This window comes from Pseudomonas sp. G7(2022) (assembly GCF_052660475.1).
In genome coordinates this window covers 4,920,755-4,977,221 of the sequence record NZ_CP109659.1, presented here as the reverse complement: position 1 = coordinate 4,977,221, position 56,467 = coordinate 4,920,755, and the positions used below count along the sequence as shown (strand labels likewise).

Genomic DNA, 56,467 nt, shown 5'->3' with positions numbered 1-56,467 from the left:
CATCTGCCCCAAAGCCGTGGCGCTGCAAGACATCCAGAATGATCCGGATCGTCTGCGCCAGCCCATGCGTCGGGTCGGCAGTGAATGGCTGCCGATCGAGTGGGACGAAGCGTTCGAGCTTGTAGCCGAAAAGCTCTCGGCCATTCAGGAGCGTCATGGTCAGAACGCGGTTGCCGTGTATCAGGGCAACCCCAGCGTGCACAACTACGGGCTGATGACCCACAGCAATTACTTTCTGGGGCTGCTGAAAACCCGCAATCGTTACTCGGCCACTTCTGTCGACCAATTACCCCATCACCTGACCAGCTACCTGATGTACGGCCACGGTTTGCTGCTGCCGATCCCGGATATAGATCACACGGATTTCATGCTGATCCTGGGTGGCAACCCGCTGGCGTCCAACGGCAGCATCATGACCGTGCCGGATGTCGAGAAACGTCTGAAGGCTATTCAGGCCCGGGGCGGCAAAGTAGTGGTGGTCGACCCCCGGCGCAGCGAGACGGCGGCGATGGCCGATCAGCATTTGTTCGTGCGCCCCGGCGGCGATGCGGCGTTGTTGTTTGGTGTACTCAACACGCTGTTCGATGAGAGGCTGGCTCGAGGCAGTCATTTGCCGGTGGACGGTCTGGATGAGGTTCGCGCGGCGGTGGCGGGTTTCACCGCCGAGGCCATGAGCCCGTTGTGCGCCGTTCCCGCCGAACAGATCCGCCAACTGGCCCGGGACTTCGCCGCTGCGCCGAGCGCCGTCTGCTACGGTCGAATGGGTGTTTCCACTCAGGCTTTCGGCACGCTGTGCCATTGGGTCGTGCAGTTGATCAACCTGGTGACCGGCAACCTCGATCGGGTTGGCGGTGCACTGTGCACGGAGCCTGCGGTGGATCTGGTGGCATCGACTTCAGGCGGGCACTTCAACAAATGGCAGAGCCGTGTTTCGGGGCGTCCTGAATACGGCGGCGAGTTACCGGTCTCGGCACTGGCCGAAGAAATGCTCACCGAAGGTGAAGGACAGATCCGCGCGTTAATCACCGTCGCCGGCAACCCGGTGCTGTCCACGCCCAACGGCCGGCAACTGGAGCAGGCGCTGGACGGGTTGGAGTTCATGGTCAGTGTCGACCTGTATATCAACGAAACCACGCGCTATGCCGACCTGATCCTGCCGTCGACCTCGGCGCTGGAGAACGATCACTACGACACCACCTTCAACCTGTTTGCGGTGCGCAACGTCACCCGTTTCAACCGGGCGATTCTCGCCAAACCTGAAGGCGCACTGCACGACTGGGAAATCTTCGTCGGCCTGGCCAGGGCCTTTGCGGCGAAGACCGGCAAGGAGCTGAAACCGACGATGCCGCCGGCGAAGATGATCGACATGGGGTTGCGCATGGGCGCCTATGGCGATGCGTCCGAACACAAATTGTCGCTGGCGACGCTGTTCGATCATCCCCACGGCGTTGATCTGGGAGCGCTGAAACCCAACCTGACACCGCGATTGAAGACCGCCAATCAACGCGTTCAGGCCGCGCCGCCGGAAATTCTCGCCGACCTGGCGCGTTTCTCTGCTTTGCAGGCGCCGGCCGCCGGTGAACTGTTGATGATTGGTCGCCGTCATGTGCGCAGCAACAACTCGTGGATGCACAACTATCATCGACTGGTGAAGGGCAAGCCGCGTCATCAGTTGTTGATGAATCCGGAGGATCTCGCCAGTCGCGGGCTCAGTGATGGTCAACTGGTGCGGGTCAGTTCAAGGGTCGGCCAGATCGAGGTCGAGGTGCTCGGCAGTGCGGACATGATGCCGGGCGTGGTCAGCCTGCCCCACGGCTGGGGCCATGCCCGGCCGGGGGTGCAGATGGCGATTGCCAGTGGCCAGCCGGGCTCGAGCGCGAATGACCTGACCGATGAATGCCAGCTCGACGAGCTGTCAGGCAATGCGGCGCTCAACGGCGTGCCGGTGACGGTGGCGGCGGCTTGAGCAAGTCTGTCGGGGAGACCGAGCAGGGCGCTCGGGATTCCGTTACAATGCGCCACCGTGCCGACCCATGAGTCGGAAAGTTCAGCCGAGGTGCTCCATGGATATCATCGAAACGATTAAAGAGCAGATTGCCAACAACACCATTCTGCTTTACATGAAAGGCTCGCCGAATGCCCCGCAGTGTGGCTTCTCTGCGAAAGCTGCGCAGGCTGTAATGGGCTGTGGCGAGAAGTTCGCCTACGTCGACATCCTGCAGAACCCGGAAATCCGTGCCAACCTGCCAAAGTACGCCAACTGGCCGACTTTCCCGCAACTGTGGGTAGCCGGTGAACTGGTCGGTGGCAGCGACATCATGGCTGAAATGTTCGCCAACGGTGAACTGCAGACCCTGGTCAAGGAAGCATCCGCCAAGGCTGCTGCGGCCAAGTCCGAAGCCTGATTGGTTTCAGCCTGGATTTCGGCGAGTCTGAAGTCCGGGCAATAAAAAGCCCCGCCTCTTGAAAGAGGGCGGGGCTTTTTTGTATCTCGTGTTTAGCGCTGGCTAATCACTCGTCGTCGCCCATCTGCGATTGCAGATAGTTCTCAAGACCGACTTTATCGATCAGGCCGAGTTGGGTTTCCAGCCAGTCGATGTGTTCTTCTTCGGACTCAAGAATGTCTTCAAGCAGTTCGCGGCTGCCGAAGTCGCCAACGGATTCGCAATGAGCGATGGCTGCCTTCAGGTCGGCGTGACCGGTGCGCTCGATACGCAGGTCGCACTCCAGCATTTCCTTGGTGTGCTCGCCGATGTGCAGCTTGCCCAGGTCCTGGACGTTCGGCAGGCCTTCGAGGAACAGGATGCGCTTGATCAGCTTGTCCGCGTGCTTCATCTCGTCGATGGATTCGTGGTACTCGTGCTTGCCCAGCTTGTTCAGGCCCCAATCTTCGTACATGCGCGCATGCAGGAAGTACTGATTGATCGCGACCAGCTCATTGGCAAGGATCTTGTTGAGATGCTGGATGACTGTTACGTCGCCTTTCATGGTGGGAGTCCTGCCCTAAGTAGCGGTATATAGGGCAGAGTTTGAGCTGGGTATTTATAAGTGTCAAACCTAAGTTATTGAATAATAAATGAAAATTAATCTGAATAAGAATGTTTGTGTTCCGCGTCTAGACGCTAAGCAATTGATTTTCAGGCATAAAAAAACCGGACATAAGTCCGGTTCTTCGAATTCGTGATAATTACGCGGCGGTAAATTCTGCCGGGTAGGGGATCGCAGCCTGGGCGGTTTGCAGCTTGGTCAGGGTTTCACGGACCACTTCCTTCGCCAGGCACGCACATTTGCCGCATTGGCTGGCGACGCCGGTGGCCTGACGGACTTCTTTATAGCTGCAGCAACCTTCATAGATCGCTTCGCGGATCTGTCCGTCGGTGACGCCAGTGCAGAGGCAAACATACATAAGTGAGAACCGTCGCTGGTTGTGACTCAATTGCGATGGATCTTAATGTTAACGAGAATGATTGTCAAAGTGCTTTCCCAGTGGTTTTCATCGCCAACGCCTGTGACTGACGAACGGTGGTGCATGGCTGAATGCCAGCCGGGATTTCGCGAAAAACCTTTGAGGACAGTCGAAAAACGCAGTGTATGATGGTCGGCCCTTGCGAAGGGGGTTCGTGTCACAGGGCTGTCGCCTGAGGGTGGCAGGCTGGCGCGGACCCTGAACTTCAAGTTTCTACACCAGGAGATATCAATGAGCGTACTCGTAGGCAAACAAGCCCCTGACTTCACCGTCCCGGCCGTACTCGGCAATGGCGAGATCGTTGACAGCTTCACCCTGTCCTCGGCCATCAAAGGCAAATACGGCCTGGTGTTCTTCTACCCGCTGGACTTCACCTTCGTCTGCCCGTCCGAGCTGATCGCTCTGGACAACCGCATGGCTGATTTCAAGGCGCGCAACGTTGAAGTGGTCGCCGTTTCGATCGACTCGCACTTCACCCACAACGCCTGGCGTAACACCCCGGTCAACAATGGCGGCATCGGTCAGGTGAAATACACCATGGCAGCCGACATGAAGCACGACATCGCCAAGGCCTACGACGTTGAGTCCGAAGGTGGCGTGGCGTTCCGTGGCGCGTTCCTGATCGACGACAAAGGCGTTGTCCGTTCGCAGATCATCAATGACCTGCCGCTGGGCCGTAACATGGAAGAGCTGATCCGTCTGGTCGACGCTCTGCAATTCCACGAAGAGCACGGCGAAGTCTGCCCTGCCAACTGGAAAAAAGGCGACAAAGGCATGAACGCTTCGCCAGAAGGCGTTGCGGCTTACCTGACCGAGAACGCTGCTGCCCTGTAAGGCGCACGCTTCAGGTACAGAAAGCGAGGTACAAAAAAACCGGCCCATGTGGCCGGTTTTTTCATGCTCGGAAGCAGTCCGACGAAGATCAGTCGTCGAAGTCTTCCCAGCCGCCCATCTGTTTCCAGCGGTTGACGATGCCGCAGAACAGCTCGGCGGTCTTTTCGGTGTCGTAACGCGCCGAATGCGCTTCACGGCCATCGAAATCGATATCGGCTGCCTGACAGGCTTTCGCCAGGACGGTCTGACCGTACGCCAGGCCGGCGAGGGTCGCGGTGTCGAAGCTGGAGAACGGGTGGAACGGATTGCGCTTCATGTCCAGCCGCGCAACGGCGGCGTTGAGGAAGCCCAGGTCGAAGCTGCTGTTGTGGCCGACCAGGATCGCCCGCTTGCAACCGTTGGCCTTCAAGGCCTTGCGCACGCCACGGAAGATGTCGGTCAGGGCCGTTTCTTCGCTGACGGCCATGCGCAACGGGTGATCGAGCTTGATCCCGGTGAACTCCAGTGCCGCCGCTTCGACGTTGGCGCCTTCGAACGGCTCGACGCGGAAGAAGTAGGTGTGATCCGGGTAGACGAAACCCTTTTCATCCATGGCGATGGTGGTCGCGGCAATCTCCAGCAACGCATCGGTGGCCGAGTTGAAACCACCGGTTTCTACGTCGACGACAACCGGCAGGTAGCCGCGAAAGCGTGCTGCCATCGGATGGCGGGAGCCGCCGCCACCTTGACCGTCCAGTTCGTCGTCGAAATGGTCTTCACTCACGCGTGTTCCTCCAGCAGGCGCCAGCGCAGTTTTTCACCGGCGCGCAGCGGGATAACGGTCAGCTCGCCGAAAGGCAGGCTGGTCGGGGCGGTCCATTCTTCACGAACCAGGGTGATACGGTCGGTGTTGGCCGGCAGGCCGTAGAAACGCGGGCCGTTGAGGCTGGCGAATGCTTCGAGCTTGTCCAGCGCATTGCGCTGTTCAAAGGCTTCGGCATACAGCTCGATGGCGGCGTACGCGGTGTAGCAGCCGGCGCAGCCGCAGGCGGCTTCCTTGGCGTGCTGGGCGTGCGGCGCCGAGTCGGTGCCGAGGAAGAACTTCGCGCTGCCGCTGGTGGCGGCGTCGAGCAGGGCTTCCTGGTGGGTGTTGCGCTTGAGGATCGGCAGGCAATAGAAGTGCGGCCGAATCCCGCCCACCAGCATGTGGTTGCGGTTGTACAGCAGATGATGCGCGGTGATGGTCGCGCCGACGTTGGCCGAAGCCTCGTTGACGAACTGCACGGCATCACCGGTGGTGATGTGTTCGAACACGACCTTGAGCGTCGGGAAACGCTCGACCACACGACGCATGTGCTCGTCGATGAAGATTTTCTCGCGGTCGAACACATCGACGTCGCCACGGGTGACTTCACCGTGGATCAACAGCGGCATGCCGACTTCGGCCATGGCTTCCAGCGCCGGGAAGATCTTGTCGATGCTGGTGACCCCGGAATCGGAGTTGGTGGTGGCGCCGGCCGGGTACAACTTGGCCGCGTGGACAAAACCGCTGGCCTTGGCTTCACGAATTTCTTCGGGCTGGGTACGGTCGGTGAGGTACAGCACCATCAACGGCTCGAAACGACTGCCGGCCGGGCGGGCAGCGAGAATCCGCTGGCGATAGCCGTCGGCTTCAGCGGCGTTGCGCACCGGAGGTACCAGGTTGGGCATGATGATGGCGCGACCAAAGGTGCGCGCAACATCTGCAACGGTATTGGTCAACACGGCACCATCACGAAGATGAATGTGCCAGTCGTCGGGACGCAGCAGGGTCAGGCGGTCGGACATGAGGGGATTCCAGGCGGGTCAAACTGAGGCGAATGCTACCGGAAAAGACTCTTGCAGGCACTCGCTATCAAGTTTTGCGACGAGCGTCCGATATCCCATAGGTATGCCGTAAACACGTATGTATCGGTCTTTTTTGTTGTAGAAGCCAATGGAGCCTCCCGTGCGCCAGCGTTATTTAGTCTTGCTCAGTGTGTTTGCCAGTCTTCCCGCGATGGCACTGACCTACCAGACCCGTCTGGAGAACATTGAGTGGACGGTCGAAGGCGACAAGTTCGAATGCCGCCTGACGCAGCCGATCACCGACTTCGGCTCGGGCCAGTTCGTGCGCAAGGCCGGCGAGCAGGCGATTTTTCGCCTGAACGCCTACAACGCGATGCTGGGCGGCGGTTCGGCAACCTTGCTGGCGGCGGCAGCGCCTTGGCAGCCGGGACGCAATGACATCAATCTGGGCAGCGTCAGGATTGGCACCGGCAACGTGCTGTTCAACAGTTCGCAGTCGCAGGCCGGCGGGTTGATCAGTGGTTTGCTGGAAGGTCGCAGCCCGGTGGTGCGACGTGCCTCCGGGGATGGACGGGTCTCCGAAGTGCGTCTGCTGCCGGTCAAGTTCAGCAAGGCGTTCAACGACTATCAGACCTGTGTGGCGAAACTGCTCCCGCAGAATTTCGATCAGGTCAAAAACTCGCAGGTCGGCTTTCCGGGCGAGGGCACCGATCTGGACGCTGCCGCGAAAGCCAGACTGCAAGTGATGCTCGAGTTCATGAAGGCCGATCCTACGGTCAATCACATTGAGCTCGATGGCTACTCCGACAACAGCGGCAATCGTCTGACCAATCGTGAGTTGTCGCGCCGTCGCGCGCTGGCGGTGGTCGATTTCTTCAAGGCCAACGGCATCGCCGAATCGCAGATCACTGTGCGTTTCCACGGTGAGCAATACCCACTGGTCCCCAACACCAATGCCGCCAACCGGGCGAAGAACCGTCGGGTCAGCGTGAAGTTGGCCCGGGTGGCCCCGGTCACTGCTCCAGCGCCTCAAGCCAGTACGCCGGCCAACGCAGCGGCGACTTCCTGACCTGCCGGTCATCGTCGCGCTCTCGACAGATTCTGTCGCTTTGTCGTCTTAAGCTGTCGCGCCTCTGTAAATTATCGCGTTTGAGCGGTAGACTCCTCGGCTTTCCGTAGAACCCCGTGGAGTGATGGCATGGCGGACGTAAACAAGGTCGTTCTGGCGTATTCCGGCGGCCTGGACACTTCGGTGATCCTCAAGTGGCTGCAGGATACTTATAACTGTGAAGTCGTGACCTTCACCGCTGACCTGGGTCAGGGCGAAGAGGTCGAGCCGGCTCGCGCCAAGGCTCAGGCCATGGGCGTCAAAGAAATCTACATCGACGACCTGCGCGAAGAATTCGTGCGTGACTTCGTGTTCCCGATGTTCCGTGCCAACACCGTTTACGAAGGCGAGTACCTGTTGGGTACTTCCATCGCGCGTCCGCTGATCGCCAAACGTCTGATCGAAATCGCCAACGAAACCGGTGCCGATGCCATTTCCCACGGCGCGACCGGCAAGGGCAACGACCAGGTCCGTTTCGAGCTGGGTGCCTACGCGCTCAAGCCTGGTGTGAAAGTGATCGCCCCTTGGCGCGAGTGGGACCTGCTGTCCCGCGAGAAACTGATGGACTACGCCGAGAAGCACGCGATCCCGATCGAGCGCCACGGCAAGAAGAAATCCCCGTACTCGATGGACGCCAACCTGCTGCACATCTCCTATGAAGGCGGCGTGCTGGAAGACACCTGGACCGAGCACGAAGAAGACATGTGGCGCTGGACCGTCTCCCCGGAGAAGGCTCCCGACACCCCGCAGTACCTGGAACTGACTTACCGCAACGGCGACATCGTCGCGCTGGACGGCGTCGAAATGACTCCGGCCACCGTACTGGCGACCCTGAACAAGATCGGCGGCCAACACGGTATCGGCCGTCTGGATATCGTCGAGAACCGTTACGTCGGCATGAAATCCCGTGGCTGCTACGAAACCCCGGGCGGCACCATCATGCTGCGCGCTCACCGCGCCATTGAATCGATCACCCTGGACCGCGAAGTCGCTCACTTGAAAGACGAGTTGATGCCGAAGTACGCCAGCCTGATCTACACCGGTTACTGGTGGAGCCCTGAGCGTCTGATGCTGCAACAGATGATCGACGCCTCCCAGGTCAACGTGAACGGCGTCGTGCGCCTGAAACTGTACAAGGGCAACGTGATCGTGACCGGCCGCAAGTCCGACGATTCGCTGTTCGACGCCAACATCGCGACTTTCGAAGAAGACGGCGGCGCCTACAACCAGGCCGATGCCGCAGGCTTCATCAAGCTCAACGCGCTGCGCATGCGTATTGCTGCCAACAAAGGCCGCAAGCTGTTCTGAGCCCCTCGGAACTGACGTCAAATGGCGGCCTTGTCGTTGTGACAAGGCCGCCATGCCGCAATACCCTTCTGTTGACCTGATCGTTGCCGGTCAGCGTTCCTGTTTTCATCTTTATGACTTCGAATATTGCGTTGAAGTAATATTCATCCCCCTGTCTCACTTTAAATCTTTCCCGATACCGTGATATTCGGCGAGCGAATGTCGTAAATAATACAGTATGTCGTTCCTGTTGTTTTATTGCCTTGTCTGAGCGATTTGATGATGTTTTCTTTCGGGAAAGTGTCTGGCATATCATCGACCAGAACGAGGAGTATTCTGGGTGAGTGCTTTATCGGTTGCAGAATTTTTTTCTTCATCGAGTCTATTTGAGATTCGGCGTTCGTTCCTCGAATAAAACCGATGCACAGTGTACTCATGGGTTTCGGCAGTTTTATTACATGTATTTCCGGCTCTTCCCGATCTGATGGTTCTTCGGATGAATGAGGCTCCGTATCTTCAAAAGCCTTGAGGAAGTTGTTGTCATTGTCGAAGTCCGATGGGGCATACAGGGAACGATAGTTGAAGTTCAAAGTGATGAAGAACAGGAACAGTAAATAGAACGGGAAGCTGATCAAAAACCAGATATAGATTTCACGTTCGGCATTGTCGAGAAATGGCAAGGATACCGCCGCAGACGTTTCTGAGATGAAAGCGAATATGGCAATGACGGTGATGGGGTTGGTGATTTTTTGATTGATCTTTAACATGTTCTTTACTCATGGGTAGGGGCTTTCTCGTCATGTTGGTTATTGGCGCTGCTTGTAGAGTCCGGCCGAAGTGATTTCAGTGTTCGGTATCTGGTATCTATATTAAAAATAGTCGGATGGATATCGGTATGTTGTTTCGGTTTTTTTGTTTGTTTGATCTGCCCTTTGCAGATCTCATTGCTTCCGGTTTTTGAATTGCAGGTCCGGAAAGTTTAAATGCTTATTTAATCTAGTCTGTTGTTGGGCGTTTATGAGTCTTTTCTGTAGGATAAATCTTTATTGCCTGTAGGAGGCGTCTCTCGCTGCAGGTGCAAAGGAACTTTGCTATGCCAAGCATGAAACGACTACGTTATTGTGCCGGTTCTAAAAAATCGAACAGCGAAACTGGACTTGCCCATGAATAAAGTGTTGATCGTGGATGATCATCCCGTCATTCGTCTTGCTGTGCGTATGCTGATGGAACGTCATGGCTACGAAGTCGTTGCAGAAACGGATAATGGAGTGGATGCATTACAACTGGCCCGCGACCAGATGCCCGATATTGTCATTCTGGATATCGGCATACCAAAACTTGATGGACTGGAAGTCATTGCGCGTCTGACGACGAGCGCGATGCCTTTGAAAGTGTTGGTGCTGACCTCTCAGGCCCCGGGCCATTTTTCCATGCGCTGCATGCAGTCGGGGGCTGCGGGATATGTTTGCAAGCAACAGGATCTGACCGAACTGCTCAGCGCAATAAAGGCTGTGCTGTCCGGATACAGCTACTTTCCCAATCAGGCCTTGCATACTGTGCGGACCAGTCTGGGCAATGCCAGTGAGGCCGACATGGTTGATCGCCTGTCCGGACGCGAGATGATGGTGCTGCAACAATTGGCAAGGGGCAGGACCAACAAGGAAATCGCTGATGGCATGTTTCTCAGCAACAAGACTGTCAGCACCTACAAGACCCGCTTGCTGTTGAAACTCAATGCGCGCTCTCTGGTGGATCTGATCGAGCTGGCCCAGCGTAATGGGCTGGTCTGACGGCTTCAACCGTCGAGGGATCATGGGCGGATCGGTATCGACTTGCAGCAAAAAATAAAAAGCCTCCGTTGCGGGAGGCTTTCAAATGTCACAGATCAAAATCGTAATCGGCCAATTGCTTCTGCAGTCGGCGCTCCTCGAGCAGGTTATCGATGGTGCGGCGCTTGCTGAGGTTGGTCTTGGCGACTTCGACCACAGGCTCGGCGTCGTCGGCATCTGCAGCGACGAAGTCGTCATCTACGTCCAGTTGTTCTTTGCTGTCAGTCATAAGGTTAACTCCAGGCTAAGACTGCCTTTGGCGCTCCTTATATCGATATTCCTGCTACGGGTAAAAAAGATTTTTTCAATCGACGAATCGATAAATCCAATAGCCGATCAATCGTCAGAGGTTTTGTGTTTGTACTCGCACAGATCTTCGATCCGGCAGCTGCCACAGCGCGGCTTGCGCGCCAGACATACATAGCGCCCGTGCAGAATCAGCCAGTGGTGGGAGTCCAGCAGATACTCTTTTGGTACAAACTTCATCAACTTCTTTTCCACCTCGACCACATTTTTGCCCGGGGCAATGCCCGTGCGGTTGCTTACCCGGAAAATGTGCGTATCGACAGCCATGGTCAGCTGACGAAAAGCCGTGTTGAGCACGACGTTGGCGGTCTTGCGGCCTACGCCGGGCAGGGCCTCCAGTTCTTCGCGTGTCTGCGGGACCTGGCTATCGTGCAGTTCCATCAGCAGGCGGCAGGTCTCGATCACGTTTTTGGCCTTGCTGTTATACAGACCGATCGTCTTGATGTACTCGGACAAGCCTTCCACGCCCAACGCGTGAATGGCCGCTGGCGTATTGGCTACCGGGAACAGTTTCGCGGTCGCCTTGTTCACCCCGACATCCGTCGACTGCGCGGACAGGATCACCGCAATCAACAGCTCGAAAGGTGAAGAATAGGCCAGTTCAGTCTTGGGCTCGGGATTGTCCTCGTGAAACCTGCGGAAGATCTCCAGGCGTTTGGCGGCATTCATGGGTGATGCGTTTCCTCGGATGGGGCGGGGCGGGTCCAGGCCTGACGGGCAGCGAGCAACAATCCCAGCAGTATGAAGGCGCCAGGCGCCAGCGTCGCGAAATGCAGGCCGTCGGCAAACGGGATCAAGCCTTGCCAGTGTTCAAACAGATGATGGCCGATGCTGACCTGACCGATCAGTTCGCGCAACACGGCCAGCACTGTCATCAGCGCGGCAAACAGCCCGCACAGTTTCAGTTTTCCATTGATCGGCAGGCGAAAAAATCCATTGTGTTCCAGTACAACGCATTGCAGGCCGATCAGTCCCGTGTACAGGCTGATCTGCTGATGCCACTGCACCGACGCGCTTTGCAGCAGAATATCGGCGCAGCCGGCCAGGGTCGCGGCCAGCACCAGACTGACCGGCAACAGGCTCTCGTTGCTCAGGCGTACGCGCAGCGCTGCCATGCACAAGCCATACGCGCTCACCACAACGGTGAACAGCAACAGAGTCGCCAGCGCACCGGCCACGGCGTCGGTGGCGCCGATCAACAGCACCAGCATCATTGAATTCGACAGTGTCGCTGACGTGTTCATGGCGCGCTCCCCAGCAGGGTCGTGCGGTGATCATCGAAATAGCGCAGGGCATCGTGGATGGCGTTGATGGCCGCGCGGGAGGTCATGGTTGCGCCCGCGATCTGGTCGAATTGCCCCTGATCCTTTTTCAAGGCCCATCCGGCATCTGTCGGTTGGCTGCCGGATTTGCCGATAAACGCCTGCAACCAGCTATTTGGCCAGTCACCGATATGCCCGCCCAGTGCCGGCGTTTCAGATTGCTCAAGGGTTTTCACACCGAGCAATCGGCCATTGGCATCGATGGCAATCAGCAACTCGATGCTCCCCGCATAACCTTCAGTCTGGCTGAGGAGCAGCACCGCCACGGGTTGACCGGCTTTGGTCGCACGATAACCGCCCAGCAGCAGGCTGTGACTCAGGTCGGTGCCAGTCAGCGCCAAAGGTTGTTCCAGAGGTTGGTTGTCGTACGCATCGACTGAAAGCACATCCAGCCATTTGCGATTTTCGAGCTGGCGCTGTTCGGCGGCGATGTGCGAGGCATTGCTGCGTTGCACAATGTAAGTCACGCCGACGCCTGCAGTCGCCAGCAGCACCAAGGTCATCAGGCTGCTCGCGCGGTTCATGGCGTCACCTGCGTCTGACGGGCAGCGGCAAGGCGTTCCAGCGCCGGCACGCAGAGGTTCATCAGCAACACCGCGAACGCCACGCCGTCGGGATAACCGCCCCAGGTACGAATCAGATAAGTCAGCAGGCCGACGCCCACGCCGAACAGCAAGCGAGCGAGGGTACTTTTTGCACCGGAAACCGGTTCAGTGACGATGAAGAATGCCCCCAGCATGGTTGCGCCGCTCAGCAGATGAAACAGTGGCGAGCCATGGGAATCCGACCCCGAGCCGTTCCAGCACAGCAGGCTGATGATGAACAGGCTGGCGAGCATGCCGACCGGTGCGTGCCAGCCAATCGCCCGGCGTTGTAGCAGAAACAGTCCACCGGCGAGAAACGCCAGGTTCACCCACTCCACGCCATGTCCACCGAAACGGCCGAATGCCGGGTGGGTGGCAAACAATTCATCGATAGTCAGGCTTTTGTTGATACGCAGGCTGTCCAGCGCCGTGGCCTGGACCCAGGCGTCCGGTTGCGTGCCCAGGTTGAACACCTGGCCAACAGCCGCCGTCAGATCCATCCCATGGGCCGGCCAATGGGTCATCGGCTGCGGGAACATCACCATCGCCACGGCAAAACCGAGCATGGCCGGATTGAAAGGGTTTCGGCCCACGCCACCGTACAAGTGTTTGCCCAACAGCAGGCCTGAGCCGATTGCTGTGACCGTCAGCCACCACGGGCAGTAAGGCGGCAGGGCGATGGCCAGCAGCGTGGCGCTGACCACTGCGCTGCCATCGGTCAATGTGGATTGCAGCGGTTGCCGGCGCAGAGATGTCACGGCGGCTTCGACGCTCAAGGCTGTGACGACGGACAGGATCAGGTTGATCAACACGCCCCAGCCGTAAAACCAGAACAACGCCAGCAACCCCGGCAATGTCGCCAGCAGAACCTGCTTCATTGCCTGTTGCAGGCGCTCGTCTCTGGTTTCAATGAATGACATGGGCTTGTACCTGCCGCTCGGCCTCTTGCAGGCGGGTGCGGGCCTTGTCGAGGACTTCGACTGGAGTGCCTTCGCGTCGTTGCAGTTTGTTCAGCTCGGCGCGCGCGTAGGCCAATTCGGTTTTCAGCTGACGAAGCTGGTTGTCGATCGGACGTTTCTCCACGCGCACAAGGTCGGGCAGCGGTTGGTCGCTCGCGGCTTCGGCGTCGTGCAACGCTTGTTCGGCGTCACGCAGGGCTTGTTCCAGTGCTGCAATCTGCTCCGGCGGAGCCTCTGCGGTCTGGGCCTTTTTCAGCTCGGCCCGGCGCATCGCCAGCTGGATTTTCGCCCGTTTCAGGTCGGCGTCTTTTGCTGGGGCCGCCACGGCCGGCGCAGGTGTGGCGCTGCTTTCCAGTTTCGTCAGGGCCTGTTCGGCGGCTTCGAATTGCTGCTGCAACACGATCAGTTGCGACTGCTGTTCGAAGGTCGGCGGATGACCGAAGGCTTTCAGCGACTTGTGCAACTGAGCTCGGCTCATCGCCACGTCGATCTTGGCCTTTTTCAGCGCGGCGTCGGCGGTTACGGCTTTCTGAGCACGCACCCGCTCCAGTGCCGCCTGCACCGGATCAAGCGTGGCGGACGCAACTTCAACCTGTGCCGCGCGCTGCGCCCGAGCCTCGCGTTCGGCCTGTTTCTGCTGTTCTTCGCGTTGCAGACGAGCGTTGCGCCGTTCGAAGCGCAGGCGGGCGTGATCGCGCTTTTTGGTGCGTGCCTGTTGTTCTTCGAGGCTGTTGGCCAGGCCTCCAACCACCGGCAGCGTGCCCAGCGGCAGCGGGTGCATTTCAATGCAGTCCACCGGGCAGGGCGCTACGCACAGATCGCAACCGGTGCATTCGTCGATGATCACTGTGTGCATCAGTTTCGCCGCACCAACGATGGCGTCGATCGGGCAGGCTTGAATGCACTTGGTGCAGCCGATGCATTCGGCTTCGCGGATATAGGCCACTTGCGGTGGCGCCGAACCACGGCTGATGTCCAGTTCCAGCACCGGGATTTTCAACAGTTCGGCCAGCGCCGCGATGGTTTCGTCGCCACCGGGCGGGCACTTGTTGATCGGCTCACCGGCGGCGATGCCTTCCGCGTAGGGTTTGCATCCGGGATGGCCGCACTTGCCACATTGGGTCTGCGGCAGCAAGGCGTCGATGCGTTGAATCAGACTCATGTTTTGATCAGTCCACTGAATCCGAGAAAAGCCACGGCCATCAGTCCGGCGCCGATCAACTGGATCGGCAGGCCACGAAAGGGCAGGGGAATATCGTTGTCGGCCGTGCGCTCACGCAAATCGCTGAACAGGCTCAACACCAGCCAGAAACCCAGTCCGGCACCCAGGCTCAGCGCTGTCGCATGAAGCAGGCCTTTATCTGCTTGCGCGTTGATCAGTGTCAGCCCCAGCACACCCGCGTTGCCCAGCAGCAGCGGCCACAAACCGTCAAAAGGCATATCGGGTCGCCATCGCGTCAGCAACTTCAGCAAAGGTGCGATCAGCAGCACGCTCAGCGGCAGGAACACAAGCATCCGCAGGAACTCCAGTTGCAATGGCACCAGCAGCCAATGCCCGATCGCGTAACCCGTCACGCCGACAATCAACATCAGACACAACGTCGCCAGCCCCAGCGCATGCACCTGACGGCGTTCGCCGGCCAGCAGCGGATCGACGCCCAGCGGCCAGTGCAACACGAAGTTGTTGATCAGCGCAGCACTGAAAAGCGTAAGCACGAGTTCGGTCATGGTTCTGCCGGTGAGAGCGGGCGGATGTCACTTAAGATTAGGCATTTTCCGGCCGCCATGACGGGTGGGCCAGATATGAAAAATCCCACAGGCGCACGGGGTACGCCTGTGGGATCGATCAGTGCAAAACCTTACTTGATGCGCTGACCCGGCTTGGCGCCGCTGTCCGGGCTCAGCAGGTAGATTTCTTCACCGCCAGGGCCGGCTGCCATCACCATGCCTTCGGAGATGCCGAACTTCATTTTCCGTGGCTTGAGGTTGGCGATCATCATGGTCAGGCGACCGTCGAGTTTCGACGGATCCGGGTAAGCGCTCTTGATTCCGGAGAACACGTTGCGTTGCTCGTCACCGATGTCGAGGGTCAGACGCAACAGCTTGTCCGCGCCTTCAACATGTTCGGCCTTGACGATCAGTGCCACGCGCAGGTCGACGGCGGCGAAGGTGTCGAAATCGATTTCCGGTGACAGCGGATCCTTGGCCAGTTCGCCATTGCCGGCAGGCGCGGCGCCGGTGTCGGTCTGGCTGGCGGTCAGGTCTTCTTTCGAGGCGTCGGTCATGGCTTGCACTTTTACCGGGTCGATGCGGGTCATCAACGGCTTGAATTCGTTCAACTGGTGGTTGGCCAGCAGGGTGGTGTGGTCGTTCCAGGTCAGCGGGGCGACGTTGAGGAACGCCTCGGCATCGGCGGCCAGCACTGGCAGCACCGGTTTGAGGAAGATCACCAGCTGGCGGAACAGGTTGATCGCCGTGGCGCAGACCGCCTGGACTTCATCCTGCTTGCCTTCCTGTTTGTTCAGCGACCATGGCGCCTTGTCGGCGATCCAGGCGTTGGCGCGGTCGGCCAGTGCCATGGTTTCACGCATGGCGCGGGCGAAGTCGCGGGCTTCATAGGCGTCGGCGATGCTCGGCGCAGCGGCCAGGAATGCGTCGGTCAGTTCCGGTGCGGCGTTTTTGTCCACCAGCAGGCCGGCGTTGCCCTTCTGGATGAAACCGGCGCAGCGGCTGGCGATGTTGACCACTTTGCCGACCAGATCGGAGTTGACCTTCTGCACGAAGTCTTCGAGGTTCAGGTCGAGGTCGTCCACGCCACGGCCGAGTTTGGCCGCGTAGTAGTAGCGCAGGTATTCCGGCGACAGGTGATCCAGGTAGGTACGGGCCTTGATGAAGGTGCCGCGGGACTTGGACATCTTCTGACCGTTGACGGTCAGGTAGCCGTGTACGTTGATCCCGGTCGGTTTGCGGAAACCCGCGCCTTCGAGCATCGCCGGCCAGAACAGGGCATGGAAGTTGACGATGTCCTTGCCGATGAAGTGGTACAGCTCGGCGGTGGAGTCCTTGCCCCAGAACGCGTCGAAGTCCAGCTCCGGCGTGCGGTTGCACAGGTTCTTGAAGCTGGCCATGTAGCCGATCGGTGCGTCCAGCCACACGTAGAAATACTTGCCCGGCTCGCCCGGGATCTCGAAGCCGAAGTACGGCGCATCGCGGGAGATGTCCCACTGTTGCAGGCCGGCGTCCAGCCATTCGGCGATCTTGTTGGCCACAGCGTCCTGCAGAGTGCCACTGCGGGTCCAGGTCTGCAGCATCTGCTGGAAGTCCGGCAACTTGAAGAAGAAGTGCTGGGAATCCTTGAGCACCGGGGTGGCGCCGGAGATGGCCGACTTCGGATCCTTCAGGTCGGTCGGTGCGTAGGTCGCGCCGCATTTTTCGCAGTTGTCGCCGTACTGGTCTTCGGTGCCGCATTTCGGGCAGGTGCCCTTGATGAAGCGGTCGGCCAGGAACATTTTCTTTTCCGGGTCGAAATACTGGGTGATCGAACGTTGGGCGATGTGCCCGGCGTCACGCAGCTTCAGGTAGATCTGGCTCGACAGCTCACGGTTTTCTTCGGCGTGAGTGGAGTGGAAGTTGTCGAAGTCCACCAGGAACTCGGCAAAGTCGGCGCTGTGTTCAGCCTGGACGTTGGCGATCAGTTGTTCCGGGGTGATGCCTTCCTTTTCCGCGCGCAGCATGATCGCCGAACCGTGGGCGTCGTCGGCGCAGACATAAATGCACTGATTGCCGCGATGCTTCTGGAAGCGCACCCACATATCGGTCTGGATGTATTCCAGCATGTGGCCAAGGTGGATCGAACCGTTGGCGTAGGGCAGGGCGCTGGTGACGAGAATCTTGCGTGGTTCGGACATGTGGGGCTTCGCTACTTGATGAAACGGAGGTCGGCCACTATAAAGCGCCGGGAAAGATATTTCACCCCTGCAAATCGTTGCCGGGCATGCCGTCCGGAGGACAGAAGGGGTAGGATACCCGCCATCTTTCTTTTCCCAGTCTTGTTATCGGAGTTGCCCATGAGCGCCGTCACTCGCGCAGCGGTGGAAGCCGTCCTCAGCCAATACACCGACCCCTACCTGAACCGGGACCCGGTCAGCGCCGGTTGCGTGCGCAACATCGAAATTGCCGGCGACCGCGTCAGCGTGCAGCTGGAAATCGGTTATGCCGCCGGTCTGTTCAAGAGCGGCTGGGCGCAAATGCTGCAACTGGCCATCGAAAACCTCGATGGCGTGGTGTCGGCCAAGGTCGAAGTCAACAGCGTGATCGCCGCGCACAAGGCCCAGGCTCAGATTCCGGGGCTGGCCAACGTCAAGAACGTGGTTGCAGTGGCATCCGGCAAGGGCGGTGTGGGCAAATCCACCACCGCCGCCAACCTGGCCCTGGCGCTGGCCCGTGAAGGTGCGAAGGTCGGGATTCTCGACGCCGATATCTACGGCCCGAGCCAGGGCATCATGTTCGGCATCCCCGAGGGCACCCGCCCGCAGATCAAGGACCAGAAGTGGTTTGTGCCGCTTCAGGCCCATGGCGTCGAAGTGATGTCGATGGCCTTCCTGACCGACGACAACACGCCGATGGTCTGGCGCGGGCCGATGGTCTCCGGGGCGCTGCTGCAACTGGTGACGCAAACTGCCTGGGGCGACCTGGATTACCTGATCATCGACATGCCGCCAGGCACCGGCGACATTCAGCTGACCCTGGCGCAGAAAGTGCCGGTGGCCGGCGCGGTGATCGTCACCACGCCGCAGGATCTGGCGCTGCTCGATGCGCGCAAAGGCGTGGAGATGTTCCGCAAGGTCAACATTCCGGTGCTGGGCGTGGTGGAGAACATGGCGGTGCACATCTGCTCGAACTGCGGGCATGCCGAGCATCTGTTCGGTGAGGGCGGTGGCGAGAAGCTGGCGACCCAGTTCGGCGTCGAACTGCTGGCCTCGTTGCCGCTGTCGATGCTGATCCGCGAACAGGCCGATGGCGGCAAACCGACGGTGATTGCCGAGCCGGACAGCCAGATCGCCATGGTCTATCAGGAACTGGCCCGCCACGTCGGTGCGCGGATCGTGTTGCAGGAAGCGGCTTCGCCGGCGATGCCGAACATCACTATCAGCGACGATTGATGCCTGTGGTTTAAACAAAACGCCCCGGTGCCTGTGCACCGGGGCGTTTTTCATTGCGCGACACAGGTCAGATGCGCAACCCGCCATCCATCTCCAGAATCCGGCCGGTGTAGTAGTCGTTCTCGAAGATGTACGCCGCCGAATGGGCGATCTCTTCCGGCTTGCCCATGCGCTTGAGCGGAATGCCTGAGGTCATTTTCTCCAGTGCTTCGGGCTTCATGCCCAGGGTCATCTCGGTTTCGATGAAGCCCGGTGCAATGCCCGCCACGCGAATGCCGTAGCGCGCCAGTTCCTTGGCCCAGGTCACCGTCGCCGCCGCGACGCCGGCCTTGGCGGCGGAGTAGTTGGTCTGGCCGACGTTGCCCGCGCGGGAGATCGACGAGATGTTGATGATCGCGCCGCTGTTCTTCAGCTCGACCATTTTCGCCGCCACTTCACGGGTGCAGAGGAACACGCCGGTCAGGTTGACGTCGATCACCGCCTGCCACTGGGCCAGGCTCATCTTGGTCATCTCGCCGTCCTTGACCTTGAGCAGCAGGCCGTCGCGCAGGATCCCGGCGTTGTTGATCAGGCCGTGGATCGCGCCGAAGTCTTCGGCGACCTGGGCAACCATGTGTGTCACCTGCTCTTCGTTGGCGACGTTGCACAGATAGCTGCGCGCCTCGACACCCTTGGCCTTGCAGGCCGCGACGGCGTCATCGAGTTTTTCCTGGTTCAGGTCGACCAGCGCCAGCTTCGCGCCCTTGCCTGCGAAATACTCGGCCATCGAGCGGCCCAAACCTTGGCAACCGCCAGTGATAATGATTACTTTGTCGTTGAGTTGCATTCGCATGCCCCCGAGAGCAGGTAAGAGTGGTGTCCTTTAGAGAGCCTCTCGATCTGCGCCCGACATGGCCTGGCTGCACATGAGAACTGCCCCGATGGCGACCGGGACGTATCCAGGTTGCCCGTCCGTTTTTTCGACGGATTCTATTTAAGGAGTCATAAATTGAGCGTTGAAGCGGCTAAGAATGCCCGAGAATTGCTTCTCAAGGAATACCGTGGCGTGCTGTCGACCCACTCAAAATCAATGCCCGGTTTTCCGTTTGGCTCCGTGGTTCCCTACTGCCTGGACGAGCAGGGCCGGCCGCTGATCCTGATCAGCCGTATCGCCCAGCACACTCACAACCTGCAGAAAGATCCGAAATGTTCGCTGCTGGTGGGTGAGCGCGAGGCTGACGATGTGCAAGCCGTTGGTCGCCTGACCTATCTGGCCGAAGCGGAAAAGCTCGAAGACGCCGCAGCCATCGAAGCTGCCGCCGAGCGCTACTACCGTTATTTCCCCGATTCGCAGAATTACCACAAGGCCCATGACTTCGATTTCTGGGTGCTCAAACCGGTGCGCCATCGTTACATCGGCGGTTTCGGCGCAATCCACTGGATTGATCACTTGACCCTGGCCAACCCGTTCGCCGGCAAGGCCGAGATCAGCATGGTCGAGCACATGAACAGCGACCACGCCAAGGCCATCGCGCATTACGTCGACCTCGCCGGGCTGCCGAAAACCGTTCCGGCACAAATGGCCGGGATCGACACTGAAGGCATGCATCTGCGCATCGGTCAGGCGCTGTACTGGCTGCCGTTTCAAGCGCCTTGTCACACGCCGATACAAGTGCGCGAAGCCTTGGTTTCTCTGGCTCACGCCGAGGTCTGGCCAAAAAATGCGGTGGCCGACGCTTGAATTCACGAAAGGGCGACGTCATCTAAGGCTTACTGCAAGGCATTTCTTGCGTTGAGGAAACTTTGATGCGCCCTTTTTTGTTGCTCTTTCTGCTGTTCCCGGTGTTGGAGCTGTTCGTATTCGTCAAAGTGGCAGGATCGATCGGATTTTTCCCGGCCCTGCTGCTGATCATTCTCGGCTCGATGTTCGGCGTATTTGTGCTGCGTATCGCCGGACTGGCAACCGCCCTGCGTGCCCGTGAAAGCCTGAACCGCGGCGAGCTGCCTGCGCAAACCATGCTCGAAGGCCTGATGCTGGCCCTGGCCGGTGGCCTGTTGATCCTGCCGGGCTTCATCAGCGATGTGGTCGGTCTGGTGCTGCTGTTGCCGTTCAGCCGACGCCTGTTCGCCAACAAGATGCGCCAGCGCGCCGAAGAACAGGCCATGCGTCAGCGTGCGTTCGCCGATGACCTGCAACCTCGCGGCGGTCCCGCACCGCGCCAGCCTCTGGGCCGCGAAGGCGATGTGATCGAAGGCGAGTTCGAACACCGCGACACCCACTGACCTCCTCACTCACACGGCACCTTCGGGTGCCGTGTTCGTTTACGGCCGCGCTTATGACAAGCCGCGATGAAAAAATTTTGGGCCTGCCCTTGTAATAAGCTTATGCGCCCTTATGTATCGGTCACCGAAAGGTTTCCGGTATTTGAACCGGACAGACTTCCGCGGCTCGCTCGACGAACCGCAACCGGCGCAGGCCGGATTCGTTAAACCCGCCGGGACTACACCGGCCGATGAAAACCACAATTAGGAGAGATCGACAATGAAGCTTCGTCCTCTGCATGACCGCGTCGTCATCCGTCGCAGCGAAGAAGAAAAGAAAACCGCTGGCGGTATCGTCCTGCCAGGTTCGGCTGCTGAAAAAGCCAACCACGGTGAGATTCTGGCTGTAGGCCCGGGCAAGGCACTGGAAAGCGGTGAAGTGCGCGCACTGTCCGTGAAGGTAGGCGACAAGGTTGTGTTCGGTCCGTACTCCGGCAGCAACACTGTGAAAGTCGACGGCGAAGACCTGCTGGTAATGAGCGAGAACGAAATCCTCGCCGTTATCGAAGGCTGATTACCCCCGTTCATTTTCCCGCTACTACAAAGTATTTAAGGAATATCGATCATGGCTGCTAAAGAAGTTAAATTCGGCGATGCCGCTCGCTCCAAAATGCTCAAAGGCGTCAACGTTCTGGCTGACGCGGTAAAAGCAACCCTGGGCCCGAAAGGCCGTAACGTGATCCTCGAGAAGAGCTTCGGCGCTCCGACCATCACCAAGGACGGCGTGTCCGTCGCCAAAGAAATCGAACTCGAAGATCGCTTCGAAAACATGGGCGCGCAGCTGGTCAAAGACGTTGCCTCCCGTGCCAACGATGACGCCGGTGACGGTACTACCACCGCTACTGTTCTGGCTCAGTCGATCGTCAACGAAGGCCTGAAAGCCGTCGCTGCCGGCATGAACCCGATGGACCTGAAACGCGGTATCGACAAAGCGACCATCGCGATCGTCAAAGAGCTCAAAGCCCTGTCCAAGCCATGCGCTGACACCAAGGCCATCGCTCAGGTTGGCACCATCTCCGCCAACTCCGACAACTCCATCGGCGACATCATTGCCGAAGCCATGGAGAAAGTCGGTAAAGAAGGCGTGATCACCGTTGAGGAAGGCTCGGGCCTGGAAAACGAACTGTCGGTTGTAGAAGGCATGCAGTTCGACCGTGGTTACCTGTCTCCGTACTTCGTCAACAAGCCGGACACCATGGTCGCCGAGCTCGACGGCCCGCTGATCCTGCTGGTCGACAAGAAGATCTCGAACATCCGCGAAATGCTGCCAGTACTGGAAGCCGTTGCCAAAGCCGGCCGTCCACTGCTGATCGTGGCCGAAGACGTTGAAGGCGAAGCCCTGGCGACTCTGGTTGTGAACAACATGCGTGGCATCGTTAAAGTCGCAGCCGTCAAGGCTCCAGGCTTCGGCGACCGTCGCAAGGCCATGCTGCAGGACATCGCCGTTCTGACCGGCGGTACCGTGATCTCCGAAGAGATCGGCCTGAGCCTGGAAAGCACCACCCTGGAACACCTGGGCAACGCCAAGCGCGTCACCCTGTCCAAGGAAAACACCATCATCGTTGACGGTGCTGGCGTTCAAGGCGACATCGAAGCCCGCATCGCTCAGATCCGTGCCCAGGTTGCCGAAACTTCCTCGGACTACGACCGTGAAAAACTGCAAGAGCGTCTGGCCAAGCTGTCCGGCGGCGTTGCAGTGATCAAGGTTGGCGCCGGTTCCGAAGTCGAAATGAAAGAGAAGAAAGCCCGCGTTGAAGACGCCCTGCACGCAACCCGTGCAGCCGTTGAAGAAGGCGTGGTACCTGGCGGTGGCGTTGCGCTGATCCGTGCTCTGGAAGCCCTGACCGAACTGACCGGCGACAACGCTGACCAGAACGTCGGTATCGCTGTGCTGCGTCGCGCTGTTGAAGCGCCGCTGCGTCAGATCGCTGCCAACTCCGGTGACGAGCCAAGCGTAGTCGTCAACGAAGTCAAAAACGGCAAAGGTAACTTCGGTTACAACGCTGCTTCCGGCGAATACGGCGACATGATCGAAATGGGCATCCTGGACCCAACCAAGGTGACCCGTTCGGCTCTGCAAGCCGCAGCGTCCATCGGCGGTCTGATCCTGACCACCGAAGCCGCTGTTGCTGACGCACCGAAGAAAGACGGTGCTACTGGCGGCGGTATGCCAGACATGGGCGGCATGGGTGGCATGGGCGGCATGATGTAAGCCAGCCTTACCCCTGTAACGAAAAACCCCGTCTGCGAGAGCAGACGGGTTTTTTTTATTGCCCTGATTTTGTTGTCCGGCCTTCAAGTCATCAGGCGTTTACCGGTTGTGCCTTCATGGCCGCTTCTGCTTTGACGGTCGGGCGATACAGCACCCAGTAATACGACCCCAGGCAGATCAGCCAGCAGAAGATCGCCGTCCACACGTTGTGGGAAAAGAAGTGTGCGCCCTGCATCATCCGGCTGATCGAAAACACCGAACCCAGCGCAAAGGCAAAGATGAACGCCTGCCGCGCCAGTCGCGGGCGACGATCACGCAGCACGAAGAACAGCGCAAACAGGGTGAACCCCGTTGCCGCATGACCACCGGGCCAGCAGCGGCCGGGCTTGTCGGTAGGCGGGCGATGTTCCAGCAGTTTGCTGTAGGTTTCATGACCGCCGAATTGCTCAAGGCTCCATGGGCACTGCACGGCAGTCACAGCTTTCATCGGTGTCACGAATGAGGTCGCCAGGCCAAGGGACAGCACCAGGCAGCCCAGTTCACGCTTGTAGGGTTTGATCCGGTCGATGAAAAACGCGCCGATGAAACCGATGACGGCGAACACTGAAAACGCGATCACCACCTGCTTGGCGCGGTCGTGAAGGATGTTTTCCAGAAAGTAACTGTGGCGCCCGATGAAGTCGCCGGCGGCGGGGTCGTAGAACATTCGCGCCAGATTCATGTCCAGATCGGTCAGTTCGAGCAGTACCAGAAGGGTGGCGGCGACGGCGGGAATTCCCAGGCAAAGCCAGAAGTTCAGCGGGCGAGGGGCGGGACGTACAACATTTGATGACATGAGGGATCCTGAACGGGAAAACGCCCCGGAGCATCAGTCCGGGGCGCCTCGATTAACGATCGCTGACTTGCTCGGCACCCTCCTTGGGTGCTTTCCAGCCAAGCAGCTGTTGCTTGAAGCCATAACTGGCGGTTTGGTAATACGTGATGGCGCGACTGACCATCGGGTCGTCGCTGCCGACCCGGGACTCGCGGCTTTCGGTCAGCGCATCGTCATGCCGGCGCAGGCCCTGGCGTGGGCTGAGGATCGCCAGATCCTTGCCGTCGAACAGCCCCAGATGCTGATAGTTGCCCACCACCACCCGAGGTGGCAGCGGGTTGTCCGCCAGCAGGTTGCGGCCGAAGAACGTCGATTGGTAATCCAGGTTCAACAACCCCAACAGGGTCGGCGCGAGGTCGATCTGGCTGGCCAGTTGCGCGTTCTCCCGTGGCTCGATCAGCTTCGGTGCATAGATGAACAGCGGGATCTGGTAGTTGGTGATCGGCAGGTCTTCCTTGCCCGCGCTGCCGGCAGTATGGTCGGCGACGAAGATGAAGATCGTGTTGTCGAACCACGGTTTCTGCCGCGCCTGCTCCAGGAACTGACCGATGGCGTAGTCGGTGTACTTCACCGCACCATCACGACCGTTGCCCGATTTGATGTCGATGCGGTTTTCCGGATAGGTGTACGGGCGATGGTTGGAGGTGGTCATCAGCTGAAGCAGGAAAGGCTGCTGCTTGGCGTAGTCGGCGTCCGCCAGCTTCAGCGTCTGTTTGTACAGATCCTCGTCGGCCATGCCCCACGCATTCTTGAAGTGAATCTCCGACTCGTCGACGCTGCTCTGGTCGACAACGCGATAGCCGTTGCCACTGAAGAACGCGTTCATGTTGTCGAAGTAGCCACGGCCACCGTAGACGAACACGCTGTCATAGCCGACGGCGCTCAATTGCTGGCCAAGGCTGGCAAAACCGCTCTCGCGACCGATGCGCTTGACGATGGAACGGCCCGGCGTCGGTGGAATGGCCAGGGTAATGGCTTCCAGACCCCGGTCGGTGCGCGTGCCGGTGGCGTAGAAATTGTTGAAGTACAGACTCTGCTTGCGCAAGGCGTCGAGGTTCGGCGTCAGGTTGCGGCCGTCACCGTTGCTGCCCAGGTACTTGGCGCTGAGGCTCTCGATGGTCACCAGCACGATGTTCGGTTTGCGGGTGACGCCCGGGTTGTCGATATCGCGACGGATGTCCTGAGGATCCTTGCCGACGAAACGGGCATTGGGCTCGTTCAGCTCGGCTCGAATCTGACCGGCGACTTTGTCCGCTGGCAGGCTCTTGTAGAACTGGCTGTAGTCCAGCTCGTTGTTACGGAACGCGGCGAAGAACTGATAAGGGCCGTTGCTCGCCAGTTCGTTCTGATAGGCGTTGCCGCCCTGGGCGCGCGGTGCGTCCTGGCTGATCAGTTGCAGGCTCAGACCCGCGACCACCAGCAGAGCCAGTGCATTGAGCAGACGCCCGCGCAATGGCGGCAGCGGTGCATCCAGCGCTGCGTTGAACGGTTTGCGCAGCGCGAAACTCAACACGATGGCCAGCACTGCCAGGATGCTGAGCAACTTGCCGATCGGGTAGGACTCCAGCACGTTGTTCAGCACTTCGTCGGAATACACCAGATAATCGACGGCGATGAAATTGAAGCGAACCCCGAACTCATCCCAGAACAGCCACTCGGCCACCGCCGTAAACAGCATGGCGTACAGGCTGACCGTCAGCAGTCCCTGAAGGAACCAGCGGTGACCGCGACGACGCCACAGGGCCTGCGGGCACAGCAACAGGTACAGGCCCAACGGCAAGGCGGCATAGGCGAGAAAGCCCAGATCGTAGATCAGGCCGATACCGAACACGGACAACGCCCCGCCGCCGGCCTCATCCAGATGAGTCAGCAGCAGTGCGATGCGGGTGAGGAGAAACACCACCAGCCAGGCGCCGGTGACCAACAACAGATAGCGCATCGGCGCTGTCTTGAGAGAACCCATTGTGTTCTTTTCCTTTTATCAATGGTGCGGGAGTTTCGCGGCGCCACTGTAATCAGGTTGTGAATCGATAGTGAAAACTTTGTTAAAGATTTATTTCGTCCGGGCAATTTCATCTGTCGGGGCGCCAACCCTAGCCCTGAGCCGAGACAGGCCTTAAGCTGCGCGGGCCATGACGGCCGTTACTGTGTACGGAAGAGGTGCCCATGCGAATTCTATTGGTTGAAGACAACCGCGATATCCTGGCCAACCTGGCCGATTACCTGGGCCTGAAGGGCTACACCGTCGATTGCGCCCAGGACGGTCTGTCGGGCCTGCATCTGGCCGCCACCGAGCACTATGACCTGATCGTGCTCGACATCATGTTGCCGGGCATCGACGGCTACACCCTGTGCAAACGCCTGCGCGAAGACGCCCGTCGCGACACGCCGGTGATCATGCTCACCGCCCGCGATCAGCTCGATGACCGCTTGCAGGGTTTCAAGTCCGGGGCCGACGACTATCTGGTCAAACCTTTCGCATTGTCGGAGCTGGCGGCGCGAATCGAGGCAGTGATGCGCCGCACCCAGGGCGGCGGGCGCCGTTCCCTGCAGGTCGGCGACCTGAGCTACGACCTCGACACCCTTGAAGTCACCCGCGAAGGCAAACTGCTCAAGCTCAACCCGGTCGGCCTGAAACTGCTTGCGGTACTGATGCAGAAGAGCCCGCACGTCCTGCGTCGGGAAATTCTTGAAGAAGCCCTGTGGGGCGATGATTGTCCGGACAGCGACAGCCTGCGCAGTCATGTCCACCAGTTGCGTCAGGTGATCGACAAACCGTTCGCCAAACCGTTGCTGCACACCGTACATGGCGTAGGTTATCGCCTGGCCGAGGGCCGCGATGGAGTTTAAGCAGAGCCTTGCCCAGCGGATCATCATCGCTTTCGCACTGATGAGCGCACTGGTGGCAGGGGCATTCGCCATGGGCATTGTCGCGACCGTGCACCTGGTGGAAGAAAAACTGATTTCCGCTGGATTGGGCGGCGACCTGCAGCGCCTGTTGCTGATGGACAACGTTTCGGACTGGAGCCATCGGCCGGAGCCGGACCAGTTGTTCTATTTCAGCGGCGGCCCGGGGGATTTCGAGCTGCCCAAGGATCTGCGGCACCTGGATTCGGGGTTCCACGAAGTCTTCCGCGAACAGCTGTCGTATCACGCGATGGTCGAAATCGTCGACGGTCGGCGCTACGTGTTGCTACAGGATCAGAGCGATTTCGAAGAGCGTGAGCGCGTGCTGTTCGCCGTGGTACTGGTGGGCTTCGTGCTGAGCCTCGCCCTGGCGGTATTTCTTGGCTGGGTACTGGCGCGCAAAGTGATGGCGCCGGTGGTCCGGCTGGCACGTCAGGTGCGTCACCGCGATCAGTTGCTGGGGCTGGCACCGCCGCTGGCGCCGGACTACGCCGCCGATGAAGTGGGTGAACTGGCGGTGGCCTTCGATGCGACGCTGGGCCGTCTGCGCCAGGCCTTGACTCGCGAGCGGCTCTTCACCAGTGACGTCAGCCACGAGCTGCGCACGCCGTTGATGGTATTGGCCAGTTCCTGTGAACTGCTGCTGGAAAACCCGGGCATCGATCAGCGCGGCCGCGCTCAGGTCGAACGGATTGCCCGTGCCAGCGAAGAAATGCGCGAACTGGTGCAGACCTTCCTGATGCTGGCCCGTGCCCAGCGCGAAGATGCGGGGGCCGCACCTAGGCACAGTCTCGGTCAGGTGGCGGACAATCTGTTGGGCGTGTGGCGCGAGCCGATCGAGTCCAAGGGCCTGAAGCTGATTTTCGAGCCGGGCAACCCGCCGGACACTCTTTACAACGCCACATTGCTCAATGCCGTGATGGGGAACCTGCTGCGCAATGCCCTGCACTACACCGAGCAGGGGTTCATTCGGTTGGCGCTCAATGACAACGGCTTCGTGGTCGAGGACTCGGGCGTAGGCATTCCCGAGGAGAAGCGCGAGGAGATGTTCAAGCCGTTCGTGCGCGGCAACGAAAAACGCGGAGAAGGCCTTGGCCTCGGGTTGTCATTGGTGCAGCGCATCTGTGAAAACCAGGGCTGGAGCGTTACTTTGAGTACGATGGAGCCCAATGGCTGCCGTTTCGAGGTAGATCTGGGCAAACACCAATCCCTCCCCAATGGCACGAAAAAGCTGCCAACCTGAACGAAACCTGTATAACCTTGAAATAGTTTGTGGGTTTACGCGACGATTTTTTCACAAAGGGATGACCTGACGCTGACACACCCCTGCATAAGGTGGGGGATATCAGCAATTCAGGAGTCCCGATGATGGCCGGCCCGATCAAACTCGATTTTTCCGAGAAGTACGACGATAACCACGCGCAGAAATACCTGCGCAAGCACCAGGATGGTCTGGGGCGTCGTCTGTCCAACTGGCGTGATCAGCAGTTGGCCCGCAAGGCGTTGACCCTGGTCGGCGAACCGGGACTGGTGCTTGATCTGCCGTGCGGTGCCGGGCGTTTCTGGCCGTTACTGGCAGAAAAACCCAATCGGGTGATCATCGGGGCGGACAATTCCGAGTCCATGATCAAGACGGCGATGCAGGCCCAACCGGCGGATGTGGTCAAGCGGGTACAACCCTTGCACACATCGGCGTTCGACATTGCCTTGCCTGACAATGCCGTGGACAGCATTTTCTGCATGCGTCTGCTGCACCACATCGGCGAAGCCGAGCATCGGCAGGCAATTTTGCGTGAGTTCGAACGCGTGACCCGGGACAGTGTGATCATTTCGTTGTGGGTAGACGGCAATTTCAAGGCCTGGAAACGCAAGCGCGCCGAGAAACGGCGCGGACAGGAAGGTTACCAGAACCGGTTTGTGTTACCGGCCGCTACGGTCGAAAAGGAATTCGAAGCGGCGGGATTCAGGATCCAGGAACAACTGGACTTCATTCCGCTCTATGCCATGTGGCGAGTTTACGTATTACGCAAGAGGTAAGAGGATGGCAGTGCAATTTGCAGCAGAGACGGAAGTCGCTCCCCAGGATCGCTTCGACTATTACTGGAACCAGCGCGGTGAGTGGGTAGAAGAACCCAACGTGCGTCGTGGTGGCGAAAGTGGTGTGCAGCGAGTGGTGGGGCGCGATGGGCAACTGCTGTATGCCAAGCGCCAGACGGGTCATATCTATCGCAGTTGGCTGCACCCGTTCGGGCGGCCGACCGTATTGCGTGAACTGGACGCGCTGACCGGTGTGTCCCGGTTGGGTGTCCGTGTACCGGAAATCGTGTTCTGCGGTGCTCAGCCCGATCCACAGCACAAATGGCGGGCGCTGCTGGTCACCAAGTCGCTGGACGGTTTCCAGGAGCTTGAACAGTGGGAAGCGGGAGGCGGCCGCGAGCGGCACGGTGAAGCCGTGTATGAACGCGTGCTCAAGGACCTCGCCGAAAACCTGGCCCGGATGCACAAGGGTCGCTGGCAGCATAGCTGCATCTATATCAAGCACGTTTTTGTCAGTGTCACTGGCGAGGGTGAGTCGGCCAAGGTCGAAGTGGCTCTGATCGATCTGGAAAAATGCCGCCAGCGCCTGACCGCTCATCGTGCGGCGTCCCACGACATGAAACAATTGCGTCGCCACTCGTCGTTCAGCCCTACGGACTGGAAAAAACTCGTCTATTTTTATGAGACGGCGTTTGGCAGCGCTATCAAGGGTTTATAGCGATGAAACTAGAAATTGCACGAGGTTTGTTTCTGGTAGGAGCCTTGGCAGTTGCATCATTGGCGGTGGCGGCCTGGGAACAGCCACAGATGCAGGTGATCGGCAAATCAACCGATGCCCATTGCCCGATGCCACGGGTGGCCAAGGCCACCGTGGCGACTCAACCCGACCATGATTTGCTGCTGTTCATGTTCGGTCTTTCTCAACGGATGAGGCCGCAGAGTTGAATCGATTGAAGCCTCTTTCTACAAGAGCCAAAGGCCTCGCAGTTGCGAGGCCTTTTTTATGGCGGCATCAACTGGAAGGCTTTGGGTCGGGGCTGGCCAGCAAGGTGTAGACGCAAGGCAGGACAAACAGCGTGAACAACGTCCCGATCGACATCCCGGTGGCGATCACCGTGCCGATATCAAAGCGGCTTACTGCGCCTGCACCGCTGGCCACGATCAACGGCACCATGCCAAACACCATGGCGGCAGTGGTCATCAGCACCGGCCGCAAGCGAATCGCCGCCGCCTCTTCAACGGCCTCGCGTGCCGTCAGGCCTTTTTCCTTGCGCAACTGATTGGCAAACTCGACGATCAGAATCCCGTGTTTGCTGATCAGGCCGATCAGCGTCACCAGCCCGACCTGGGTGTAGATGTTCATGCTCGACCAGCCCAGGAACAACGGAATCAGCGCCCCGCAGATCGACAGCGGTACCGTCACCAGGATCACCAGCGGATCGCGGAAACTCTCGAACTGCGCGGCCAGCACCAGAAAAATGATCGCCAGCGCCAGGGCGAAAGTCACCCAAAGCGCACTGCCTTCCTGCACGAACTGTCGCGACGCACCGCCGTAATCGAAGGCAAAACCGGCCGGGGCTTCTTCCCGGGCGATCTGCAACACGCTGTCGATGGCTTCGCCCATGCTGACCAGCGGAAACCCGGACAGCTTCGCCGCGTTCAATTGCTGAAACTGGTTAAGCTGTCGCGGTCGTGCCCGGTCGGTCACGGTGATCAGGGTCGACAGCGGCAGCAACTCGCCCTGAGTGTTTTTCACGTAGTAGTTGTTCAGCCAGTCCGGGTTGTCACGATAGGCCCGTTCCACTTGGGCGATAACCTTGTAGCTGCGGCCTTCAATGGTGAACCGGTTGATCTCCGCCTCACCCAGCAGGGTGGCGAGCGTGCCGCCCAGATCCTGCATCGACACGCCCATCTGCGCCGCCTTCGCGCGGTCGATATCGACTACGACTTCCGGTTTGTCGAAGGCCAGGTCCAGGTCGACGAACGCGAACTTGCCCGACTCCATCGCACGCTTCTTGATCCGGTCGGCCACCTGCAACAGCGGCTCGTAGTCGTTGGCGGTGTTGATCACGAATTCGAACGGCAGGCCTTCGCCGGTGCCGGGCAGGGACGGCAGGTTGAAACCGAAGATCTGCAGGCCGGGAATGCTGCCGAGCTTGCCTTGTACCTCGGGAAGGATCTGCATCTGGGTGCGGCTGCGCTCGTTCCATGGCTTGAGCAGGAAACCGCCGATGCCGCTCTGCACACCGTTGTAGCCATTGATCTGGAACGATGAGTAGTACTCCGGAAACTCCTTGAAGATCTTTACGAATTCGTCGGTGTAGGTGTTCAGATAGTCGAGGTTGGTCGGTTGCGGTGCGTTGGCCATCATGAAAATGATGCCCTGGTCTTCGTCCGGTGCCAGTTCCGATTTGGTGAACTTGAGCAGCACCGGAATCAGGCACAGCACGATTACTGCGAACACCAGCACCACCGGGCGCGTATCGAGGGTGCCATGCAGCATGCTCTGATAACGACGCTTGAGGCTGTCGAAGATCAGGTCGAGTCGATGGGCCAGGCCAGTGGGGTTTTCCTCGTGGCGCAACAGCAGCGCGCACATCATCGGCGACAGCGTCAGGGCGACGATGCCGGAAATCACCACGGCGCCGGCGAGGGTCAGCGCGAACTCCTTGAATAGGGCCCCGGTCAGCCCGGTGAGGAAACCGATCGGTGCATACACCGCGGCCAGGGTAATGGTCATCGACACCACCGGCATCGCAATTTCCCGGGCGCCTTCGAGCGCGGCCTCCAGCGGCGTCTTGCCTTCCTCGATATGCCGGTGAATGTTTTCCACCACGACGATGGCATCGTCCACCACCAGCCCGATGGCCAGCACCATTGCCAGCAGGGTCAGCAGGTTGATCGAATAACCCATCATCTGCATGAAGAACATCACGCCGATCATCGACAGCGGAATGGTCACCACCGGGATCACCACCGAGCGCAGGGCACCCAGAAACAGGAACACCACCACGATCACGATCAGCACCGCCTCGAACAGGGTTTTCACCACTTCGTCGATGGAGGCCTGGATGAACAGCGTGGCGTCGTAGGCTATTTCGCTCTTGAGGTTGGGCGGTAGCTGGGCTTCCAGCTCCGGCATGATCTTGCGCACTTCCTTGATCACTTCCAGCGGGTTGGCGCCGGGGGTTGCCTTGATCCCGATGTACACCGAGGGTGTACCACCGAAGGAACTGATGGAGTTGTAGTTCTCGGCGCCCATTTCCACCCGCGCCACATCGCTCAACAGGACGCGGCTATCGCCGCTGACCTTGAGCGGGATCTTGCCGAAGGCCTCGGCGGACTTCAGTTCGGTGTTGGCGTTGATGCTGGTGACCACGTACTCGCCTTTCACTTCGCCGGCAGCGGAAAGGAAGTTGTACTGGCGCACCGCGTTGGTCACGTCGCTGGCGCTGAGGCCGAAGCCGGCGAGTTTCACCGGGTCGATCCACAGGCGCATGGCGAACACCTGGTTGCCGAGGATTTCCGCCTCGGCCATGCCCGGCAGGGTGGCCAGTTTCGGCTGGATCACCCGTGACAGGTAGTCGGTGATCTGCGGGTTGCTCAACTCCTTGCTGAAGAAGCTGATGTACATCAGCGCCGAGGCATCGGCGGCCTCCTTGCTCAGCACCGGGTCTTCGGCATCCTGGGGCAGCTTGTTCTTCACCTCGTTGGCCTTGGCCAACAGCTCGGTGAACAGCCGGTCGCTGTTGGAGCCGATGCGTGCGTAGATCGAGATCACCGAGAAGTTCTGGCGACTGACCGAGGTCATGTAGTCGATGCCTTCGGCGCTCGCCAGGCTTTGTTGCATCGGCTGGGTGATGTAGCCCTGGATGGTTTCGGCATTCGCCCCGGGGTAAGCGGTGGTCACCGTGATCAGGGCGTTTTCCATTTGCGGGTATTGGCGCAGCGGCAGCTTGCTCCAGGCCTGGAAGCCCAGCAGCACAATCAGCAGGCTGACCACGGTGGCAAGCACCGGGCGACGGATGAACGGATCGGTAAAGGCCATGGGAATTCCTTGATCAGTCGACGCGGCGCGGACTGTTCTGCTCGCCGAGGGTCTTGTCGTCGCTGATGGCGATGTGGGCGCCGTTGTCCAGTTTGATCTGGCCGGCCGTCACCACTTGTTCGCCACTCTGTACGCCCTTGTTGATCATCACCAGGCCATCGCGGCGTTCGCCGGTCTCGATGAAGCGGCGCTCGGCAATCAGTACCGGTTGGCCCTTGTCGTCCTTCTCGACGCTGCCGTCCTCGGCTTTCTTCTGCCCGACCACGTACAGTGAGTTGCCGTAGAGGGTGTAGGTGATCGCGCTTTCCGGTACGACGATGTGTTTGCGCGGATCAGGCAAAAGGACTTCAAGGCTGGCGAACATGCCCGGCAGCAACTTGCCATCGGGGTTGGCCAGCGTGGCGCGAACCAGAATGTTGCGAGTGGTACTTTCGACGATCGGGTTGATGGCGCTGATGGCGCCGGCAAAGTTCTGGCCGGGATAGGCGGCCACCGATAGCTGTACCGGTTGGCCGATCGCCAGTTTCGGCACCGATTGCTCGGGCACGTAGAAGTCCGCGTAGAGACTGCTCAGATCCTGCAGGGTGGCGATTTTCGTACCGCTGGCGAGGTAGTCGCCGACGTCGACCTGACGGATGCCGATGGTGCCACTGAACGGCGCGACGATGCGTTTTTTCGCCAGCGACGCATTGAGCTGATTGACCGTGGCCCGGTTCTTTTGCAGCACCGCCGACAGTCGGTCGAATTCGCCCTTGGAGATGGCACTGCTGCCCACCAGCTGGCTGCCGCGGCCGAAGTCCAGCTGTGCCAGACCGAGGTCGGCCTTGGCGGTTTCCAGCAATGCGGACTCGACGGCGCTGTCGAGTTGCAGCAACGGCTGCCCGGCCTTGACCTTCTGTCCCGATTCGAATTTCAGCTCGGTGACGGTGCCGGCGACTTCCAGGCTCAGCTCGACACCCTGCAGCGCCTTCAATGTGCCGACGGTGGGCAGGCGCATCTGCCACGGGCGCTCGGTGGCTGTGGCCACGGCGACGCTGATCGGCGGTTTCGGTTTGGAAAAGCCCTGGATCATCGTGTAGATCGAGAAGGCCTTGTAACCGGCGAGGAGCAGAACGATCAGCAGTACAACACCCAACATGATCAACATGCGGCGACGCAGCATATTCCAGTTCCTTGGAGAAAATCAGGCGAGACAGGCGGGAACATTACCCCGACTCCGGCAGGGATTCCAACTGCCAGTTTTTACAGGGTATGAGGGGATAAAGTGGAGGAGGGGAGCACCGCCGACGGGACAGTCGGCGGCGATCTTCAGGCCATCAGGTGCAGATGGTTGTCCCAGAGCCCTGCGGGCAGATCCAGCGGTTTGGCCAGCAGTTCATCCTGGCGACAATCGTAATAGCGGCAACGTCCTTGCCCCGAGGTCACGACAAAGCCGTCCTTCACCGCGCCGACGCCGGCGCAGTCGGGCAACGGTGCATCGAGGCGCACTTCGCCGCTGTCCAGATCCCAGATGAAGAAGCGGTTGCCCCGTGGTGCGGTCAGCGCCACCAGACGCAGTTCGCTGTGCACGGCGACGCTGGCGGTGTAGTGCCCCATCGACTGCAACTGATGGTCCGGCACCGGGAACGCCACGAATGGCTGGCCGGGACGTTTGATCGCCAGCAGCTCCGAGCGCTCGTGGGAAGGCCCCATGAATTGCTGGCCGGCGACAATGGTGCCGTCGCTGGCGATCCCCAGGTGGCGCACGCTGTTCATCGGCTGGGCGAGGGTTTCCTTGCTCAGCAGGGTGCCGTCGCGTTGCATCAGGACCAGGCTTGGCTCCATGGCGTCGAGGTTCATGTCGACCCGGCTTTCAGCCTCGGTGCGGATCCCGCCGTTGGCCACCACCAGGGTTTCACCGTCGGGCATCCACGACACCTGATGCGGGCCGAGCCCGTGAGTGGAAAGCTCTCCACTGTGCACCAGCCGTTCGCCTTCGAACTTGTACACCCCGAGCAGGCCGCGGCCCGGATCGGTGGTGTCGTTCTCGGTGGCATACAGGTAATCGCCGCTGTGATGGATCACCGCATGGCCGTAGAAATGCCGGTTCGGCTGCGAGGTCACGGTTTGCAGCAGTGCACCGTCGCGCAGGTCGATCAGGTAGCTCTCGGTGCCCGGACGGCGGGCGACGAACAGCGCGATCGGCAGCGTCGGGTGATTGATGATGTCGTGGCAGCGCTGGTCGACTTCGGTGGCGAACACCCGGGTGCCGTCCAGCCGGTAACCGACGGCATAGTGCTTGCCGTCGGTGTCGTCCCGCGCCGACAGCAGCAGCGGGCTCTGATCCTTGCGCTTGAACAGCGTCCAGCCGCCCAGTGTCACTGCTCCCAGCAGCAAACTACCTAAAGTCAGAGCCTGGCGTCGCAGCATGGCACTTGCCCTCATCAGTCACCGTCGTTGGCGTTGAAGCCCAGTTGGATGCCCAGCGCCTTGGCCAGCTCGCCTTCGTGCAGGCGGTGGACGACGTTGAGGCTGTCGTAGATGTCGTTGAGCTGCTGGCGACCGGCGTCATCGTTGAGCATTTCGGTCAGCGAGCGCTGGGTGCTGTCGAACAGTTTGAGCGACGCCGCGTAGGCGGCATCGATCTTGTCCGCCAACGGTTTCTGCTCAGCTGGCAGCAGGCCGCGCAGACCTTTGTTGTCGACGCCTTCCCAGACGGTTCTGGCCGCCGCGAGGCTGGCTTCCAGCGCCTCCATGGACGACTGGCTGCGCCAGGCGTCAGCCTGGAACGGCTGAGGTACGCCCTTGCTCTGGCGGCCCATCGGCGTGCCGAGTTTTTTCTTCAGTGTATCGAGAGCGGTGACCTGTACCCGAAGCAGATCGGCGATCGCTTCGTGGGAGTCGGCATAGCGCTGGTTCGGGAATTTGCTCATCTGCGCGAGCATGCCGTCGGTCGTGTTCCAGCTGCTGAGAATCTCTTCGGCCAGTTGTTTCTGACGCTCGCCGATGGCCACCAGCAGTGGGCAGTATTTGGCTTTCTGCGCGTCATTGGCTACGTCAGGCTTGGCGTCGAACAGGATGTATTCGTAGGCCGACAGCCCCTGAACCACGACGCTGGACTTGGCCAGGGCCGCGGCGTCGATCTGCGGCTGGGCGGTGACCAGTTGCTCGACCTGACGGCCGACCAGGTTTTTCTTGTCCGGCCAGAATTGCACCTGCCACGAACGGTTGCCCTCGGCCAGTGGACCGATCAGCAACGGTTGCAGCTCGGCCCAGGCTTTCTGTGCATGAAGGAAGTCGGCACGGGCGGTGTCCAGGGTTGCTGTGCCCTGGCAATATGCGAGGGCGCTGACGGCCAGTTGCCTGTCGGCCTCGACCCAGCGGGTGTAGGTCGGCAGGATCACCGATTTGGCGATGGCGGCCGAGGTCACGGCTTGTGGATCCTGCGGCGAGCACGCGCCGAGGGCCAGTGCGGCAAGGCTGGTGAACAACAGCTTGGGACGGAACATGTCGGGCTCCCGATTCTTTTAAGTGTTTAAAGTGAATTCAAGAACGCCAGCAGCGCGGCACGCTGCTCGGCATTGAAAGACAAAACCTGTTGCTGCGCCGCTTTCGCCTCGCCGCCATGCCAGAGCACGGCTTCGAGCAGGTTGCGGGCACGGCCGTCGTGCAGAAACCGGGTGTGGCCGCTGACCGTCTGCGTCAGGCCGATGCCCCACAGCGGCGGCGTGCGCCAGTCGCGGCCGCTGGCCTGGAACTCGGTGCGGTTGTCGGCCAGGCCTTCGCCCATGTCATGCAGCAGCAGATCGCTGTACGGACGAATCACTTGATTGGCCAGTTCAGGTTCGGCCGCGTTGGCGGCGGTGGTGTATTTCGGCGTGTGACAGGACTGACAACCCGCCTGGAAAAACAGGCTCTTGCCGGCCAGCACCTGAGCATCGTTGACGTCACGGCGAGCAGGAACGGCAAGGTTGCGGGTATAGAACAACACCAGGCGCAGAATGTTGTCGCTGACTTCGGGTTCGCCGTCCGGGCCATTGCCATTCGGGGCCTGTTTGCAGGCCACTTGTGCGTCGGTGCAGTCATCAAACGGTCTCAGGCTCGTGGTGAGGCCCATATCACCGGAAAACGCGTGAACATTTTGTTGATTGAGGTTCGGTTGTCCGGCTTTCCAGCCAAATCGGCCCATCACGGTCTTTTGCTGCGCGTCGTCCCAGACCCGGTTGGGCCGGCCGTTGATACCGTTTTTCTCTTTGGCCTGCGCGGCGGCGTTGGCGAGGATCGCTGCTTCGGGAATCGCTTCGAGCAGACCCAGGCCGATCATCGGTGGTGCAACGCGTGCGGAGAAACGTGTGTCCGGGTGCATCGGACCGTAGCCTAACTGAGTGAACTGCAACACCGGTTTGCGCAGCTCGACTTCGGTGCCGTCCTTGAAACGCACCGGTACTGGCGTGTAATCGACCCGCACTTTGCCTTCCGGTGCGACGCCGGGGATGGCCATGTCCTGGAACTGCCCGCCGTAAACCGGTTCCGGCACCACGCCGACCTGTTCGATCAATCCGGCGTACTGTGGCGCATCGGGAATCGACAGACGCACCAGCATCGATACGGCGTTTGGCGCGTCCGGGGGCGGCGGATGTCCGCGACCATCCTTGATGTGGCAGCCCTGGCAGGCGTTGGTGTTGAACAGCGGACCGAGGCCATCGCGGGCGGTGGTGGTCGACGGTGCGATCACCCAGGGACTGCGAAAGAAACTGTTGCCGACGCTGAAATCCACCCGACGCGAAGGTGGCAGGTTGGCCGAGGGCAGGGAGAACGCATTCTGATCCGTCTTGCGTACGGTCGCGGCGCCGCCGGAGCGGGCTTCGCCGGGCTCGGCCTTGGTGAAACGCGGGGCGTCATCGCAGGCACTCAGGCCAAGGGCCAGAAACAGCGCGGACAAGCGAAGAGGCAGCGACGGCATCAGACTTCCTGCGGATGGGCAAAAACAAAGGCGCAAAGTCTAACAGGGCGAGGGGGTTTGAATAAGAGGAATTATCGTTTGCTTGATACAAGTCAGGCCGGCCGAAACGAACAAGGCGACCCGAAGGTCGCCTTGTTCAGTCAGACAGTGTCGATCAGAACTCGTGATCGGCGTTGTCCGGGTTCAGGTCGCTGATGCCCAGTTTGCCGGCAGCCGCTTCGATCGAGCCGGTCTGCTTGACCAGCGAGGCGATGGCGTCACGGACGATCTGGTTGCCAGCGGTGTTGCCGGCGGCGATCAACTGGTCGTAGTGCTCACCCTTGTTGGCGTGATCGACCATGACCTGGATCTTGGCTTCGGTAGCGGCCAGATCGGCTTTCAGCGCGGTGTCGGCAGCCGGGTCAACCTTGGCCACCAGCGACGACAGGCTGGCGCCGGTCATCTTGGTGCCGTCGACGCGGGTGTACTCGCCCAGATAGACGTTACGAATGCCTTTGGCATCGTAGAAGTGCGAGTTGTGGGTGTTGTCGCTGAAGCAATCCTGTTCGTCTTCCGGGGAGTTCGCTTCCAGGGACACCTTCATGCGCTCGCCGGCCAGCTCGCCCAGGGACAGGCTGCCCATGCCGAACAGCATTTTGCGCAGGCCGCTTTCAGCCGGTTCGGCTTCCAGGGTGGTGCGATAGTTGTCGGCCACGTTCGGCTTCCAGTTGCCGACCATTTCTTCCAGGTCGCTGACCAGCAGCTGGGTCACGGCTTTCAGGTAGGCACGACGACGGTCGTTGTGACCACCAGTGGCGCCTTTGCCTTCCAGGTAGTCCGACGCCGGACGGTTGCCGGCGCCAGGGCCGGTGCCGTTCAGGTCCTGGCCCCAGAGCAGGAATTCGATGGCGTGGTAGCCAGTGGCGACGTTGGCTTCGGAACCGCCCAGCTCGTTCAGGCTGGCGAGTTTTTCCGGAGTGATGTCCTTGACGTCGACCTTGTCTTCGCCGACCTGAACTTCGGTGTTGGCGATGATGTTGGCGTTGGCGCCCGGGTTGCCCAGTGCGTGTTCATAGGATTTGTCGACGTAGTCGATCAGGCCTTCGTCCAGCGGCCAGGCGTTAACCTGACCTTCCCAGTCGTCGATGATGGTGTTGCCGAAGCGGAACACTTCGCTTTGCAGGTAAGGAACGCGGGCGGCGATCCAGGCTTCACGAGCAGCCTTCAGGGTGTCGGCGTTAGGCTTGGCAAGGAATGCGTCGATAGCGGTCTGCAGGGTTTTCGCGGTGGATTCGGCATCGCTGTAGACGGCGAAGACCATGTCGGCGTAGTGCGCGACCACAGCCTTGGCAGCGGCTTCGTCGACTTTGCCGGCAGCGGCAGCCGCCGGTGCGGCAGTGCTGGCGGCTGGCGTCGGCGCAGCTGGAGCGGCGGCCTTGTCTTTGCCTTCGCCGCAACCGGCGAGGGAAATGGCGATGGCCAGCAGACTGGCGGTAGCCAGAGGCATACGAATCATGGCGAACATCCTGCTTCGGTAATTGAGTGGACAGGCGCGGGGGGCGCAAAAGCTGCGACATAATGCAAATCTTTCGCATTATGTGTAAAGGGTTGTAGCTGGAAATATTTCCTGTTTGCACCGGGGTGCGCGGGATCAACGGTATGGGTTCTTCCCGGTATCAGTGGCGGGGAGTCCGTTGCCGGAGGTTTCAGAGAATCGCTGCGTTGCTGCGTTGCGCCTGCTTGAGATAGACGCTCAGTTCCCGCGCCGGCAGCGGTTTGCTGTAGTGATATCCCTGACCTTCGTGGCAGCCTTCGGAGATGATATAGGTCTCCTGTTCGGCGGTTTCCACGCCTTCGGCGATCACCTGCATGCCCAGGCTCTTGCCCAGTTGAATGATGGCGCGAACGATGGTCGCGTCATCGTCGTCATCCAGCAGGTCCTGGACGAAGCTCTTGTCGATCTTGATCTTGTCCAGCGGCAGACTCTTGAGATAGCTCAGCGAGGAATAGCCGGTTCCGAAGTCGTCGATGGCGATCAGTGCGCCGGAACGGCGCAGGCTCAGCAGGTGCTGGGCGGCGGTGCTGATGTCCTCCATCAGGCCGGTTTCGGTGACTTCCAGTTCCAGGCTGCGCGGTGGCAGGCGGTACATCTGCAACAGGTTGTTGACCACTCTCGGCAGCTCGGCGTGGTGCAGTTGCACGGTGGACAGGTTGACGGCCATGCGCAGGTCGACGAAACCCTGATCGTGCCATTCGCGCAGTTGCTTGCAGGCCTGATCCAGCACCCATTCGCCGATGGCGATGATCGTGCCGTTCTGTTCGGCCAGCGGAATGAACAGGTCCGGCGGCACCAGTCCGTGCTCCGGATGTTGCCAGCGGATCAGGGCCTCGACGCCGACCACGCGGTGATCGCGGTAGCTGATCTGTGGTTGGTAGACGAGGTAGAACTGATCCCGCAACAGGGCATCGCGCAGGTCTTTTTCCAGTTCGCGACGGCGGCGCATTTCGCTGTCGACGCTCGCGATATAGAACTGATAGCGGTTGCGCGAGCGCGTCTTGGCCAGGGTCATGGTCTGCTCGGCTTTCTGCAGCAGCTTTTCGGTGCTGTCGCCGTCCTCGGGGAACAGAGTGATGCCGATGGTCGCGCGCAGGCGGATTTCCTGATGATCGAGGGCGAACGGCGCTTCCAGGTCATCGAGGATGCTTTGCGCGAGTTCCGCCGCTTCGTAAGGCTGTTCGATGTCGGCCTGCACCAGAGCGAACTGGTCGCCACCCAGACGGGCGAGGGCGCCGAGGCGGCCGCTGTGGGCGCGCAGTCGATCAGCCAGGGCCAGCAGCAATTGGTCGCCGGTCTGATAGCTGAATTGTTCGTTGATGCCTTTGAAATCGTCCAGACCTACGCAAAGGACGGCGACCCGCCGCTGCAGCTTGCCGGCATCCACCAGAATCTTGTCCAGTTGCTGCTGCAGTTGCTGGCGGTTCGGCAGGCCGGTGAGGAAGTCGTACTGGGCCATGCGCAGCAGGCTGTTTTCCGCTTCGTGGCGCAGATGGGTGTTGCGTTCGATGGACTCGAGCAACTGGTTGGCGGTGTTGATCCAGATCCCTAGCTCGTTTTTCTCGTGGCCCTTGAACTGCGGAATCTTGTGTTCGCTGGGGCGGTCCGGGTTGATCTCGGTGAGGTGCTCGATGATCCGCGACAGTGGTTTGGTCAGTAGCCAGTGATAGACCAGATACAACACAAGGCCCATGGCCAGGGCGCGCAGCACGCCGGAAATGAAGATGATCACCGAACTGACGATGAAGCCCTGGCCGTAAGTGGCGGTGTCGAGGGTGATGCTCAGGTCGCCGTAATACTCGCTGTAGGGACCACGCCCCACCAGTTGGGTGGTGAACGTGCGTTCCTGGCCGAGAATCAGGTCGGTCAGCCAGCGGCTGCTGGATTGCTGCAATTCACGGGATTTCTGCGCGAGCATCGCTTCGTTGGGATGCCCGATGGAGGCCTGGCGCACGGCGTCGTCCTGGAACAGGCCTTCGATCACCTGCATGCCCATTTCCCGGTCCAGGCTGTAGACCGCCTGGGTCGAGGGATCGCGGAACATGTCGAGGATGCGTTCGGCGTCGCCAGCGACGGCCTGGCGTGTTTTATAGGCATCGAAAACGATCTGCGCACAGCTCAAGACTACGCCGACGATCAATGCCGACAGGAGCACGACCCGGAGCAACTTCACCGACAAGCTGTTCTTGAGTTCCAGCTTCAAAGGGTTATTCCTTGTTCCGTGCGGGTAGCGTCAAGTTGCCATGAGTATTGGCAATCCCGTGTTGGCAGTCAAAGGGACAATCGAGCCGCGGAAAATTTGTCCGTGGCGTTGGCCGAAATGCTGCTGCATGGGGTATTTGCCCTGGTTGTACTGTGTCGGTAGTTTTGGCCTCCAACTTGAGGGCGTCGGACAATTTTTCCTCTTTTGATGTTAGTTCGCCGTGGCTTGGGAGCAAGGCGAGAAGGGCTGCTTTACATGTGGGAAAAGGCACTGTTTGTGATGAGACGCACCCCCGATGATTTCTGCGGGCAGAAAAAACCCGGCTATAGCCGGGTTTTTGTCTGGCGTGCAGCTTAAGCGGTGAAGGTCTTGCCTTCGAACTGCTCGGCCACGAACTTCCAGTTGACCAGGTTCCAGAACGCCTCGACGTACTTAGGACGCAGGTTACGGTAGTCGATGTAGTAAGCGTGTTCCCACACATCGCAGGTCAGCAGCGGGGTGTCGCCGCTGGTCAGCGGGTTGCCGGCGCCGATGGTGCTGGCCAGGGCCAGGGAACCGTCAGCCTTTTTCACCAGCCAGCCCCAGCCGGAACCGAAAGTGCCGATCGAGGTTTTGCTGAACTCTTCCTTGAACTTGTCGAACGAACCGAAAGCTGCGTTGATGGCATCAGCCAGCGCGCCGGTTGGTTGACCGCCGGCGTTTGGCGCCAGGCAGTTCCAGTAGAAAGTGTGGTTCCAGACCTGAGCGGCGTTGTTGAAGATGCCGCCCGAGGAAGTCTTGACGATCTCTTCCAGGGTCTTGCCTTCGAACTCGGTGCCTGGCACCAGGTTGTTCAGGTTCACGACGTAGGTGTTGTGGTGTTTGTCGTGGTGGAATTCCAGGGTTTCCTTGGAAATGTGCGGCTGCAGGGCATCGTGTGCGTAAGGCAGCGGCGGCAATTCGAAAGCCATGATGATTCTCCTAATCAGGTCTGTTGCGGTGAGCGCAAGGCCGATCACGGGCGGCCAGAAATGCACCGGCGAGTTTTTACTCTTTGCGGCGCAGGGTTCGGATCATAGCACCGGGGGTGCGGCTTAACCACGCAACAACTGTGTGGGATAGAGGTTCCAGAGCCTTTTGGAATAATTCAGTTGGCGATTATCAATTGTCCCGCCACCGTGAACATCATCACTGCCACCAATAAATCCAGAATCCGCCAGGTACTCGGCCGCGCCAGCCACGGTGCCAGCCATGCCGCGCCGAACGCCAGGGTGAAGAACCACAGCAGCGAAGCACTTGCCGCGCCGACGACATACGCGCCGGGTACCGACTGTTGCGCACCGAGAGAACCGATCAGCAGAACGGTGTCCAGATAAACGTGAGGGTTGAGCAGGGTCACCGCCAGGGCGCTGAGCATCACTGCCCGCAGCGAGCGCACGGTCTGGTTTTCACCTTGTTGCAGGCTCTGTTTCGAGCAGGCCCGGCGCAACGCCTGACTGCCGTACCAGATCAGGAACACCGCGCCGCCCCAGCGGGCGACCGCCAGCAAGGTCGGGTTTTGTGCCAGCACCGTGGCCAGACCGAAAACCCCTGCCGCCACCAGCAACGCATCGCAGGCGACGCACAGCGCCGCGACCGGCAGGTGATGCTCTCGCCGCAGGCTCTGGGCCAGGACAAAAGCGTTCTGCGTGCCGATCGCCATGATCAGCCCGAACGCTACCAGCAAACCGTTGGTATAGCTTTGCCACATGACGGTTACTCCGCGTTGTTTGCGAGATCGCGCAGCACTTGCATGGCGCGTTCGGCGTCGGCCTGACCGACGAACAAATGGTCGTGGTAATAGCCGGCAATCACGTTGCAGCTGATACCGGCCTTGCCCAGTGCGGTGGCGAAAGCGGCGGTCAGACCGACGGCTTCCAGCGCCGAATGCACGTTCAGGGTGATCCAGGCTGCGACGTAGTCGAAGCTGAAACCGGCGCGCTCGGCGTGGGACCGTTCGAGAATCACCGTCAGGCCTTCCTGTTCACGGAAACTGCCGACGATCTCCAGGCCGCTCGGCAATTGGCCGTCGCGCAAGGTGCAGAACACGTATTCGCCGGCATTGAGCTGCGGGCTCATGCTGCGCAGCAGGGTGGTCAACGAGGTTTCGCCAGCCATGGGGGTGGTCCTTGATAAAGAGTGCTTGCTGGCTATTCTCCGGGCAGACGCTGTATAAGAAAAACCAATAGTGCTGATCGCTCATTAGGAAAACTGATGTTCGACTACAAATTGCTTTCCGCTCTGGCCGCCGTGGTCGAGCAGGCCGGATTCGAACGGGCGGCTCAGGTGCTGGGCCTTTCGCAATCGGCGATTTCCCAGCGGATCAAACTGTTGGAGGCGCGGGTCGGCCAGCCGGTTCTGGTGCGCGGCACGCCGCCGTCACCCACCGAGATCGGCCGGCGGCTGCTCAACCATGTGCAGCAGGTGCGCCTGCTCGAACGGGATCTGCAGACGCTGGTGCCGGCGCTGGACGAGGAGGGCTTGCCGGAACGGCTGCGCATCGCGCTGAACGCCGACAGCCTGGCCACCTGGTGGGCCGAGGCGGTGGGCGACTTCTGCGCCGAACAACACCTGTTGCTGGATCTGATCGTCGAAGACCAGACCGTCGGCCTCAAGCGCATGCGCGCCGGTGAAGTCGCCGCATGTCTGTGTGCCAGTGAACGACCGGTGGCCGGCGCCCGCAGCGTATTGCTCGGCGCCATGCGCTATCGGGCGCTGGCCAGCCCGGCGTTCATCGAGCGGCATTTCCCCGACGGCGTGCAGGCCGCCCAACTGCCGCGTACCCCGGCGCTGGTGTTTGGTCCGGACGACTTTCTGCAACATCGATACCTTGCGTCCCTCGGCGTCGATGGCGGTTTCGAACACCATTTGTGTCCATCCTCCGAAGGTTTTATCCGTCTGACCGAAGCCGGGCTCGGCTGGGGACTGGTGCCCGAATTGCAGGTGCGCGAGCAACTGGAACGCGGCCTGTTGCGCGAACTGTTGCCAGATAAACCGATCGACGTGCCGTTGTACTGGCATCATTGGCGCAATGGCGGTCAGTTGCTCGGGCTGTTGACCGAGCAACTGGTGCGCTCGTCGGCGCAATGGCTGGTGCCGTTGGACTGACGGCCAGCGTCAAGACTCACGAATCAGGCAAAACGAAAGACAGCGGAGCTCTACATGAAAATTCTGGTCACCGGCGCAAGCGGCTTCATTGGCGGACGCTTTGCGCGTTTCGCCCTGGAGCAGGGCCTGGACGTGCGGGTCAACGGTCGCCGGGCCGAGGGTGTCGAGCATCTGGTACGTCGCGGTGCCGAGTTCGTTCAAGGCGACTTGAGCGACCCGGACCTGGTGCGTGCGCTGTGCAGCGATGTCGAAGCCGTGGTGCACTGCGCCGGATCCGTCGGGTTGTGGGGCCGCTATCAGGACTTTCATCAGGGCAATGTGCAAGTGACCGAAAACGTGGTCGAAGCCTGCCTCAAACAGCGGGTGCGGCGCTTGGTGCACCTGTCGTCGCCGTCGATCTACTTTGACGGCCGCGACCACCTCGGCCTGACCGAAGAGCAGGTGCCCAAGCGTTTCAAGCATCACTATGCGGCGACCAAGTATCTGGCGGAGCAGAAAGTCTTCGGCGCTCAGGAATTCGGCCTCGAAACCCTGGCCCTGCGCCCGCGTTTCGTCACCGGCGCCGGGGACATGAGCATTTTTCCGCGCCTGCTGAAGATGCAGCGCAAAGGGCGTCTGGCAATCATCGGCAACGGCCTGAACAAGGTCGACTTCACCAGCGTGCACAACCTCAACGAAGCGTTGTTGAGCAGCCTGCTGGCTGCCGGTTCGGCGCTGGGCAAGGCCTACAACATCAGCAATGGCGCCCCGGTGCCGCTGTGGGATGTGGTGAATTACGTGATGCGCAAAATGGAAGTCCCACAAGTCACCAGGTACCGTTCCTACGGGCTGGCCTACAGTGTCGCGGCACTCAACGAAGCGGCCTGCAAGCTTTGGCCGGGCCGTCCCGAGCCGACCCTGTCGCGCCTGGGAATGCAGGTGATGAACAAAAATTTCACCCTCGACATCAGCCGCGCCCGGCATTATCTCGACTACGATCCGAAGGTCAGCCTGTGGGCGGCCCTCGATGAGTTCTGCGGCTGGTGGAAGGCTCAAGACATTCATTGAAACAAGTCGACCGGCTGATCGTGAACCCCGTCGCCGCCAGAGGGTCAATCCCTGCGGCTGCGGGGGGTTATACTGCGCCGCAATCAGCCATTACCGCGTTTCACAAAGGTTGCCTCAATGTCCATGCGTAACGATGCCCACGACGACGATTTCGATGATGTACCCAGTCTGCGTGCCGACACCCTCGATGACGATGATTTTCCCACCACAGCCCGTATGTCCGTACACTCGCGCACGCCGCCGGTGGTCAAGGTCAAGTCTGCGAGCACCGGGCCATTGTGGGCGCTGGTCGGCGCCCTGTTCTTTGCCTTCATTGGCCTGGCCTGGTGGAGTTTCCAGCAGATCTCGCTGATGGAGCAGCAACTGGTGGCGACCCAGGAAAGTTTCGCGCGGATCAGTGAAGAAGCGGCGGGGCGACTGCAGGACATTTCCGGCAAGGTCGTGGCCAGCCAGACCAACGTCAACACCGACAGTGAAGCCCTGAAACTGCAGATCAAACAGCTGCAAAACGCGCTTCAGGATCAGAGCAGGCAGCAACAGGGTGTGGCCGGACAGGCGACGGATCTGGACAAGCGCCTGGCGCAGATGACCGCCCAGGCCACCGAGCAGCAAAACGCCAATACCCAGTTGCAGGCCCAGGTCAAAGCCCTGAGTGCAGAGTTGGCGACGTTGAAAAGCACACCGGCCGACACCAGCAAGGTCGAAGCGCAACTCAAGGGCTTCGATGCGCAGTTCAAGAGTCTGGGGGCGGACATCACGGCGCTGAAGAAACAAGGCAGTTCCAACGCCGCCATCGAGCGTCTGGAGCAGGAAATCGTTGTGCTCAAAAGTGAGCAGGACAACCGCCCGGCTGCTTCCCAGGGCGGCACCAACACGGCCGAGTTCGATGCGTTCCGCGGGCAGATGACCCGTAACATCAACACTCTGCAGGCGCAGATCCAGAACCTGCAACAGCAACTCAACGCCCGGCCTTGAGCCACCTCTGCGGCGAGGGAGCGTGTTCCCTCGCCGCAATCCCCCTCGCAACATTCAGAACCTTTCTGAATATCCATACCTGCCTTCAGGCCGTCTACGCTCTTGAAACATCAACAAGAACGAGGGATGCGTCATGGGGTTTGTGCAAAAACTGGCCTGGCTCGGTGCGGTGCTGCTGTTGAGTTTCGGCCAGGCCAATGGGGCTACGGAAAAGGACGACAGCAAGGCTGCCATCGCCTTGCTGGAAAAGGCACTGGCCTACTATCACGACAACGGCGACAAGGCGTTCGCGGCGTTCAGCCGACAGGGCGAGTTCGTCGACAAGGATCGCTACGTGTTCGTGGTCGATACCAAGGGCGTGATGCTCGCCAGCGGAGGGCCGTCGTCGGCATTGATCGGTCGCGACGTGAGCGAAGTCCTCGGGCCGGACTTGCAGAAGTCCTTCAAGGACGCCTTGAAAGTGCCGGAAGGCAACGGCATCCAGCAGGCCGAATACCGCTGGCAGAACTGGGCCGACGGCAAGGTCGAGCGCAAGCACGTTTACTATCAACGCATCGGTCAGCGAATTCTGGCGGTCGGTTATTACTTGCCGCGTGCGTCGGCAGAGCAGGCGAAGGCCTTGCTCGACAAAGCCGCCACCGATCTGACCAGGGACGAGAAGGGCACGCTGTCCGCGATCAACTCGCTCAAGGGGGGGTATCTGCAGGATGACCTGTATGTGTTCGTTGTGGATTTGAACACCCGGCGTTACGTCGCCCATGGCACCAACCTGCGGTTGATCAACACCGATTTCGCCAAGGTCGATGACCCGGAAGGCAAACCGGTGGGCGAGCCGATTCTGGCGTTGATCGGCAAGCAGGATGAAGGCGAGTACGAATATCGCTGGAAGAACCCGGTGACCGGCAAGGTCGAGGACAAACATGCCTACCTGAAGAAGGTCGGAAATCTGCTGGTGGCGGTCGGTTATTACAGCGCTTGATTCCTGAAAGCTCCCACGCCGCGCGTGGGAGCCATCGGCATCAATCAGCGGGCGCCGTGCTCACGGCCCCGCAGCAAACGGTTCGGCATGGCAATCGCCGCCGCCAGCCCGAGCAGCGACACCCCGGCGCTGACCATCAGCAAATGCCGGAATGTCACCAGCAACTCGGCACGCAAGGCATTCTGCGCATCGCCGGGCGCCGCGTTCAGGCCATCGAGCAGCACGTTGCCGGAATGACCTTCGCCGATCAGCGATGCGCCGGTCAGGTGAGCGAAACTGGAGTCCTGCAACAACGCCAGCAGCAGCGCCGACATCAACGCCACGCCCACCGCGCCGCCCAGGGAGCGGAACAGGTTGGTGGTGCTGGTGGCGACGCCGATGTCCTTTTGCTCCACCGAGTTCTGCGTGCCGACCAGCGAAGTCGGAAACTGCATGCCGCCGGCGATGCCGCTGAGCAACATGAAGAGGCTGCTGATCAGCGTCGCGTCGGGTGGGCTGAAGGCCATGCCGAGGATCGAGATCGGCATCAGCAGCGCACCGGTGAGAATCTGCGGTTTGTAGCGCCCGGTGATCGATGTGCGACGTCCGGCGAAGTACGCGCCGATCGGCAGGCCCATTGCCAGCGGCAGCAAGTGCAACGCGGCGCTGTCGGCGCCGGCACCGGTTACGCTCTGGAGGCGCAACGGCATCAACACAATCAACGAAATCGCCTGGAAGCTGCAGAAGAAAATCGTGCACCAGCACAGCAGAGCGCTGCGATTGGTGAACAGATGCATCGGCAGCAATGGCTCGCGGGCTCGCCGCTCATGCCAGACGAACACCGCCAGCACCGCCACCGCGCAAGCGAACAGCCCGAGCACTTCGCTGCTGCGCCACGCATGGCCCTGGCCCACCTGAGTGATCGCCAGCAACAGCGCGGTCAGGCCGATGATCATCAGCAGCGTGCCGAGGTAATCGATGACCGGTTTGCGCTGGGGAATCGGCAGGCCGACCAGATTGCGTCGGGCCACCCAGTACGCGCCGAGGCCCAGCGGCAGGTTGATCAGGAACACCCAGCGCCACGAAAGATATTCGGTCATGTAGCCGCCCAGTACCGGGCCGGCAACACTGGCCACCGCGTACATGCTGCTGAAGTAACCCTGATAGCGTCCGCGTTCCCGGGGCGGGACTATGTCGCCGATGATTGCCTGGCTCACCGAAATCATCCCGCCGGCACCGATGCCCTGGAAAATCCGCGCCAGCACCAGTTGTTCCATGCTTTGGGCCATGCCGCAGAACAGCGAGGCGAGGGTGAACAGGCCCATGCCGAACAGCATCAATTTGCGCCGCCCGTACAGGTCTCCGAGTTTGCCGTAGATCGGCACCGCCACGGTCATCGCCACCATGTAGCCGGAAATCACCCAGGCCAGCAGGCTGACGTCCTTGAACTGTGCGGAGATGGCCGGCATGGAAACGGCGACGATGGTCTGGTCCAGCGCGCCGAGAAAAATCGCCATCATCAGCGCGACCAGCACGCTGCGAATGGCCGGTTTGGGCGTTTCGGGATGGTTGAGATTGGTCACGGGCGAACCTGCGGGCAGTGATTGACCCGCAGGGGCAAGGCGAGCGGGTGGATGCTCGCCAGTGTAAGTCGGTAGCAGGCTATTCGATAGCCTCATAAGGAAGTCCGACGTAATTTTCTGCAATGGTTTTTTGACCGGCTTCTGAACTGACAAAGTAGTCCAGTTCCGAGGCGCTGATGCGCTGACTGAAATCGTCGTGCTCGTCGAAACGGTGCAGCATCGAGGTCATCCACCAGGAAAACCGCTCGGCTTTCCACACCCGACGCAGGCAGATTTCCGAGTACTTCTCCAGCAACTCAGTGCGACCTTCGCGGTAGACCTTCAGCAGAATCCTGAACAACGTGCTGACGTCGCTGGCTGCCAGGTTCAAACCCTTGGCCCCGGTCGGCGGCACGATATGCGCCGCGTCGCCCACCAGAAACATCCGCCCGTATTGCATCGGCTCGACCACAAAGCTGCGCAGCGGCGCGATGCTCTTTTCAATCGATGGACCGGTCACCAGCTTCTGCGCCAGATCTTTCGGCAGACGACTGCGCAGTTCATCCCAGAATCGCTGATCCGACCAGTCGTCGACGTTTTCCTCGGCCGGCACTTGCAGGTAATAGCGGGTGCGGGTCGCCGAACGCATGCTGCACAGGGCGAAGCCGCGCTCGTGGCGGGCGTAGATCAGTTCATCGTGAATTGGTGGCGTATCGGCGAGGATCCCCAGCCAGCCGAACGGATAAACCCGTTCGAACACCTTCAGGCAGTCCGCCGGAATCGACTGACGCGCCACGCCGTGGAAACCGTCGCAACCGGCGATGTAATCGCAATCGACGCGCCAGGTTTCGCCGTCCTTTTCAAACGTGACATAGGCTTCGTCGCTTTTCATGCCACAGGGAACGACATGGCTGGCTTCGTAGATTGTCTGTCCGCCGGTCTCCCGACGAGCGGCCATCAGGTCGCGGGTAACCTCGGTCTGGCCATAGACCATCACGGTTTTTCCACCGGTCAGCGCCTGCAGATCGATGTGCACCCGACGCCCGTCGAGGGCCAGTTCGAAACCACCGTGCACCAGCCCTTCAGCGTCCATCCGCTGGCCCACGCCAGCCTCGCGCAACAGCTCTACCATGCCCTGTTCAAGGACCCCGGCGCGAATTCGGCCGAGCACATAGTCAGGGGTCTGGCGCTCGATAATCAGGGTGTCGATGCCGGCATTGTGCAACAGTTGGCCGAGCAACAATCCGGACGGACCGGCGCCAATGATGGCGACTTGGGTTTTCAGCGTTTTCATTGTTTTTATGACTCGCAAGGTTCACGCGACAGCGGCCGGTGAATGATTTTCAGGATTCGAGTGCTTGCATTTTTCCCTTGCGGGTCTGTCAATTGAAGGTGAAAACTGAGCCGATACCTGTACATTCTGCCAATCGGTGCGATTATCGCCCGCAAACCTCGAGAGGCCTGGATTGAAGTGATGAACAAGCCTGACCTGCCTTCGATTCCGGTGTTCAAGCTCTACGGTGAAAGCCTGGACTGGCCGACCCCTGACTTGCTGCACTGTGAAACCATTTCCAAACGCAGCCGCGAACACCAATGGGAAATCAAACCCCACCGCCACGCCGATTTGTGCCAGTTGCTCTTCGTATTCAAAGGTCAGGCAGAGCTTGAAATCGAAGGCCAACGCACGCAACTGAACGAAGCCGCGATCCAGATCCTGCCGCCGTTATCGGTGCATGGATTCCGTTTTTCCGAGGACGTCGAAGGATTTGTCGTCACCCTGGCCACGCCATTGATCAACCACTTGCAGGCGCAACTGGGCAACGCGGTGCAGGCCCTGGCCCAGGCCGAAAGCTACCCGGCGGGCAAGGATGCGGACTACCTCAACAGTCTGTTTGCTGCGTTGCAGGCCGAGTACAACGGCCATCAACCGGCGCGGGAAATGCTCATGCATTCACTGGTGAGCGTGATCATGGTCTGGGTCAGCCGTCAGGCGATCCACCGTCACAACGCCAAGCAGCGCCCACACCGTCAGCGCGAATACCTCAATGGCTTTATCCAACTGGTAGAGGAGACGTACCGACAGCACGTCAAGGTCGAGGACCTGGCTCATCGCTTGGGAATTTCCGTCTCGCACCTCAACGGCACCTGCCGCGAACTGGCGGGGCAGCCGGCGTTGCAGATCATGCACGAACGCCAGTTGCTGGAAGCCAAGCGGCTGCTGACTTACACCGGCATGACCATTTACGAGATGTCCGAGGTGTTGGGTTTTTCCGATCCGACCAACTTCACGCGCCTGTTCCGGCGCCGGGTGGGGATCTCGCCAAAGGCGTTCCGCGACCGCTTGAAGGCCGAGCAGAACGACGACGCCTGAACCTGGTATCAGCGCAGGGCGTTGAGGGTGGCGTTGTGAGGGATGCAGCGCTCGAAGTTGCAGCTCGCGTACTCACGGGGCAGTTGCCGCAACTGCTCCACGCGCCATGCCGCGGTGCCGTACAGCGCCAGCGTGGCCGCGCAGGTGATGAAAATCGCGAGGTATCTTCTTGTTCTGGTGTTCATGGCGTTGACCTCTGAACGAATACCCTTGGGTACTACTTTCAGCATAGGTCAGCGCCGTGGAGTTGCCAGCGGCTCTGCGAACAGGATTACAGCCCGATATCCCATTGCGGGTTTTCGGGAAAACGCTGCACCAGAAAATCCAGCATGCAGCGCAGCGCCGCCGGCATGTGCTTGCGCGAGGCATACACGGCGTAGATGTTCATCTGCCGCGGCTCGGCGTGAGGCAGCAGGCAAACCAGTTCGCCGCTGTGAATATGCACCCCGGCCTGATAGGTGGGCAGCATCGCCACCCCGGCGCCGGCCAGTGTGGCGCGGAGCAGAGTGCTGGCCTCGTTGGCGCTGATATTGCCCTGCACCGGCACCGACACCGGTTCGCCATCCTCTTCGAAATGCCACAGGCTCTTGCCGAAGTAGGAGTGGGTCAGGCAGTTGTGCCGGCTCAGATCTTCTACGCGCTGCGGTTGTGGATGTGCCTGCAGATAGGCGGGCGCGGCACAGACCACCGAGCGGCAGACCGTCAGGCGCCGGGCGATCAGGTTGGGGTCGAGGTCGTTGCTGGTACGGATCGCCAGGTCGATGCGCTCGTCCACCAGATTCACCGTGCGATCGAGCATTTGCAGGTCGATGTTGACGCCCGGGTAGTGCTTGACGAACGCCGCCATGGCATCGGCCAGTTGCGCCTGGCCGAACGAGGTGCTGACGCTGATCCGCAGCAGACCCCGTGGCGCGTCGTCGGGTTCGCTGACGGCGGCCTGCATGTCGCCCGACAGTTCGAGCATCTGCCGGCAGCGCGGCAGGATTTCGTTGCCGGCGGCGGTCAGGCTCAACTTGCGTGTGGTGCGGTGCATCAGGCGCGCGCCGACCCAGTCTTCCAGTTCCGCCAGATACCGCGACACCACCGGCCGTGACAGATCCAGGTGATCGGCCGCCGCCGACTGGCTGCCCAGATCCACCACCGTGACAAACACCCGCATTGCTTGGAGACGATCCATGATTTGCCCGCTTTCAGAAACAAACTATGTTCAAGCATCGCATTTTTTGTAACGAGTCTGGCAACTAAGCTCTGTCCCATCGCCAAGCACGGCATTCGAACAGCGGAGCAACCCATGATCGGCTTCACCACCCTCAAGCGCGTTTTACTGGCCACCGCCACCCTCGGCTTTGCTGCCCACGCAGCGGCCGCGAACCTGAACCTCGATGTCTACAACCCGGGCACCCACGCGATCTTCCCGGTGACCTCGGTGCTGGTCAGCGGTGAGAAGGACGCGATTCTGGTGGACGCCCAGTTCGGCAAATCCCAGGCCGAGCAAGTGGTGGAAAAGATCCGCGCCAGCGGCAAGCAGCTGACCACCATCTACATCAGCCACGGTGATCCGGATTACTACTTCGGTCTCGACACCCTGACCAAAGCCTTCCCGAATGCCAAGGTGCTGGCCTCGCAGCCAACCGTTGATCACATCAAGCAAACCGTCGACGGCAAACTCGCGTTCTGGGGCCCGAAAATGGGCGCCGACGTGCCGGCCAAAACCATCGTGCCGGGCGTGCTCAAGGGCGACAGCCTGATGCTCGAAGGGCAGAAACTGCAGGTGGTCGGCCTGGAAGGCAAGCAACCGGATCGCAGCTTCGTGTGGATTCCATCGTTGAAAGCCGTGGTTGGCGGTGTCGTCGTCGCCGAGAACATCCATGTGTGGATGGCCGATACCCAGACTGCACAATCCCACGCCGACTGGCTGGAAACCCTGCACTCGATCGAAACCCTGAAACCGAAAACCGTGGTGCCGGGTCACTACCTGGGTGACAGCGCCCGTTCGCTGGCGGCCGTGAAATTCACCGCCGACTACATCAAGGCGTTCGACGAGGAAACCGCCAAGGCCAAGGACTCTGCCGCGCTGATCGCCGCGATGAAAAAACGCTACCCGACACTGGGCGAAGAAAGCTCGCTGGAGCTGAGCGCCAAAGTGGCCAAGGGCGAGATGACGTGGTAACCCGATTCTGAAAAACGCAGCACTCTCAAGCCAACTGGAGAATGTCATGAGCAAGATCGCAATCATTGGTGCCACCGGCCGTGCCGGCAGCCAATTGCTGGAAGAAGCCCTGCGCCGCGGCCACAGCGTCACCGCCATCGCTCGGGATACCTCGAAGATCGGCGCCCGTGCCGGTGTGGCCAGCAAGAATGTCGACGTGCTGGACGCCGCGGCGCTGCAAGCGGCAATCGCCGGTCACGATGTGGTGATCAGCGCCGCGCATTTCGCCACGGTGCGGGCCAGCGCGCTGATCGGCCCGGTGAAACAGGCCGGGGTGAAACGTCTGCTGGTGGTCGGCGGGGCCGGTTCGTTGTTGCTGCCGGACGGCACTCGCGTGATCGACAGCGCCGGTTTCCCGGCCGAGTACAAGGCTGAGGCCAGCGCCGGTGCGGCGTTCCTTGATGCGCTGCGTCAGGAAAAAGAACTGGACTGGACGTTCCTGTCGCCGTCGGCGCTGTTCTTCGAAGGCGAGCGCACCGGCAAATTCCGCGTCGGCAAGGATGACTTGCTGGTGAGTGCCGAAGGCCAGAGCTCGATCAGCTTTGCCGACTATGCGATTGCGCTGATCGACGAAGTGGAAACGCCTAAGCATTCGCGTCAGCGGTTTACGGTCGGTTATTAAGTACTGAAAAGCCCCTCACCCCAGCCCTCTCCCGGGGGGAGAGGGAGCCGATCGTGGGATGCTTGAAAATTACGCCGACTTGAACGGGATGTATTGAATCCATAATCGCCCAGATTTTTCAGGTCGATGTATTACGTAAGACACCTCGGTCAGTTCCCTCTCCCCCTGGGAGAGGGTTAGGGTGAGGGCAAGGCCTCACCGCGTATGAGCCTGCTCAACCAACCACCCCATCAACTCCTGCAATTTCGCCGACGGCTCCGACGCCGGCGCCACGATGTAATAGCCCAATCCCGTCTTCACCTTCAGATCGAACGGCATCACCAGTCGCCCGGCGTTCAAGTCGTCGCCGATCAGTGACCAGTCGCCGATCGCCACCCCCGTCCCGTGGGACGCCATCGACATCGCCTGATCCAGCGTCTCGAAATGCTGACCGCTGGCGATGTTGTTCAAGTGCAATTCGGCGGCTTCAAGCCAGAGTGTCCAGTCGTCATCCGTGTGGGTCGGGTGCAGCAGCAGATGCTGTTGCAGATCTGCCGGTGTGTGCAGGGCCGGCCCACCGTTGAGCAGTGTCGGCGAACAGACCGGCGTCAGTTGTTCATCGAACAGATGCAGCGTGGCAGGGGAGTCGTGGGGCGCGCTGCCGTAGATCACCGCCGCGTCGAACTGCTCGCGATGAAAGTCCACCCCGTGTTGCAGCGACGCCGTGAGTTTCACCGGCACGTCCGGGCGCTCGCGCTGCCATTGCAGCAGTCGTGGCAACAACCAGCGCATCACGCAGCTCGGCGCCTTGAGTTGCAGGGTCTCGCGTTTGGCGCCGATCTGCTCCACCGAGTCGCCGATCAGGCTGAACACCTGCTGTACCCGTGGCAGCCATTCGCGACCTTCGGCCGTCAGTTCCAGACCCCGGGCCAGGCGAATGAACAGCTCATAACCCAGATGTTCCTCAAGCCCCGCGATCTGCCGGCTCACCGCACCCTGGGTGATGTGCAACTGCTCGGCGGCCCGGGTGAAGTTGCAGCACTGCGCGGTGATCAGAAACGTATGCAGGGCGGGCAGGGGAGGCAGTCGTTTCATGTGGATCCAAGGTATGACGTGAGGACATGGCTAGTATGAGCTTTTATCGATTGTTGCGGCTACGGGTCGCCCGTTTCAATGAGGCCAATCACCGGTTCCTTTAAAGCCCGGTGCCTCAACGAACAAGAAGGGCAAAGACATGGCGACGTGTGGCGAAGTACTGGTCAAGTTACTCGAAGATTACGGGGTCGAGCAGGTGTTCGGCATTCCCGGCGTACATACCGTGGAGCTGTATCGCGGGCTGGCCCGTTCGAGCATCAACCACGTCACCCCGCGCCACGAACAGGGCGCCGGCTTCATGGCCGACGGCTACGCCCGCACCAGCGGCAAACCGGGTGTGTGCTTCATCATCACCGGCCCGGGCATGACCAACATCACCACCGCCATGGGCCAGGCGTACGCCGATTCGATCCCGATGCTGGTGATCTCCAGCGTACAGACTCGCAATCAGTTGGGCGGCGGACGCGGCAAGCTGCATGAACTGCCGAACCAGAGCGCACTGGTCGGCGGCGTGGCGGCGTTCTCCCACACCCTGATGTCGGCGTCCGAATTGCCGGGCGTATTGGCCCGTGCTTTCGCGCTGTTCCAGGCCGGGCGTCCGCGTCCGGTGCACATCGAAATTCCGCTGGACGTGCTGGTCGAAGAAGCCGACGAACTGCTGGCCAGCGTGCCGGTCAACATCGACCGCGCCGGTGCCGCGCCGGCCGCCGTGAGCCGCATGACCGAACTGTTGGCCGGCGCTCAGCGTCCGCTGATCCTCGCCGGTGGCGGCGCCATCGACGCGGCTGCCGAACTCACCGAA

General features: G+C 60.3%; 54 protein-coding genes and 1 pseudogene (2 of these 55 cut by a window edge). 24 read left to right on the top strand and 31 right to left on the bottom strand.

The genetic code is table 11. From position 1 onward, the window contains the following. Together NE357_RS22800 and grxD are read left to right on the top strand one after the other, a co-directional pair. Window positions 1-1,966: the 3' portion of a molybdopterin oxidoreductase family protein gene (locus NE357_RS22800; protein WP_169431707.1), read on the top strand. It extends 140 nt beyond the left edge of the window; 1,966 of the gene's 2,106 nt are visible here — the last part of the coding sequence; its start codon lies off the left edge, out of view; the stop codon is at window positions 1,964-1,966. Window positions 1,967-2,063: 97 nt separating this feature from the next. Beyond that, the gene (gene grxD / locus NE357_RS22795; protein ID WP_039765841.1) at window positions 2,064-2,405 is read left to right on the top strand and encodes a Grx4 family monothiol glutaredoxin; all 342 of its coding nucleotides are present in this window, start codon (window positions 2,064-2,066) and stop codon (window positions 2,403-2,405) included. A gap of 106 nt (window positions 2,406-2,511) precedes the next feature. Here the strand turns inward: grxD and bfr are convergent, their stop codons facing one another. Then, a complete protein-coding gene (bfr, locus tag NE357_RS22790) occupies window positions 2,512-2,988 on the bottom strand; it encodes a bacterioferritin (RefSeq protein WP_169431706.1) in 477 nt (158 codons plus the stop codon). A gap of 199 nt (window positions 2,989-3,187) precedes the next feature. Beyond that, the gene (locus NE357_RS22785) at window positions 3,188-3,406 is read right to left on the bottom strand and encodes a bacterioferritin-associated ferredoxin (RefSeq protein WP_007953193.1); all 219 of its coding nucleotides are present in this window, start codon (window positions 3,404-3,406) and stop codon (window positions 3,188-3,190) included. A 291-nt stretch (window positions 3,407-3,697) separates the two neighbouring features. Here NE357_RS22785 and NE357_RS22780 point away from each other — a divergent pair, with 291 nt between their 5' ends. Beyond that, entirely contained in the window at window positions 3,698-4,300 is a 603-nt protein-coding gene (locus NE357_RS22780) for a peroxiredoxin (RefSeq protein WP_123588592.1), read from the top strand. Between the two features lie 88 nt (window positions 4,301-4,388). Here the strand turns inward: NE357_RS22780 and rnt are convergent, their stop codons facing one another. Beyond that, a complete protein-coding gene (gene rnt, locus NE357_RS22775; RefSeq protein WP_007953196.1) occupies window positions 4,389-5,063 on the bottom strand; it encodes a ribonuclease T in 675 nt (224 codons plus the stop codon). After that, window positions 5,060-6,106 carry a dihydroorotase gene (gene pyrC / locus NE357_RS22770; protein WP_095190451.1) on the bottom strand — a complete coding sequence of 349 codons (1,047 nt, stop codon included), beginning with the start codon at window positions 6,104-6,106 and terminating at the stop codon, window positions 5,060-5,062. Before pyrC ends, rnt begins: the two co-directional genes overlap by 4 nt. Window positions 6,107-6,266: 160 nt before the next feature. On the opposite strand from pyrC, the gene NE357_RS22765 reads away from it, so the two are divergent. Together NE357_RS22765 and NE357_RS22760 are read left to right on the top strand one after the other, a co-directional pair. Beyond that, a complete protein-coding gene (locus NE357_RS22765; RefSeq protein WP_169431705.1) occupies window positions 6,267-7,175 on the top strand; it encodes a flagellar protein MotY in 909 nt (302 codons plus the stop codon). A gap of 129 nt (window positions 7,176-7,304) precedes the next feature. Further along, window positions 7,305-8,522, top strand: coding sequence for an argininosuccinate synthase (locus tag NE357_RS22760; protein WP_007963976.1), 1,218 nt, complete (start codon window positions 7,305-7,307; stop codon window positions 8,520-8,522). Window positions 8,523-8,683: 161 nt separating this feature from the next. Here the strand turns inward: NE357_RS22760 and NE357_RS22755 are convergent, their stop codons facing one another. Beyond that, complete coding sequence (locus tag NE357_RS22755; RefSeq protein WP_169431704.1) at window positions 8,684-9,268, bottom strand: hypothetical protein; 585 nt, start codon at window positions 9,266-9,268, stop codon at window positions 8,684-8,686. A gap of 396 nt (window positions 9,269-9,664) precedes the next feature. On the opposite strand from NE357_RS22755, the gene NE357_RS22750 reads away from it, so the two are divergent. Then, complete coding sequence (locus NE357_RS22750) at window positions 9,665-10,291, top strand: response regulator transcription factor (protein WP_169431703.1); 627 nt, start codon at window positions 9,665-9,667, stop codon at window positions 10,289-10,291. A gap of 88 nt (window positions 10,292-10,379) precedes the next feature. Here the strand turns inward: NE357_RS22750 and NE357_RS22745 are convergent, their stop codons facing one another. From NE357_RS22745 to metG, 8 genes and pseudogenes are all read right to left on the bottom strand, one after another. Then, window positions 10,380-10,559 carry a PA3496 family putative envelope integrity protein gene (locus NE357_RS22745; RefSeq protein WP_169431702.1) on the bottom strand — a complete coding sequence of 60 codons (180 nt, stop codon included), beginning with the start codon at window positions 10,557-10,559 and terminating at the stop codon, window positions 10,380-10,382. A 107-nt stretch (window positions 10,560-10,666) separates the two neighbouring features. Beyond that, complete coding sequence (nth, locus tag NE357_RS22740; protein ID WP_169431701.1) at window positions 10,667-11,305, bottom strand: endonuclease III; 639 nt, start codon at window positions 11,303-11,305, stop codon at window positions 10,667-10,669. Beyond that, the gene (locus tag NE357_RS22735; protein WP_169431700.1) at window positions 11,302-11,880 is read right to left on the bottom strand and encodes an Rnf-Nqr domain containing protein; all 579 of its coding nucleotides are present in this window, start codon (window positions 11,878-11,880) and stop codon (window positions 11,302-11,304) included. The genes nth and NE357_RS22735 overlap by 4 nt, the downstream gene beginning before the upstream one ends. Continuing rightward, entirely contained in the window at window positions 11,877-12,482 is a 606-nt protein-coding gene (locus tag NE357_RS22730) for an RnfABCDGE type electron transport complex subunit G (RefSeq protein WP_169431699.1), read from the bottom strand. Before NE357_RS22730 ends, NE357_RS22735 begins: the two co-directional genes overlap by 4 nt. Continuing rightward, window positions 12,479-13,462: an RnfABCDGE type electron transport complex subunit D gene (locus tag NE357_RS22725; protein ID WP_169431698.1), complete on the bottom strand. Its 984-nt coding sequence runs from the start codon at window positions 13,460-13,462 to the stop codon at window positions 12,479-12,481. Before NE357_RS22725 ends, NE357_RS22730 begins: the two co-directional genes overlap by 4 nt. 805 nt (window positions 13,463-14,267) lie before the next feature. Continuing rightward, window positions 14,268-14,642: pseudogene (rsxB, locus tag NE357_RS22720) on the bottom strand (electron transport complex subunit RsxB); the annotation flags it as partial. 17 nt (window positions 14,643-14,659) lie between these two features. Continuing rightward, window positions 14,660-15,229 (bottom strand): electron transport complex protein RnfA, encoded by a 570-nt coding sequence (locus NE357_RS22715; RefSeq protein WP_169431696.1) that lies wholly within the window; start codon window positions 15,227-15,229, stop codon window positions 14,660-14,662. A 131-nt stretch (window positions 15,230-15,360) separates the two neighbouring features. Further along, window positions 15,361-17,409, bottom strand: a complete 2,049-nt coding sequence (gene metG / locus NE357_RS22710) for a methionine--tRNA ligase (protein ID WP_169431695.1) — start codon at window positions 17,407-17,409, stop codon at window positions 15,361-15,363. A 159-nt stretch (window positions 17,410-17,568) separates the two neighbouring features. Between metG and apbC the strand changes: the two genes are divergently transcribed. Next, entirely contained in the window at window positions 17,569-18,663 is a 1,095-nt protein-coding gene (gene apbC, locus NE357_RS22705) for an iron-sulfur cluster carrier protein ApbC (protein ID WP_169431694.1), read from the top strand. 67 nt (window positions 18,664-18,730) lie between these two features. Here apbC and NE357_RS22700 read toward each other — a convergent pair whose 3' ends face one another. Continuing rightward, entirely contained in the window at window positions 18,731-19,489 is a 759-nt protein-coding gene (locus NE357_RS22700; RefSeq protein ID WP_011335726.1) for an SDR family oxidoreductase, read from the bottom strand. 162 nt (window positions 19,490-19,651) lie between these two features. On the opposite strand from NE357_RS22700, the gene NE357_RS22695 reads away from it, so the two are divergent. The 4 genes from NE357_RS22695 to groL all read left to right on the top strand — a co-directional run bounded on the left by NE357_RS22695 (window position 19,652) and on the right by groL (window position 23,176). Continuing rightward, on the top strand, window positions 19,652-20,383 hold the full coding sequence (locus NE357_RS22695; protein ID WP_169431693.1) for a HugZ family pyridoxamine 5'-phosphate oxidase: 732 nt from the start codon (window positions 19,652-19,654) through the stop codon (window positions 20,381-20,383). A gap of 65 nt (window positions 20,384-20,448) precedes the next feature. Continuing rightward, entirely contained in the window at window positions 20,449-20,925 is a 477-nt protein-coding gene (locus NE357_RS22690; RefSeq protein ID WP_169431692.1) for an FxsA family protein, read from the top strand. Between the two features lie 259 nt (window positions 20,926-21,184). Continuing rightward, window positions 21,185-21,478: a co-chaperone GroES gene (locus NE357_RS22685; protein ID WP_011335724.1), complete on the top strand. Its 294-nt coding sequence runs from the start codon at window positions 21,185-21,187 to the stop codon at window positions 21,476-21,478. 51 nt (window positions 21,479-21,529) lie between these two features. Next, window positions 21,530-23,176, top strand: a complete 1,647-nt coding sequence (gene groL, locus NE357_RS22680; protein ID WP_169431691.1) for a chaperonin GroEL — start codon at window positions 21,530-21,532, stop codon at window positions 23,174-23,176. Window positions 23,177-23,267: 91 nt separating this feature from the next. Here the strand turns inward: groL and NE357_RS22675 are convergent, their stop codons facing one another. Together NE357_RS22675 and NE357_RS22670 are read right to left on the bottom strand one after the other, a co-directional pair. Continuing rightward, complete coding sequence (locus NE357_RS22675; protein ID WP_169431690.1) at window positions 23,268-24,011, bottom strand: phosphatase PAP2 family protein; 744 nt, start codon at window positions 24,009-24,011, stop codon at window positions 23,268-23,270. A gap of 52 nt (window positions 24,012-24,063) precedes the next feature. Further along, window positions 24,064-26,013 (bottom strand): LTA synthase family protein, encoded by a 1,950-nt coding sequence (locus tag NE357_RS22670; RefSeq protein WP_169431689.1) that lies wholly within the window; start codon window positions 26,011-26,013, stop codon window positions 24,064-24,066. Window positions 26,014-26,216: 203 nt separating this feature from the next. On the opposite strand from NE357_RS22670, the gene colR reads away from it, so the two are divergent. The 5 genes from colR to NE357_RS22645 all read left to right on the top strand — a co-directional run bounded on the left by colR (window position 26,217) and on the right by NE357_RS22645 (window position 29,939). Further along, window positions 26,217-26,900 (top strand): two-component system response regulator ColR, encoded by a 684-nt coding sequence (gene colR / locus NE357_RS22665; RefSeq protein WP_085709546.1) that lies wholly within the window; start codon window positions 26,217-26,219, stop codon window positions 26,898-26,900. Then, window positions 26,890-28,200, top strand: a complete 1,311-nt coding sequence (locus tag NE357_RS22660) for a sensor histidine kinase (RefSeq protein WP_169431688.1) — start codon at window positions 26,890-26,892, stop codon at window positions 28,198-28,200. The genes colR and NE357_RS22660 overlap by 11 nt, the downstream gene beginning before the upstream one ends. Window positions 28,201-28,325: 125 nt before the next feature. Further along, window positions 28,326-28,994 carry a class I SAM-dependent methyltransferase gene (locus NE357_RS22655; RefSeq protein ID WP_169431687.1) on the top strand — a complete coding sequence of 223 codons (669 nt, stop codon included), beginning with the start codon at window positions 28,326-28,328 and terminating at the stop codon, window positions 28,992-28,994. A 4-nt stretch (window positions 28,995-28,998) separates the two neighbouring features. Continuing rightward, the gene (locus tag NE357_RS22650; protein WP_169431686.1) at window positions 28,999-29,712 is read left to right on the top strand and encodes a lipopolysaccharide kinase InaA family protein; all 714 of its coding nucleotides are present in this window, start codon (window positions 28,999-29,001) and stop codon (window positions 29,710-29,712) included. A 2-nt stretch (window positions 29,713-29,714) separates the two neighbouring features. Then, a complete protein-coding gene (locus tag NE357_RS22645) occupies window positions 29,715-29,939 on the top strand; it encodes a hypothetical protein (protein ID WP_169431685.1) in 225 nt (74 codons plus the stop codon). 67 nt (window positions 29,940-30,006) lie between these two features. Here the strand turns inward: NE357_RS22645 and NE357_RS22640 are convergent, their stop codons facing one another. The 10 genes from NE357_RS22640 to NE357_RS22595 form a co-directional block, all read right to left on the bottom strand. Beyond that, window positions 30,007-33,042, bottom strand: a complete 3,036-nt coding sequence (locus NE357_RS22640) for a multidrug efflux RND transporter permease subunit (RefSeq protein ID WP_169431684.1) — start codon at window positions 33,040-33,042, stop codon at window positions 30,007-30,009. Between the two features lie 13 nt (window positions 33,043-33,055). Further along, window positions 33,056-34,204: an efflux RND transporter periplasmic adaptor subunit gene (locus NE357_RS22635; RefSeq protein ID WP_169431683.1), complete on the bottom strand. Its 1,149-nt coding sequence runs from the start codon at window positions 34,202-34,204 to the stop codon at window positions 33,056-33,058. Window positions 34,205-34,350: 146 nt separating this feature from the next. Then, the gene (locus NE357_RS22630) at window positions 34,351-35,451 is read right to left on the bottom strand and encodes a DUF1513 domain-containing protein (protein WP_323160738.1); all 1,101 of its coding nucleotides are present in this window, start codon (window positions 35,449-35,451) and stop codon (window positions 34,351-34,353) included. Window positions 35,452-35,465: 14 nt separating this feature from the next. Then, the gene (locus NE357_RS22625; RefSeq protein WP_169431682.1) at window positions 35,466-36,530 is read right to left on the bottom strand and encodes an imelysin family protein; all 1,065 of its coding nucleotides are present in this window, start codon (window positions 36,528-36,530) and stop codon (window positions 35,466-35,468) included. Between the two features lie 26 nt (window positions 36,531-36,556). Then, window positions 36,557-37,984, bottom strand: a complete 1,428-nt coding sequence (locus NE357_RS22620) for a di-heme oxidoreductase family protein (RefSeq protein WP_169431681.1) — start codon at window positions 37,982-37,984, stop codon at window positions 36,557-36,559. Between the two features lie 154 nt (window positions 37,985-38,138). Then, window positions 38,139-39,479: an imelysin family protein gene (locus NE357_RS22615; protein ID WP_169431680.1), complete on the bottom strand. Its 1,341-nt coding sequence runs from the start codon at window positions 39,477-39,479 to the stop codon at window positions 38,139-38,141. Window positions 39,480-39,669: 190 nt separating this feature from the next. Beyond that, on the bottom strand, window positions 39,670-41,721 hold the full coding sequence (locus tag NE357_RS22610) for a putative bifunctional diguanylate cyclase/phosphodiesterase (RefSeq protein WP_169431679.1): 2,052 nt from the start codon (window positions 41,719-41,721) through the stop codon (window positions 39,670-39,672). A gap of 353 nt (window positions 41,722-42,074) precedes the next feature. Next, window positions 42,075-42,671 (bottom strand): superoxide dismutase, encoded by a 597-nt coding sequence (locus NE357_RS22605; protein WP_016773431.1) that lies wholly within the window; start codon window positions 42,669-42,671, stop codon window positions 42,075-42,077. Window positions 42,672-42,847: 176 nt separating this feature from the next. Next, the gene (locus tag NE357_RS22600; protein ID WP_169431678.1) at window positions 42,848-43,450 is read right to left on the bottom strand and encodes a LysE/ArgO family amino acid transporter; all 603 of its coding nucleotides are present in this window, start codon (window positions 43,448-43,450) and stop codon (window positions 42,848-42,850) included. Between the two features lie 5 nt (window positions 43,451-43,455). Further along, on the bottom strand, window positions 43,456-43,857 hold the full coding sequence (locus NE357_RS22595; protein WP_169431677.1) for an ACT domain-containing protein: 402 nt from the start codon (window positions 43,855-43,857) through the stop codon (window positions 43,456-43,458). A gap of 96 nt (window positions 43,858-43,953) precedes the next feature. Between NE357_RS22595 and NE357_RS22590 the strand changes: the two genes are divergently transcribed. The 4 genes from NE357_RS22590 (at window position 43,954) to NE357_RS22575 (ending at window position 47,848) form a co-directional block, all read left to right on the top strand. Further along, the gene (locus NE357_RS22590) at window positions 43,954-44,847 is read left to right on the top strand and encodes a LysR family transcriptional regulator ArgP (RefSeq protein WP_169431676.1); all 894 of its coding nucleotides are present in this window, start codon (window positions 43,954-43,956) and stop codon (window positions 44,845-44,847) included. Window positions 44,848-44,901: 54 nt separating this feature from the next. Continuing rightward, entirely contained in the window at window positions 44,902-45,894 is a 993-nt protein-coding gene (locus NE357_RS22585) for an NAD-dependent epimerase/dehydratase family protein (protein WP_169431675.1), read from the top strand. Between the two features lie 117 nt (window positions 45,895-46,011). Further along, window positions 46,012-46,869, top strand: a complete 858-nt coding sequence (locus NE357_RS22580) for an ATPase (RefSeq protein WP_169431674.1) — start codon at window positions 46,012-46,014, stop codon at window positions 46,867-46,869. Between the two features lie 133 nt (window positions 46,870-47,002). Further along, on the top strand, window positions 47,003-47,848 hold the full coding sequence (locus tag NE357_RS22575; protein WP_169431673.1) for a cache domain-containing protein: 846 nt from the start codon (window positions 47,003-47,005) through the stop codon (window positions 47,846-47,848). Between the two features lie 44 nt (window positions 47,849-47,892). Here NE357_RS22575 and NE357_RS22570 read toward each other — a convergent pair whose 3' ends face one another. After that, window positions 47,893-49,410 carry an MDR family MFS transporter gene (locus tag NE357_RS22570; RefSeq protein WP_169431672.1) on the bottom strand — a complete coding sequence of 506 codons (1,518 nt, stop codon included), beginning with the start codon at window positions 49,408-49,410 and terminating at the stop codon, window positions 47,893-47,895. Window positions 49,411-49,489: 79 nt separating this feature from the next. Beyond that, entirely contained in the window at window positions 49,490-50,674 is a 1,185-nt protein-coding gene (pobA, locus tag NE357_RS22565; RefSeq protein ID WP_169432692.1) for a 4-hydroxybenzoate 3-monooxygenase, read from the bottom strand. A 189-nt stretch (window positions 50,675-50,863) separates the two neighbouring features. Here pobA and NE357_RS22560 point away from each other — a divergent pair, with 189 nt between their 5' ends. Further along, window positions 50,864-51,760, top strand: a complete 897-nt coding sequence (locus NE357_RS22560; RefSeq protein ID WP_169431671.1) for a helix-turn-helix domain-containing protein — start codon at window positions 50,864-50,866, stop codon at window positions 51,758-51,760. A gap of 8 nt (window positions 51,761-51,768) precedes the next feature. Here the strand turns inward: NE357_RS22560 and NE357_RS22555 are convergent, their stop codons facing one another. Together NE357_RS22555 and NE357_RS22550 are read right to left on the bottom strand one after the other, a co-directional pair. Further along, window positions 51,769-51,945: a hypothetical protein gene (locus NE357_RS22555; RefSeq protein WP_007953274.1), complete on the bottom strand. Its 177-nt coding sequence runs from the start codon at window positions 51,943-51,945 to the stop codon at window positions 51,769-51,771. Window positions 51,946-52,031: 86 nt separating this feature from the next. Continuing rightward, entirely contained in the window at window positions 52,032-52,937 is a 906-nt protein-coding gene (locus NE357_RS22550; protein WP_212633395.1) for a LysR family transcriptional regulator, read from the bottom strand. 114 nt (window positions 52,938-53,051) lie between these two features. Between NE357_RS22550 and NE357_RS22545 the strand changes: the two genes are divergently transcribed. Next, on the top strand, window positions 53,052-53,930 hold the full coding sequence (locus NE357_RS22545) for an MBL fold metallo-hydrolase (protein WP_169431670.1): 879 nt from the start codon (window positions 53,052-53,054) through the stop codon (window positions 53,928-53,930). Window positions 53,931-53,976: 46 nt separating this feature from the next. Further along, window positions 53,977-54,591, top strand: a complete 615-nt coding sequence (locus tag NE357_RS22540) for an NAD(P)-dependent oxidoreductase (RefSeq protein ID WP_169431669.1) — start codon at window positions 53,977-53,979, stop codon at window positions 54,589-54,591. A 195-nt stretch (window positions 54,592-54,786) separates the two neighbouring features. Here NE357_RS22540 and NE357_RS22535 read toward each other — a convergent pair whose 3' ends face one another. Further along, window positions 54,787-55,665 carry a LysR substrate-binding domain-containing protein gene (locus NE357_RS22535; RefSeq protein ID WP_169431668.1) on the bottom strand — a complete coding sequence of 293 codons (879 nt, stop codon included), beginning with the start codon at window positions 55,663-55,665 and terminating at the stop codon, window positions 54,787-54,789. A 139-nt stretch (window positions 55,666-55,804) separates the two neighbouring features. Between NE357_RS22535 and NE357_RS22530 the strand changes: the two genes are divergently transcribed. Next, on the top strand, window positions 55,805-56,467 hold the start of the coding sequence (locus NE357_RS22530; protein WP_169431667.1) for a 5-guanidino-2-oxopentanoate decarboxylase. Its footprint extends 975 nt past the window's final position; 663 of the gene's 1,638 nt are visible here — the first part of the coding sequence; its start codon is at window positions 55,805-55,807; its stop codon lies off the right edge, out of view.

Bases quoted from the DNA above. Each gene is read 5' to 3' on its own strand.
- grxD (WP_039765841.1), top strand. From the start codon at position 2,064: ATGGATATCATCGAAACGATTAAAGAGCAGATTGCCAACAACACCATT.
- bfr (WP_169431706.1), bottom strand. From the start codon at position 2,988: ATGAAAGGCGACGTAACAGTCATCCAGCATCTCAACAAGATCCTTGCC.
- NE357_RS22785 (WP_007953193.1), bottom strand. From the start codon at position 3,406: ATGTATGTTTGCCTCTGCACTGGCGTCACCGACGGACAGATCCGCGAA.
- NE357_RS22780 (WP_123588592.1), top strand. From the start codon at position 3,698: ATGAGCGTACTCGTAGGCAAACAAGCCCCTGACTTCACCGTCCCGGCC.
- pyrC (WP_095190451.1), bottom strand. From the start codon at position 6,106: ATGTCCGACCGCCTGACCCTGCTGCGTCCCGACGACTGGCACATTCAT.
- NE357_RS22760 (WP_007963976.1), top strand. From the start codon at position 7,305: ATGGCGGACGTAAACAAGGTCGTTCTGGCGTATTCCGGCGGCCTGGAC.
- NE357_RS22755 (WP_169431704.1), bottom strand. From the start codon at position 9,268: ATGTTAAAGATCAATCAAAAAATCACCAACCCCATCACCGTCATTGCC.
- NE357_RS22750 (WP_169431703.1), top strand. From the start codon at position 9,665: ATGAATAAAGTGTTGATCGTGGATGATCATCCCGTCATTCGTCTTGCT.
- NE357_RS22745 (WP_169431702.1), bottom strand. From the start codon at position 10,559: ATGACTGACAGCAAAGAACAACTGGACGTAGATGACGACTTCGTCGCT.
- nth (WP_169431701.1), bottom strand. From the start codon at position 11,305: ATGAATGCCGCCAAACGCCTGGAGATCTTCCGCAGGTTTCACGAGGAC.
- NE357_RS22735 (WP_169431700.1), bottom strand. From the start codon at position 11,880: ATGAACACGTCAGCGACACTGTCGAATTCAATGATGCTGGTGCTGTTG.
- NE357_RS22730 (WP_169431699.1), bottom strand. From the start codon at position 12,482: ATGAACCGCGCGAGCAGCCTGATGACCTTGGTGCTGCTGGCGACTGCA.
- NE357_RS22725 (WP_169431698.1), bottom strand. From the start codon at position 13,462: ATGTCATTCATTGAAACCAGAGACGAGCGCCTGCAACAGGCAATGAAG.
- NE357_RS22715 (WP_169431696.1), bottom strand. From the start codon at position 15,229: ATGACCGAACTCGTGCTTACGCTTTTCAGTGCTGCGCTGATCAACAAC.
- metG (WP_169431695.1), bottom strand. From the start codon at position 17,409: ATGTCCGAACCACGCAAGATTCTCGTCACCAGCGCCCTGCCCTACGCC.
- apbC (WP_169431694.1), top strand. From the start codon at position 17,569: ATGAGCGCCGTCACTCGCGCAGCGGTGGAAGCCGTCCTCAGCCAATAC.
- NE357_RS22700 (WP_011335726.1), bottom strand. From the start codon at position 19,489: ATGCAACTCAACGACAAAGTAATCATTATCACTGGCGGTTGCCAAGGT.
- NE357_RS22690 (WP_169431692.1), top strand. From the start codon at position 20,449: ATGCGCCCTTTTTTGTTGCTCTTTCTGCTGTTCCCGGTGTTGGAGCTG.
- NE357_RS22685 (WP_011335724.1), top strand. From the start codon at position 21,185: ATGAAGCTTCGTCCTCTGCATGACCGCGTCGTCATCCGTCGCAGCGAA.
- groL (WP_169431691.1), top strand. From the start codon at position 21,530: ATGGCTGCTAAAGAAGTTAAATTCGGCGATGCCGCTCGCTCCAAAATG.
- NE357_RS22675 (WP_169431690.1), bottom strand. From the start codon at position 24,011: ATGTCATCAAATGTTGTACGTCCCGCCCCTCGCCCGCTGAACTTCTGG.
- NE357_RS22670 (WP_169431689.1), bottom strand. From the start codon at position 26,013: ATGGGTTCTCTCAAGACAGCGCCGATGCGCTATCTGTTGTTGGTCACC.
- colR (WP_085709546.1), top strand. From the start codon at position 26,217: ATGCGAATTCTATTGGTTGAAGACAACCGCGATATCCTGGCCAACCTG.
- NE357_RS22660 (WP_169431688.1), top strand. From the start codon at position 26,890: ATGGAGTTTAAGCAGAGCCTTGCCCAGCGGATCATCATCGCTTTCGCA.
- NE357_RS22655 (WP_169431687.1), top strand. From the start codon at position 28,326: ATGGCCGGCCCGATCAAACTCGATTTTTCCGAGAAGTACGACGATAAC.
- NE357_RS22650 (WP_169431686.1), top strand. From the start codon at position 28,999: ATGGCAGTGCAATTTGCAGCAGAGACGGAAGTCGCTCCCCAGGATCGC.
- NE357_RS22645 (WP_169431685.1), top strand. From the start codon at position 29,715: ATGAAACTAGAAATTGCACGAGGTTTGTTTCTGGTAGGAGCCTTGGCA.
- NE357_RS22640 (WP_169431684.1), bottom strand. From the start codon at position 33,042: ATGGCCTTTACCGATCCGTTCATCCGTCGCCCGGTGCTTGCCACCGTG.
- NE357_RS22635 (WP_169431683.1), bottom strand. From the start codon at position 34,204: ATGCTGCGTCGCCGCATGTTGATCATGTTGGGTGTTGTACTGCTGATC.
- NE357_RS22630 (WP_323160738.1), bottom strand. From the start codon at position 35,451: ATGCTGCGACGCCAGGCTCTGACTTTAGGTAGTTTGCTGCTGGGAGCA.
- NE357_RS22625 (WP_169431682.1), bottom strand. From the start codon at position 36,530: ATGTTCCGTCCCAAGCTGTTGTTCACCAGCCTTGCCGCACTGGCCCTC.
- NE357_RS22620 (WP_169431681.1), bottom strand. From the start codon at position 37,984: ATGCCGTCGCTGCCTCTTCGCTTGTCCGCGCTGTTTCTGGCCCTTGGC.
- NE357_RS22615 (WP_169431680.1), bottom strand. From the start codon at position 39,479: ATGATTCGTATGCCTCTGGCTACCGCCAGTCTGCTGGCCATCGCCATT.
- NE357_RS22605 (WP_016773431.1), bottom strand. From the start codon at position 42,671: ATGGCTTTCGAATTGCCGCCGCTGCCTTACGCACACGATGCCCTGCAG.
- NE357_RS22600 (WP_169431678.1), bottom strand. From the start codon at position 43,450: ATGTGGCAAAGCTATACCAACGGTTTGCTGGTAGCGTTCGGGCTGATC.
- NE357_RS22595 (WP_169431677.1), bottom strand. From the start codon at position 43,857: ATGGCTGGCGAAACCTCGTTGACCACCCTGCTGCGCAGCATGAGCCCG.
- NE357_RS22590 (WP_169431676.1), top strand. From the start codon at position 43,954: ATGTTCGACTACAAATTGCTTTCCGCTCTGGCCGCCGTGGTCGAGCAG.
- NE357_RS22585 (WP_169431675.1), top strand. From the start codon at position 44,902: ATGAAAATTCTGGTCACCGGCGCAAGCGGCTTCATTGGCGGACGCTTT.
- NE357_RS22580 (WP_169431674.1), top strand. From the start codon at position 46,012: ATGTCCATGCGTAACGATGCCCACGACGACGATTTCGATGATGTACCC.
- NE357_RS22575 (WP_169431673.1), top strand. From the start codon at position 47,003: ATGGGGTTTGTGCAAAAACTGGCCTGGCTCGGTGCGGTGCTGCTGTTG.
- NE357_RS22560 (WP_169431671.1), top strand. From the start codon at position 50,864: ATGAACAAGCCTGACCTGCCTTCGATTCCGGTGTTCAAGCTCTACGGT.
- NE357_RS22555 (WP_007953274.1), bottom strand. From the start codon at position 51,945: ATGAACACCAGAACAAGAAGATACCTCGCGATTTTCATCACCTGCGCG.
- NE357_RS22550 (WP_212633395.1), bottom strand. From the start codon at position 52,937: ATGGATCGTCTCCAAGCAATGCGGGTGTTTGTCACGGTGGTGGATCTG.
- NE357_RS22545 (WP_169431670.1), top strand. From the start codon at position 53,052: ATGATCGGCTTCACCACCCTCAAGCGCGTTTTACTGGCCACCGCCACC.
- NE357_RS22540 (WP_169431669.1), top strand. From the start codon at position 53,977: ATGAGCAAGATCGCAATCATTGGTGCCACCGGCCGTGCCGGCAGCCAA.
- NE357_RS22535 (WP_169431668.1), bottom strand. From the start codon at position 55,665: ATGAAACGACTGCCTCCCCTGCCCGCCCTGCATACGTTTCTGATCACC.